Origin of the sequence: Sulfurimonas crateris (genome assembly GCF_005217605.1) — a bacterium.
Classification (GTDB): domain Bacteria; phylum Campylobacterota; class Campylobacteria; order Campylobacterales; family Sulfurimonadaceae; genus Sulfurimonas; species Sulfurimonas crateris.
Map to the genome: position 1 here is coordinate 115,344 of NZ_SZPX01000003.1, position 57,671 is coordinate 173,014.

The 57,671-nt window shown below is 35.5% G+C and carries 60 protein-coding genes (2 of these 60 cut by a window edge); 12 read left to right on the forward strand and 48 right to left on the reverse strand.

Annotation, left to right across the window (positions count from 1 at the left end; translation table 11 throughout):
• The 43 genes from FCU45_RS04635 to FCU45_RS04845 all read right to left on the reverse strand — a co-directional run.
• Window positions 1-211: the start of a polysaccharide biosynthesis protein gene (locus FCU45_RS04635; protein WP_137012768.1), read on the reverse strand. Its footprint begins 1,529 nt before the window's first position; only the first 211 of its 1,740 coding nucleotides appear in the window; it begins with the start codon at window positions 209-211; the stop codon falls past the left edge of the window.
• Complete coding sequence (locus FCU45_RS04640) at window positions 208-1,431, reverse strand: O-antigen ligase family protein (RefSeq protein ID WP_137012770.1); 1,224 nt, start codon at window positions 1,429-1,431, stop codon at window positions 208-210. Before FCU45_RS04640 ends, FCU45_RS04635 begins: the two co-directional genes overlap by 4 nt.
• Complete coding sequence (locus FCU45_RS04645; protein WP_137012772.1) at window positions 1,428-2,753, reverse strand: sugar transferase; 1,326 nt, start codon at window positions 2,751-2,753, stop codon at window positions 1,428-1,430. Before FCU45_RS04645 ends, FCU45_RS04640 begins: the two co-directional genes overlap by 4 nt.
• Before the next feature lie 53 nt (window positions 2,754-2,806).
• Window positions 2,807-3,907, reverse strand: coding sequence for a DUF1972 domain-containing protein (locus FCU45_RS04650; protein WP_137012774.1), 1,101 nt, complete (start codon window positions 3,905-3,907; stop codon window positions 2,807-2,809).
• A gap of 33 nt (window positions 3,908-3,940) precedes the next feature.
• The gene (locus FCU45_RS04655) at window positions 3,941-4,849 is read right to left on the reverse strand and encodes a glycosyltransferase family 2 protein (RefSeq protein ID WP_170175828.1); all 909 of its coding nucleotides are present in this window, start codon (window positions 4,847-4,849) and stop codon (window positions 3,941-3,943) included.
• A 1-nt stretch (window position 4,850) separates the two neighbouring features.
• The gene (gene rffA / locus FCU45_RS04660; protein WP_137012778.1) at window positions 4,851-5,984 is read right to left on the reverse strand and encodes a dTDP-4-amino-4,6-dideoxygalactose transaminase; all 1,134 of its coding nucleotides are present in this window, start codon (window positions 5,982-5,984) and stop codon (window positions 4,851-4,853) included.
• Window positions 5,981-6,652: a DUF3226 domain-containing protein gene (locus FCU45_RS04665; RefSeq protein WP_223175808.1), complete on the reverse strand. Its 672-nt coding sequence runs from the start codon at window positions 6,650-6,652 to the stop codon at window positions 5,981-5,983. Before FCU45_RS04665 ends, rffA begins: the two co-directional genes overlap by 4 nt.
• A complete protein-coding gene (locus FCU45_RS04670) occupies window positions 6,645-7,592 on the reverse strand; it encodes an AAA family ATPase (protein WP_137012782.1) in 948 nt (315 codons plus the stop codon). The genes FCU45_RS04665 and FCU45_RS04670 overlap by 8 nt, the downstream gene beginning before the upstream one ends.
• Window positions 7,593-7,604: 12 nt before the next feature.
• Window positions 7,605-7,880: a hypothetical protein gene (locus tag FCU45_RS04675; RefSeq protein ID WP_137012784.1), complete on the reverse strand. Its 276-nt coding sequence runs from the start codon at window positions 7,878-7,880 to the stop codon at window positions 7,605-7,607.
• An 84-nt stretch (window positions 7,881-7,964) separates the two neighbouring features.
• Window positions 7,965-8,891: a putative phage abortive infection protein gene (locus FCU45_RS04680; protein WP_137012786.1), complete on the reverse strand. Its 927-nt coding sequence runs from the start codon at window positions 8,889-8,891 to the stop codon at window positions 7,965-7,967.
• Window positions 8,891-9,211 (reverse strand): EamA family transporter, encoded by a 321-nt coding sequence (locus FCU45_RS04685; protein ID WP_137012788.1) that lies wholly within the window; start codon window positions 9,209-9,211, stop codon window positions 8,891-8,893. The genes FCU45_RS04680 and FCU45_RS04685 overlap by 1 nt, the downstream gene beginning before the upstream one ends.
• Window positions 9,208-9,540, reverse strand: a complete 333-nt coding sequence (locus FCU45_RS04690; RefSeq protein WP_137012790.1) for a DMT family transporter — start codon at window positions 9,538-9,540, stop codon at window positions 9,208-9,210. Before FCU45_RS04690 ends, FCU45_RS04685 begins: the two co-directional genes overlap by 4 nt.
• Window positions 9,524-10,564, reverse strand: a complete 1,041-nt coding sequence (locus FCU45_RS04695) for a sulfotransferase family protein (protein WP_137012792.1) — start codon at window positions 10,562-10,564, stop codon at window positions 9,524-9,526. Before FCU45_RS04695 ends, FCU45_RS04690 begins: the two co-directional genes overlap by 17 nt.
• Window positions 10,557-11,498, reverse strand: coding sequence for a glycosyltransferase family 2 protein (locus FCU45_RS04700; RefSeq protein ID WP_137012794.1), 942 nt, complete (start codon window positions 11,496-11,498; stop codon window positions 10,557-10,559). Before FCU45_RS04700 ends, FCU45_RS04695 begins: the two co-directional genes overlap by 8 nt.
• A 40-nt stretch (window positions 11,499-11,538) precedes the next feature.
• Window positions 11,539-11,832: a type II toxin-antitoxin system RelE/ParE family toxin gene (locus tag FCU45_RS04705; RefSeq protein WP_137012796.1), complete on the reverse strand. Its 294-nt coding sequence runs from the start codon at window positions 11,830-11,832 to the stop codon at window positions 11,539-11,541.
• On the reverse strand, window positions 11,832-12,041 hold the full coding sequence (locus tag FCU45_RS04710) for a hypothetical protein (RefSeq protein ID WP_137012798.1): 210 nt from the start codon (window positions 12,039-12,041) through the stop codon (window positions 11,832-11,834). Before FCU45_RS04710 ends, FCU45_RS04705 begins: the two co-directional genes overlap by 1 nt.
• A 65-nt stretch (window positions 12,042-12,106) precedes the next feature.
• On the reverse strand, window positions 12,107-12,802 hold the full coding sequence (locus FCU45_RS04715) for a WbqC family protein (protein ID WP_137012800.1): 696 nt from the start codon (window positions 12,800-12,802) through the stop codon (window positions 12,107-12,109).
• 13 nt (window positions 12,803-12,815) lie between these two features.
• Window positions 12,816-13,232 carry a hypothetical protein gene (locus tag FCU45_RS04720; protein ID WP_137012802.1) on the reverse strand — a complete coding sequence of 139 codons (417 nt, stop codon included), beginning with the start codon at window positions 13,230-13,232 and terminating at the stop codon, window positions 12,816-12,818.
• Between the two features lie 83 nt (window positions 13,233-13,315).
• Window positions 13,316-14,899: a hypothetical protein gene (locus FCU45_RS04725; RefSeq protein ID WP_137012804.1), complete on the reverse strand. Its 1,584-nt coding sequence runs from the start codon at window positions 14,897-14,899 to the stop codon at window positions 13,316-13,318.
• A complete protein-coding gene (locus FCU45_RS04730) occupies window positions 14,900-17,512 on the reverse strand; it encodes a hypothetical protein (RefSeq protein WP_137012806.1) in 2,613 nt (870 codons plus the stop codon).
• Between the two features lie 2 nt (window positions 17,513-17,514).
• Complete coding sequence (locus FCU45_RS04735; RefSeq protein ID WP_137012808.1) at window positions 17,515-18,360, reverse strand: sulfotransferase family 2 domain-containing protein; 846 nt, start codon at window positions 18,358-18,360, stop codon at window positions 17,515-17,517.
• 5 nt (window positions 18,361-18,365) lie between these two features.
• Entirely contained in the window at window positions 18,366-19,724 is a 1,359-nt protein-coding gene (locus FCU45_RS04740) for a mannose-1-phosphate guanylyltransferase/mannose-6-phosphate isomerase (protein ID WP_137012810.1), read from the reverse strand.
• A complete protein-coding gene (locus FCU45_RS04745) occupies window positions 19,717-21,840 on the reverse strand; it encodes a glycosyltransferase (protein WP_137012812.1) in 2,124 nt (707 codons plus the stop codon). The genes FCU45_RS04740 and FCU45_RS04745 overlap by 8 nt, the downstream gene beginning before the upstream one ends.
• 6 nt (window positions 21,841-21,846) lie before the next feature.
• A complete protein-coding gene (locus FCU45_RS04750; RefSeq protein ID WP_137012814.1) occupies window positions 21,847-22,872 on the reverse strand; it encodes a sulfotransferase family protein in 1,026 nt (341 codons plus the stop codon).
• 14 nt (window positions 22,873-22,886) lie between these two features.
• The gene (locus FCU45_RS04755) at window positions 22,887-23,531 is read right to left on the reverse strand and encodes a hypothetical protein (protein WP_137012816.1); all 645 of its coding nucleotides are present in this window, start codon (window positions 23,529-23,531) and stop codon (window positions 22,887-22,889) included.
• On the reverse strand, window positions 23,525-24,868 hold the full coding sequence (locus tag FCU45_RS04760; RefSeq protein WP_137012818.1) for an ABC transporter ATP-binding protein: 1,344 nt from the start codon (window positions 24,866-24,868) through the stop codon (window positions 23,525-23,527). The genes FCU45_RS04755 and FCU45_RS04760 overlap by 7 nt, the downstream gene beginning before the upstream one ends.
• Window positions 24,861-26,210 carry an RNA-binding domain-containing protein gene (locus FCU45_RS04765; RefSeq protein ID WP_137012820.1) on the reverse strand — a complete coding sequence of 450 codons (1,350 nt, stop codon included), beginning with the start codon at window positions 26,208-26,210 and terminating at the stop codon, window positions 24,861-24,863. Before FCU45_RS04765 ends, FCU45_RS04760 begins: the two co-directional genes overlap by 8 nt.
• Window positions 26,207-27,019 (reverse strand): ABC transporter permease, encoded by an 813-nt coding sequence (locus FCU45_RS04770; protein ID WP_137012822.1) that lies wholly within the window; start codon window positions 27,017-27,019, stop codon window positions 26,207-26,209. The genes FCU45_RS04765 and FCU45_RS04770 overlap by 4 nt, the downstream gene beginning before the upstream one ends.
• Window positions 27,020-27,022: 3 nt before the next feature.
• Window positions 27,023-27,778, reverse strand: coding sequence for a 3'(2'),5'-bisphosphate nucleotidase CysQ (gene cysQ, locus FCU45_RS04775; protein WP_137012824.1), 756 nt, complete (start codon window positions 27,776-27,778; stop codon window positions 27,023-27,025).
• Entirely contained in the window at window positions 27,768-28,370 is a 603-nt protein-coding gene (gene cysC / locus FCU45_RS04780) for an adenylyl-sulfate kinase (protein WP_137012826.1), read from the reverse strand. Before cysC (FCU45_RS04780) ends, cysQ begins: the two co-directional genes overlap by 11 nt.
• Window positions 28,360-29,085: an adenylyl-sulfate kinase gene (gene cysC, locus FCU45_RS04785; protein ID WP_137012828.1), complete on the reverse strand. Its 726-nt coding sequence runs from the start codon at window positions 29,083-29,085 to the stop codon at window positions 28,360-28,362. Before cysC (FCU45_RS04785) ends, cysC (FCU45_RS04780) begins: the two co-directional genes overlap by 11 nt.
• The gene (cysN, locus tag FCU45_RS04790; RefSeq protein ID WP_137012830.1) at window positions 29,085-30,551 is read right to left on the reverse strand and encodes a sulfate adenylyltransferase subunit CysN; all 1,467 of its coding nucleotides are present in this window, start codon (window positions 30,549-30,551) and stop codon (window positions 29,085-29,087) included. Before cysN ends, cysC (FCU45_RS04785) begins: the two co-directional genes overlap by 1 nt.
• Before the next feature lies 1 nt (window position 30,552).
• Window positions 30,553-31,464, reverse strand: a complete 912-nt coding sequence (gene cysD, locus FCU45_RS04795; protein ID WP_137012832.1) for a sulfate adenylyltransferase subunit CysD — start codon at window positions 31,462-31,464, stop codon at window positions 30,553-30,555.
• The gene (gene rfbB, locus FCU45_RS04800; protein WP_137012834.1) at window positions 31,464-32,570 is read right to left on the reverse strand and encodes a dTDP-glucose 4,6-dehydratase; all 1,107 of its coding nucleotides are present in this window, start codon (window positions 32,568-32,570) and stop codon (window positions 31,464-31,466) included. Before rfbB ends, cysD begins: the two co-directional genes overlap by 1 nt.
• Window position 32,571: 1 nt before the next feature.
• The gene (locus tag FCU45_RS04805) at window positions 32,572-33,396 is read right to left on the reverse strand and encodes a KilA-N domain-containing protein (RefSeq protein WP_137012836.1); all 825 of its coding nucleotides are present in this window, start codon (window positions 33,394-33,396) and stop codon (window positions 32,572-32,574) included.
• Window positions 33,383-34,261 (reverse strand): dTDP-4-dehydrorhamnose reductase, encoded by an 879-nt coding sequence (gene rfbD / locus FCU45_RS04810; RefSeq protein WP_137012838.1) that lies wholly within the window; start codon window positions 34,259-34,261, stop codon window positions 33,383-33,385. The genes FCU45_RS04805 and rfbD overlap by 14 nt, the downstream gene beginning before the upstream one ends.
• Window positions 34,254-34,829: a dTDP-4-dehydrorhamnose 3,5-epimerase gene (rfbC, locus tag FCU45_RS04815; RefSeq protein ID WP_137012840.1), complete on the reverse strand. Its 576-nt coding sequence runs from the start codon at window positions 34,827-34,829 to the stop codon at window positions 34,254-34,256. Before rfbC ends, rfbD begins: the two co-directional genes overlap by 8 nt.
• Window positions 34,826-35,716 carry a glucose-1-phosphate thymidylyltransferase RfbA gene (gene rfbA / locus FCU45_RS04820; RefSeq protein WP_137012842.1) on the reverse strand — a complete coding sequence of 297 codons (891 nt, stop codon included), beginning with the start codon at window positions 35,714-35,716 and terminating at the stop codon, window positions 34,826-34,828. Before rfbA ends, rfbC begins: the two co-directional genes overlap by 4 nt.
• A complete protein-coding gene (locus tag FCU45_RS04825) occupies window positions 35,713-36,819 on the reverse strand; it encodes an NAD-dependent epimerase (protein ID WP_137012844.1) in 1,107 nt (368 codons plus the stop codon). The genes rfbA and FCU45_RS04825 overlap by 4 nt, the downstream gene beginning before the upstream one ends.
• On the reverse strand, window positions 36,819-37,241 hold the full coding sequence (locus FCU45_RS04830; protein WP_246032245.1) for a four helix bundle protein: 423 nt from the start codon (window positions 37,239-37,241) through the stop codon (window positions 36,819-36,821). The genes FCU45_RS04825 and FCU45_RS04830 overlap by 1 nt, the downstream gene beginning before the upstream one ends.
• 57 nt (window positions 37,242-37,298) lie before the next feature.
• The gene (locus tag FCU45_RS04835) at window positions 37,299-38,531 is read right to left on the reverse strand and encodes a nucleotide sugar dehydrogenase (RefSeq protein WP_137012846.1); all 1,233 of its coding nucleotides are present in this window, start codon (window positions 38,529-38,531) and stop codon (window positions 37,299-37,301) included.
• Window positions 38,528-38,710, reverse strand: a complete 183-nt coding sequence (locus FCU45_RS04840) for a hypothetical protein (protein ID WP_137012848.1) — start codon at window positions 38,708-38,710, stop codon at window positions 38,528-38,530. The genes FCU45_RS04835 and FCU45_RS04840 overlap by 4 nt, the downstream gene beginning before the upstream one ends.
• Entirely contained in the window at window positions 38,707-39,267 is a 561-nt protein-coding gene (locus tag FCU45_RS04845; RefSeq protein ID WP_137012850.1) for an ATPase, read from the reverse strand. Before FCU45_RS04845 ends, FCU45_RS04840 begins: the two co-directional genes overlap by 4 nt.
• Window positions 39,268-39,397: 130 nt before the next feature.
• Here FCU45_RS04845 and flgA point away from each other — a divergent pair, with 130 nt between their 5' ends.
• Genes flgA through FCU45_RS04870 form a run of 5 tightly spaced genes read left to right on the forward strand, consistent with a single transcriptional unit; the run spans window position 39,398 to window position 42,566 of the window.
• Window positions 39,398-40,267, forward strand: a complete 870-nt coding sequence (gene flgA, locus FCU45_RS04850) for a flagellar basal body P-ring formation chaperone FlgA (RefSeq protein ID WP_137012852.1) — start codon at window positions 39,398-39,400, stop codon at window positions 40,265-40,267.
• The gene (locus FCU45_RS04855) at window positions 40,264-40,791 is read left to right on the forward strand and encodes a UbiX family flavin prenyltransferase (protein WP_137012854.1); all 528 of its coding nucleotides are present in this window, start codon (window positions 40,264-40,266) and stop codon (window positions 40,789-40,791) included. Before flgA ends, FCU45_RS04855 begins: the two co-directional genes overlap by 4 nt.
• A complete protein-coding gene (gene coaD, locus FCU45_RS04860; RefSeq protein WP_137012856.1) occupies window positions 40,791-41,282 on the forward strand; it encodes a pantetheine-phosphate adenylyltransferase in 492 nt (163 codons plus the stop codon). Before FCU45_RS04855 ends, coaD begins: the two co-directional genes overlap by 1 nt.
• Window positions 41,267-41,839 carry a dTMP kinase gene (gene tmk / locus FCU45_RS04865; protein ID WP_137012858.1) on the forward strand — a complete coding sequence of 191 codons (573 nt, stop codon included), beginning with the start codon at window positions 41,267-41,269 and terminating at the stop codon, window positions 41,837-41,839. The genes coaD and tmk overlap by 16 nt, the downstream gene beginning before the upstream one ends.
• 16 nt (window positions 41,840-41,855) lie before the next feature.
• Entirely contained in the window at window positions 41,856-42,566 is a 711-nt protein-coding gene (locus FCU45_RS04870; protein WP_137012860.1) for an MOSC domain-containing protein, read from the forward strand.
• Between the two features lie 11 nt (window positions 42,567-42,577).
• Here FCU45_RS04870 and FCU45_RS04875 read toward each other — a convergent pair whose 3' ends face one another.
• Window positions 42,578-43,513 (reverse strand): protoglobin domain-containing protein, encoded by a 936-nt coding sequence (locus tag FCU45_RS04875; RefSeq protein WP_137012862.1) that lies wholly within the window; start codon window positions 43,511-43,513, stop codon window positions 42,578-42,580.
• A gap of 112 nt (window positions 43,514-43,625) precedes the next feature.
• On the opposite strand from FCU45_RS04875, the gene hisS reads away from it, so the two are divergent.
• From hisS to FCU45_RS04910, 7 genes are all read left to right on the forward strand, one after another.
• On the forward strand, window positions 43,626-44,837 hold the full coding sequence (hisS, locus tag FCU45_RS04880; RefSeq protein WP_137012864.1) for a histidine--tRNA ligase: 1,212 nt from the start codon (window positions 43,626-43,628) through the stop codon (window positions 44,835-44,837).
• Entirely contained in the window at window positions 44,837-46,564 is a 1,728-nt protein-coding gene (locus FCU45_RS04885) for an FMN-binding glutamate synthase family protein (RefSeq protein ID WP_137012866.1), read from the forward strand. The genes hisS and FCU45_RS04885 overlap by 1 nt, the downstream gene beginning before the upstream one ends.
• 10 nt (window positions 46,565-46,574) lie before the next feature.
• Window positions 46,575-48,404: a biosynthetic arginine decarboxylase gene (speA, locus tag FCU45_RS04890; RefSeq protein ID WP_137012868.1), complete on the forward strand. Its 1,830-nt coding sequence runs from the start codon at window positions 46,575-46,577 to the stop codon at window positions 48,402-48,404.
• A gap of 9 nt (window positions 48,405-48,413) precedes the next feature.
• Entirely contained in the window at window positions 48,414-49,115 is a 702-nt protein-coding gene (cysE, locus tag FCU45_RS04895) for a serine O-acetyltransferase (protein WP_137012869.1), read from the forward strand.
• Between the two features lie 45 nt (window positions 49,116-49,160).
• A complete protein-coding gene (locus FCU45_RS04900) occupies window positions 49,161-50,330 on the forward strand; it encodes a pyridoxal phosphate-dependent aminotransferase (RefSeq protein WP_137012871.1) in 1,170 nt (389 codons plus the stop codon).
• A gap of 164 nt (window positions 50,331-50,494) precedes the next feature.
• Window positions 50,495-51,991 carry a SulP family inorganic anion transporter gene (locus tag FCU45_RS04905; RefSeq protein ID WP_137012873.1) on the forward strand — a complete coding sequence of 499 codons (1,497 nt, stop codon included), beginning with the start codon at window positions 50,495-50,497 and terminating at the stop codon, window positions 51,989-51,991.
• 1 nt (window position 51,992) lies between these two features.
• Entirely contained in the window at window positions 51,993-52,868 is an 876-nt protein-coding gene (locus tag FCU45_RS04910; RefSeq protein WP_137012875.1) for a universal stress protein, read from the forward strand.
• On the opposite strand, the gene FCU45_RS04915 is transcribed toward FCU45_RS04910, so the two are convergent.
• The 4 genes in view from FCU45_RS04915 to lpxD are tightly spaced (at most 19 nt apart) and all read right to left on the reverse strand, a layout consistent with a single transcriptional unit that may run on beyond the window.
• Window positions 52,855-55,509 carry a translocation/assembly module TamB domain-containing protein gene (locus FCU45_RS04915; RefSeq protein ID WP_137012877.1) on the reverse strand — a complete coding sequence of 885 codons (2,655 nt, stop codon included), beginning with the start codon at window positions 55,507-55,509 and terminating at the stop codon, window positions 52,855-52,857. The two genes, FCU45_RS04910 and FCU45_RS04915, sit on opposite strands and share 14 nt — an antisense overlap.
• Complete coding sequence (locus FCU45_RS04920; RefSeq protein WP_137012879.1) at window positions 55,506-57,203, reverse strand: autotransporter assembly complex protein TamA; 1,698 nt, start codon at window positions 57,201-57,203, stop codon at window positions 55,506-55,508. The genes FCU45_RS04915 and FCU45_RS04920 overlap by 4 nt, the downstream gene beginning before the upstream one ends.
• Before the next feature lie 18 nt (window positions 57,204-57,221).
• On the reverse strand, window positions 57,222-57,425 hold the full coding sequence (locus FCU45_RS04925) for a hypothetical protein (RefSeq protein ID WP_137012881.1): 204 nt from the start codon (window positions 57,423-57,425) through the stop codon (window positions 57,222-57,224).
• A 19-nt stretch (window positions 57,426-57,444) separates the two neighbouring features.
• Window positions 57,445-57,671, reverse strand: the 3' end of a protein-coding gene (gene lpxD, locus FCU45_RS04930; RefSeq protein ID WP_137012883.1) for a UDP-3-O-(3-hydroxymyristoyl)glucosamine N-acyltransferase. The gene runs 724 nt beyond the window's last position; 227 of the gene's 951 nt are visible here — the last part of the coding sequence; the start codon falls outside the window, past its right edge; it ends in the stop codon at window positions 57,445-57,447.

Sequence of the window (57,671 nt, forward strand, 5' to 3'; positions counted from 1 at the left end):
ATCTCCATGCTACGCCGTAGATGTGAAAGAGCGCCATAAAAGTGACCTTAACACTTACAAGCAGAGCAAATACCGCCAAAAAATTCTCTATAAAGATATCTTCTATGGTAAAGTTAAATCTAAGATTATAAGCCAAAAAAAGCGTTCCCAAAGAGATAAGTATGTCAAAAAAAAGAAAAAACAGCACTCTTTTTAACGGTGTTGGCTTCATTGCAGCCTCTCTTCTTTAGCCGCGACTATGGATATTGAAGCGATGAACAAAAACAGCGTCAGAGGAAACTGCAGCATCCAAATCGGTTCTGCCACAAAACTCACTATTACCACGACAAATCCTAAAATACTCACTTCCTTTAACCCTCTGTCTTCCATCTTGAGTCTAAAAAATTTATAAAACAGCAAAAACATCAATGCAAGACCGATCATACCGCCTTGTACAGCTACCATAAGGTACTGATTGTGAAAATGCTGCTCTCTCATAAAATCGACAGTTCCTTTGGTAAGTCCGTAATCTTTTCTACTTAGAACATCTTTTGTAGAAACTATAAAATCCCCGACTCCATTGCCAAGGAGAGGCTTTTCTTTTAGAACTTCGCTTGCAACAAGCCAGTAAGCTACTCTTATGCCAAAAGATGAGTTATAGTTTTCATTCATTATATGCTTTATGTCGCGCACTCCCATGTCAGCCCTTTTTTTAAATAGATCCAAACTATTATAAGCTATAAAAAATATCATGACTACCGATAATATGCTTAAAAAAATACTTTTTATGGATATTTTGAATTTTAAAATTATCAAAACTACAATAGAGACAAAAAAAGCCAACTGCCCTGCTCTGCCAGTTGAAAACATCAGGTTTGCAGTACTTATGAGAAAGAAAAAAGCGTACGGAAGCTTTTCGTAAAAACTGAGACCTTGTGAAAGAACTCTGCTAAGAAGCAAAATGGCAGTAAAAGCCAAAAATATACTGTAATGAATATGCGTCATAAACGGCGTCGGATATGATGAGTCTTTTCCTTTTATAGTCCAAAGATCAAAGAACATACCGTATGCCAATATCTCGCTTACAAACATGCCAAGCAAAAAGGCAGTCAACATACTCCAGAGCCACTCTTTTTTTACTAAAACCGCCATAGCGGGAAGCACAAGCACCCAGTATCCGTAAAGCCTGATCTGATTCAACCCCTCTTTTATATCTTCGCTCCAAAATAGAGTAAGTGCCATATAGAGCAAAAAGACTGAGATATATGCGAAGATCGGATTACTTTTTAACGTATGAAATGTATCGGCATACTCTCTTTTGTAGAGCAAAAGGATAAAAAACCAAAATATAAAAAAACTGATCATCCCTCTTGATAGCGGAATAATAAATGCAAACAGAAGTACGGAAGAGTAAACTACTTTTTCAAAGTCAATATTTCTGCTTATAGTCACTTTGCGCCAACTTTGCCAAAAACAACTTTTATGGTCTTCATAAAGATTACAAAATCCATCCACAGCGACCAGTTTTGTATATACCAAACATCCATATCCACTCTTTGATCAAAAGTGAGATTGTTTCTGCCACTCACCTGCCAAAGTCCTGTAACTCCAGGTTTTACTTTTATGATGATTTCTTTATGTTTTTCGTGTATAACATCCTCTTCTGATGGCATATATGGTCTTGGTCCTATCAAGCTCATATCTCCTCTTAGAACATTAAAAAATTGCGGTAGCTCATCTAGTGAACTTCTTCTTAAAAAAGCTCCTACTTTTGTTATACGCGGATCATTTTGATACTTGTGATACATATCATAGTGCTCTACTTCGTCAGGATTTTTTTGAAGGTAGTCACTCAGCAGCTTCTCTTGTTCTTCATACATCGTTCTATATTTGTAGCAACTAAATAGCTTGCCGTCTTTGCCTATACGTTTTTGTTTAAAGAGCACCTTGCCCTTAGAATCACTTTTTATAGCAATATAGATAAAGAGGTGTAGTGCCAATACTAAAGGAGAGATTAAAAAAACCAAAATTTTTTCAGCCAACCCTTTTATAAAAATATTTTTTCTGTAAAGTAGCCTATTTTCAAGGTGAAACGCTGAGAGCCTAAGGTTAAAGTAGTCTATATTTTTGGTATGTGAAAAATCGAACTGATAAAGATATGGAACAATATAGACGCTTTTTGTATCATATATCTTTTTTTCTATGATCACATTAAGCTCTTGAGGTTTTAGCCCTTCAGATATTACAAATACTATATCTTTGCTCTCTTGGGTGGCTTTTAGCCCAAGATACCAATTATTTTCAAATTCACTTAAAAAAGCCTCTCGCAGGCCATCTTTGCCTATAACTTTGCATGGCAGTCTCAATGTATCAATACTAAAGAGTACTTTCTTTACTATCCTCTTTGAAAAAGGGAGCAAGAAAACTAAAACTAAAAAATAGATAACCAAAAAGGATCTGGAAAAATCATAAGAGACCTTTACCAAAGATAGAATCATGAAAACTGCTATAAAGGAAAAGAGAAGCGCTTTTAGTATCTGTCTGGTCTCTCTCCAAAAGTCAAATCTTTGGAAGTAGATCCCCTCATAAAAAAGCAGCGTGATGATCAAAAGTTTTATCCAGATATATCTTGAAGCTTGATTGTCTTTGAAAAAAGGCAGTACCGCATTCAAGCTCTCTCTTATTTTACACGCTATCTCATATGCTAAAAAAAGCACTGCTACGTCGATAGCAAGGAGAACCAAAAAAAGTATATAATTTTTATCTAATCTCAAATTTTTTTAACCTTGCATATCTGTTTTGTTTTTTTATTTTACTTTAATTTGTCTTAACTCTTATTACTCTTTATAGATTTTAAAAAAATGTTTTCATAATCTTGTATTATTTTTTTCCATTCATAAATATTTCTGATTTTTTCAATATTGTTTTTTAAAAATGTAGCAAAGTTTTTTTTATCTTTGCTCTGCAAAGTTATCTTTATGTCATCAGCTGTTTTAAAGTAGAGCCCATCTTCACCTAAAATAGCACTGTTAAACTCATTTTTGTGCGCACAAACAAGCGCTTGGGCTCCCATTGCTTCTAACAATGAAGGATTTGTCCCGCCAACAGTATGCCCGTGAAAATAAAGATTTGAAAAATATCTCAAACTATTTATCTTTGAGAGTTCATACACTCCACCTACGAAAACAATATTTTTCTCATCTTGAAATTTTAATTTGAGATATTCACCAAACTTATTTTTATGATTTCCAATAACTAAAAATTTTCTTTTTTTATTGCTTTTTTTAACTCCATCTAGTATGACTTCTATGCTATTTTCAGGTTCAAGTCTTGCTATAAGCATATCATACTCATATTTTTTCACTCCATACTCAAGACAAACCACTTCATCATACTCCTGTATGACATTTGCCCCGTAAGGGATATATACAGACTCTTTAGCATATTTTGATCTTATATAGTTTTGTATTCCTACGGAATCACTTACCAAAAAATCGCTTTTTTTTACGGCAAGAGACTCTGCCCATTTTAAAAATCTTTGGACTTTTGGGCTATACTTACTCCTCTTCCACTCCAGCCCGTCCATATTTGTAATTACTGCACTAGACTTAGGATGTAGATCAAAAAATATAGAACTGCTTGTATAGCCAAGCTGTAAAATAACATCATAATTATTTTTTCTGCTATCCATTATGCACAAGAAGTCATACACAAATTGCCCTGCCGTACCTATCTTATTTTCAGGGTCATACATATGTTTGATAGTAACGCCGTGAAACTCTTTTTCTTTGTATGGGTGTAAACTACTATTATAAACCGTTACGCTGTGACCTCTCTCCACCAGACCTACGCTCAGATGCTCAGCAAACTGTTCGAAACCGCCGTAATGATTTGGAATACCTCTTGTTCCCAATATTGCTATATTCATCTGATTAAACGCCCTAAAATATTGTATCTCATTTTATATTTTTAAGAAAAGTCCTGCATTTCTTAAAAACCCATATTTTAAGAGTCTGTGCTGCCATAAAACAACTCTCTTTTGCCAAAATGTTTTTTGCTCTAAGGTTATAAAATCTTGAAGCATTTTTTTTGTCTGTTTATCTAATTCATCTTCAAACTGCTTTAAAAATGCCTCTGCCTGCATAGTGTTTTTGCTTATTGAGTACTTTTTAAATATATGCTTTAGAACAAAACCTATGTCAAACTTTTTGGCGCCAAGACTATTTTTTGAATGTTGGACATACTTAATGGTCGCTTCATCCACATAGCCGATCTTACCAAACCGACTAGCCACAAGACCAACCCACCCATCGTGCATCATACACTCTTTTGGCATAGGCAAGCTTTTTATAGCTAGGCTTTTGTTTATCATCACAGTACAACCCGTAATGTTGTTTTGCATTAAAAGATAGTTTAGCGTACTTTTTTGCGCAGGGAGATTTTGATATGCCATAAAAGAGCTGCCCAAAGTATGAAGCCCCTCGTCAACCACCTCCAAATCCGTATGCACCAAAAGTGGAATATCCCCATGCTCTTTTTCCATCTCTTGCATTTTAGCCAGTGTTTTTTCTATCTTGTCTGTGTTCCATACATCATCCTGGTCACAAAACATGAAGTACTCTGAGGCACTATTATTTACCGCGTACTCCAAAAGAGCAGCAAAACTCATCTTTGCTCCCAGGTTCTCTCCGGTATTTAAAACTTTTACATTATAAGAACTGAGAATTTCCACCGTATCGTCACTACTGCCATCGTCGCGAGCAAGTATCTCAAAATCTTTATATGTTTGAGCAAATAACGAATCTAATTGATTCTTTAGATATTTTGAGCCGTTATATGTAGATAGAAGTATGGATATGTTACTGCTCAAACTAAACTCTAAAAAATTCAAATATATTTTTGGCTATCAAAGTAATCTCCTCACTGCTCAACCCATAATAAATAGGTAATCTTATCAGCCTTTCACTCTCTTTTGTAGTATAAACATCTTTGCCGTCAAAGCGTCCAAACTTGACCCCTGCCGGTGCGGAGTGAAGAGGTACATAATGGAACACGGCATTAATCCCATTTTCTTTTAAATGTTCAAGCAGCGCAGTTCGTTCATCTAAATCTTTGACTTTGATGTAAAACATGTGTGCATTTTGAATGCACCCATTTGGAATGATAGGCAACTCTAGAAAACCTTTGCTTTGAAGACTTTTTAAACCATCATAATACTTTTGCCAACTATTGAGCCTATCTTGATTTATCTCATCAGCTTTTTCAAGATTTCCCCAAAGGTAAGCAGCACTCACATCATTCATAAGATAGCTACTTCCTAGATCTACCCAAGAGTATTTATCTACCATACCTCTAAAAAACAAGCTTCTATTTGTCCCTTTTTCTCTGATAATCTCTGCTCGTTGAATAAACTTTTCATCATTGATGATAAGAAGTCCGCCTTCTCCTGCACTTGTGTAATTTTTGGTCTCATGAAAACTAAAGGCTCCTAGATGTCCTATAGTCCCAAGTGCTTTGCCTTTATAACTACTCATCATCCCCTGAGCGGCATCTTCTACGACAAAAAGCTTATAGCGGTTCGCTAGTTCCATGATAGCTTCCATTTCACATGCCACACCTGCATAGTGCACGGGAACTATCGCTTTTGTTTTATCTGTAATGGCTTGTTCGATCTTTGTTTCGTCAATATTCATTGTATCGGGACGAATGTCGACAAATACAATCTTAGCACCTCGAAGTACAAAAGCATTTGCAGTGCTTACAAAAGTATAAGATGGCATGATCACTTCATCACCTTCTTGTATGTCTAGTAAAATCGCAGCCATTTCAAGTGCATGAGTACAAGAAGTAGTCAAAAGTGCTTTGTTACAATCAAGCTTTTCTTCAAACCATTTGTGGCACTTCTTTGTAAATTCTCCGTCTCCTGAAATTTTACTACTTTTCATAGACTCTAAAATATATTTTTCTTCATTTCCCGTAAATGGCGGCTTGTTAAATGGTATCATTGTTTATTTCCTATTTCATTATTTTTCATACTTTGTAAAAACTTTTTTAGACTGTCAAGTACACTATGCTCAAAATCCCAAATATCTTTTTGCATAGCACTTTGAAAGCTACACTTTTTACCAATCTGTTTTTGCTCCTCTTTGGTACATGTATCAAATCGTATATAATTGTTTACCCAAAATTTTAAAAAGTCTTTTTGAGACATCCCTTTATCATTATCTTCTAAGCATTTTTTCCAACTCTCTAAACAATCAGCAAATACGGTATCATTTTTTGCTATTTGTTTGAGTATATTTTCTAGTTCGCCCTTTCCATCAATGTTGAGTATATGGCATGCGATGCTTATATCCAGATTTTTATCTTTTCTAAATTCATTTATCTTTTCAAGCTCTATATTTATATTTAACTCTTTTAGTACTTTATTTATTTGTTCTATTCTTTTTAAAACACCAACTTCATCAGCATCTAAAATGATTCCTAATCTATCTATATTATCAAGCTTGAGGTCTTTTAGTTTATGTTTAAGGTTATCTATACCGTCTAAACAGATATATTCATCTACATTGCACAAAGGTTCATCTACCTCTAGCTCATTGAGATTGAGTGCATTTATCAAAGCTTCAACAAAGTACTTGTCATTTTTACTTTCTACTATAAGTTTATTCACCTCTAAAACTCCCATTGTGAGTTAGAGAATACGCAAGCTGCTCATGATCTCTTGGTTTGACTACTGCTTTTTCTTTTTTGTTTTTATAGATCTCAAAGTAAACACCATCATCATTACTATTTATCTCATTGAAAGCTTCTATACACTCTTTTGAGTGTGTAGAGATAAAAAGTTGACAATTTGCCTCTTTGGATATCTCAAAGATAATCTTCCAAAGCTTAAGATAATTTGTATAGTGGATTCCATTTTCTATCTCATCTATAAAAAGATACCCATCTTTACTAGCCCAAATAGCACAGATGATAGACATAAATCGATTGACCCCTTCACCCAACGATGAAAGCATAATAGGCTTTTGCATATTGTTCATCTTTACTTTAAACACAGGATTGCCTTGAGTGATTTGGATAATAGAAATAATATTTTTATCAAATAATCTCAAAGATTCATTGAGAAGTTCATCTTTTCCCTCATTGACAAGCGAAGCATAAAAATCTATCAAAAGATCCATGCTTACATAACCAGAGATTATATAATTAATCTTTGTGGGTCTATATTTGTTAAATGTTATTTGTCTTGTTAAAATATCTGTTAAAAAAATCTTCTCTTCTTTTTTATCTATACTCAAGGTCAATATAACTCCAGATGGATCATCTATGTATGTAAGTAAAACCTCTTTTTTATCACTTTTTATAGTAAGTTTGTTTTCACCTTGATGAAACATATCAAACTCTATAAAGTTGTTTCGCCTTTGTATGATATTTTTTATACTCATAAGCAAAACATTAAAATCTATAGCCGATACATTCAGACTTAAAGCTTCTAAAAAAGATGTTTTTCCAACATTGTTTTTTCCACCTACTAAATTCACTCTCTTAAGCTCTTTTACCTCTACATCTTTAAAGAGTTTAAAGTTGTCTATATATATATTGTTTAACATAATTTTCTCACTTTATCGTATCTCATAATCAGGCAATCCACTCCAACCATCAGCATGATGAAGTGTCCTAAAGATTTGATTGTCTCGTATCTCATAATCAGGCAATCCACTCCAACCATCAGCATGATGAAGTGTCCTAAAAATTTGATTGTCTCGTATCTCATAATCAGGCAATCCACTCCAACCATCAGCATGATGAAGTGTCCTAAAGATTTGATTGTCTCGTATCTCATAATCAGGCAATCCGCTCCATCCATCATGATGATTTAGAGTTCTATAAAGCTCCATTTACCTATCCTTGACTAAAGTGAGTGATTTTAACATATTGACCCTAAAACATATTTTTCTTCATTGCCAGTAAATGGTGGCTTATTAAATGGTATCATTTGTTTTATCCTTATTTTTAGTTCTTTCTTGAGCATATTCAAACTCTTGTAGCATCCCGTCATTTTTTCCAAAAACTTTTCTGTCATACTTTACAACCAAGGCATCTATTACTGGATTCATCTTTTTATTGATTGTCAAATCATTCCATCGCAAATGTTCAAAAAACTCAAACTTTTCTACTAACTTTTGATAATCATCTGTTGTAAACTTTTGCACCCCAATACAATTTAAAAGCAACAGTACCAACTCATCTTTTGATAATTGAGCTCTTATGATATTTGAATACTCTTTGGCTTCTTCTAAACTATCTGCATTGTCATCGATATACTTTAAAAGTTGAAACAAGTTAAGAAAATAGTATTTAAATGAGGTGTCATATTCATTATTAAATCTTACAAAGTTTGACTCAAAAAAGCTGTAGTAATTCTTATCAATATTTTGTTGATTTTGTTCTATTGTTTCTACAATAAAGCTTTCTAATTTCTCTCTTTGTTTTTTAAAATCAAATTCACTTTTTACATTTATTTTTACAAAATTAAAAAGTTCTAACATCTGAAAAAATTTATTGTCAAAGCTTTGGACTGTCATCTCATACTGTTGTTTTTCGAGTGCCTCACTTTGTCTTGCAAACTCACCCCTTGCTTCTTTTAGCTCTTTTTGTTGTAGCACTATAGTAATAAGCAATCCCATAAATGTAAGAAAGGTCAAAATAGGATTAAGCACACCACCAAAAAAATCTCCCCAAGCACCGAGTCCCTCGCGGTTAAAAAGAAGATTAAAAGCAAAAACTATAGCTATACCAATCAATGCAAGTTTAAATAAAGAAAAAAGAGTATTTTCATTTGTATCGTTTGATACTATTTTTTTGAAGATTTTATCTAATTTATCGTTGAAGCAGTTAAGGATACTCATCAAACTTGACCTCCAAAACTAAAAATAACTATACCGATTATAACAAGAAAAACACCTGTTATTTTGACTTTATTTAATTCTTCTTTAAATATCCAGGCCGATAAAAGAAAAACTGTCACATAATTTAAACTCATTATGACTGTAAAATATTTCAAGTCTATCAACTTCATTAAAAAATATGATGCTACAACAACTAACACAAATAAAAAATATCCAGTTGCTAAAAATAGCTTACTGTTGTTCTTAATAGCTGCGTATTTTAGTAATAGTTGCCCTACAGTAGTAAATAAAATATTTATGATTATTAAAACAACTGTCATCTACTTTTTCCTAGTAATATAACACCATAAACCATCAATCCCAATCCAACCACATGCCAAAAACTAACAACTTCTCCAAAAAGCACCACAGCATATACAAAAATAAGTACTTGTACCAATGAGTTAAATGGATACACTCTCGAAAGTTCGTTATGTTTTAAAACTATTTGCCAAATATACGCTCGTGAAACGATAAATGCAAAAGCAACTCCTAATAGAATCAAGCTATATGTTTCATAAATTGAAGCATATTTTATAGTCATAAATGAAAAAGATTGCAATAGTATTGCGATAAGTACAAAATCTACTCTCTTAATTTGCAGTTGCATCATATCGCTTTATCTCTTGCTCAATATTCTCACTTAAAGAACTGAACTCTTTATCTAAATGCTCTGAAGCTTCCACTCCAAAATCTTTAAAAGTTTTGATAATTCCTTTGTTTGGTTGTGTATCAAAGCTATATCCCATCAGCTCCATTTCACTTTTACAAATACTCTCTATGTAGTTTATCTCATCATCAGATAAAACATTTTTATACCCACCAACTGACTTAGATGAGATAAACGATGTCTTTGTGTCAAAAGAGGTGTTAGCTTTCCAAAGTTCCCCGTCTCTGTCGTAAATACCTTTTTTAAAATGATTTTTTTCAAAAGGTGCTGTACCCAGAAAGTCGGTAACTTTAGCCAATATTTCATAAGGAGCGGTTACTAGGTCTTCATATTTTACATAAATAATATTTTTGCTATTTTTTAAATTTTTGATATAGTCAATCGTGCGCCTCCAACCCCTCAAAACAAATAATGTTGGCTTTTTATTTCCTAAATATTTTTCTTTTTGAGGGTAGTTCACAGAAGCTACTACATCCCTTGGATCTCTTACTATAGCAACAACTCTTGTACCGTTTTGTACCAAATAAGGTATAAACTCTTCACACATTATCTCTTTTGCACCAAAGAAATGAACATCTTTTTTTGCTAGATTATTTTTTAGTATCAAGTCAAAAACTTCTAATAAAGTATAAGTTTCTTTTTTCGGTAGATTAAAACTAACTTTTGTCATTTGCCCTGAATAACTCTTCATCTTCTCAAATAGCTGTTCAAGCGTTTGATAGTTAATCTCATAGGTATGAAGAAAAAAATTGAAATCTTCAATTTTATAATCTCCATCAAACACATTATCGTTTAACACATAGTACTTTTCTATTTCATTTTGCTTTAAAAAAGTTTTTTTTGCTTCTGTAAATAGCAAAGGAAAAGGTTGAGATAATATCTCAATATTTTTATGGTTCGATAAAAGTTTATCAAGCAGTGTAGTTCCAGAACGCCCCATTCCTGTTATAAAAGTTCTATTCATTTTCACCGCCCCTAATTTTTCTAACAAAATAATGCGGTCTATTTTCAGAAGTATGGATAATCCGCACCAAATACTCCCCTATGACACCAAGAGTAAACATTATCATCCCACCAAAAAAGAGTATGGCAACCATAATCGAACTCCACCCTTGCAAGGCAATATCAAAAAATACTCTTCGATACACAATCACACCTGCATAAACAAGACTTACAAAAGCCAAAAAGAGTCCTAAGTATCCAATCCATTTGAGCAATAAAGAGGAGTTGTTGATAAGTAGGTTTGTAAAAAGCTGTATCATTTTTCCTAAAGTGTAGTTGCTTTTGCCCTCTTCTCTTGCATAATGAGGTACTTCTACATTGACAATATCTTTAGAAACTGAAAACAAAAGTGCAGGGATAAAAGGATACGAAGTACCGATTTTAAGCATATTATCTGCTATTACTCTGTTAAAAAGTCTAAAAGATGTAAGCTTGATATGCTTTGGCTTACCTAAGATAATATGATCAAAATATCCCTTTATAGAGCTTGTAATTCTCTTAAAAGCATTGTGTTTTTTACTCTTAAATTTTGCTATAACTATATCATGAGAGTCTTCTTGTATAAGTGTTGGGATATCAAAAGGGTCGTGTTGCATATCATCATCCATAGTGATGACATATTCCCCTAAAGAGTTTGCGATACCGCAAAGCACGGCGGACTGTTGCCCGAAGTTTTGAGTAAACTCTATAGTTTTTACAAACTTATACTGCGTATGTAACTCTTCCAATGCTTTACATGTAGCGTCATCAAAAGGGCTGTCGTTGACAAAAATAAGTTCAAAACTCTTACCTTGCAATTTTGTATTAAAAAGTTCATCTACCTTTTGTGTCAAAATTTTTAATGACTCTTTTGATCTATACACTGGTACGACTATTGAGTAATCAATTTTCTTCATTTAAAACTCTTCATAATTTTTTTTTGTATTTTCACCTTGATTAAATATCAACTTTTGTCTCATCAAAATCAATATATTTATAAATAGCCATTATATAAACGCTATTTTGATTTATTTTATAAATTACCTTATAACCAAAAACAACAAATTCTCTAATATTTTCAATATTAAATGTTGCATTAACTTTCCCTATATAAGGATACTCTTCTAGTATTTCCAACTTTGACTTTATTTTTATTAGATATTGTCTGGCATACTCTTTATTATCTTTTGAAATATACTCTTTGATATTTTTTAATTGTTCTTTTGCTGCTTGTGAATATAATAATCTCATTACTTAAGTAATTCATCCCATATATCATTATGCTCAAAAGTTTGTCCACTTTTTTCTTGAATTAGAGCATTGAATATCATCTCTTTTTCTTTCTCATAAAGTGTGTTATCAAGTATCTCTACCTCATTTCCATCTTTTGCAATCTTATTTATACTATCCATCAGAAGTTGCATTGTGTGTTGAGTTGCTCTTAAATGTAAAGTTTCCATGGCTATTTACCTTTCATATATTCGTTGTGTTTATTTTATCTAAAACATCATTTAAGTTATATTCATCAGCTTTTATCAAAACTCTTCATAAATTCTTTTGCTCTATCGCCTTGATTAAATATCAAATCCAAAATACACACTCCATGTTCAAAAGGTAGATGAAGTTGTTCGTACTCTTTGTATCCACTATAATCCATCCACTCTACTTGAATATTTTCAGTTCTTGCTAACTCTTCATCAAAGTAGTCTTTTGCAGCAGGACCACTTAGATAATGCGTTGCATCCGTTTGTTTACAAAGGTTGATAAGCCGTTCAGTTTGTCCACCGATTAGCTCATAATCACTTGACCAACTTAATTTTGTATCAATACCCAATATCTCATTTATAGCAATTATAAATTTATAGTTGATTTGACTCAAATACTCTTCGCTACATCCCAAGTATAACTCTTCAAAAATATCTTTATACTCTTTGAAATATTTCGTTTTGGTATAGTTTTGTGAAATAGCTCGCCAATGCTTTATATTCCATTTTTTATCAGTTATCTTGCTGTCTTTAATCTTTTGCTCTAAACTTTCTTGTCGCACGGGGATAGTCAGCCACTGAATACCTTGAGAAGTTTTTATTTTATTTCTATTTCGCCAGTCATTTTTAGTGTATTGAACTTCATCATAAAATATAAACTCATCCACCATATTTATAAGGTCAAAATAACCTTTCCATGGGATGTAGTTAGATTGTAAAATTGCTACTTTTTTCACCATAACTTCCATTTTAATAAATTTTTCTCATTTTATCTTTTAAGGGAATAAATATAAATATTGTCAAACAAATTCTTTTCAGCATAAAACCAGGAGCCCCTCCAGTTAGATGGCTTCCATCGCTTCTCGTATTGCCATCATCTTGCGCACATGTGATTATGGAGCCAAACATCTCTTTGTGAAAAAGCAAACATTCTATTCCTATGCCTTGATTGGTATATCTACTATCTAGTTCGTCCAAAAACATACGGAGAATATAAAAGTTTCCATCATTATCATGTAGTTCAATACTGCCTATCTTTTTGTCATCAAGAGTTTTTACCAATATCTCTTCACCCATCTCATCAAGAATTATTTTAATTCGTTCTTGATTTTGAAGTTCATAGATTCTTTCAAAATCATCATCAGTGATTAATTTTAGTTTTTTCATTAATTTTTATCCCTTTTTACTCTACATATAATATAACACTGCTATTTTTTCGTTTATTTTCTGCTTTAGACATCGGTTCTTTTTTAGTCGGAAGTACACGATAATCTCATTCTTAATAAAATTAACGATTCCGTGTTATCAACTTTTTCAATTATATGTTTACAAGATGAATTTTTAATATAATACATGTCATAAAGAGATAAAAAAATATTGTTTGACTTTTCGTAATCAAACCATTTAAATCCATTATCTGAAATTATAAAAAGTATCTCTCCAGTTATTAATTTTTCGTAACTAAACTTTCCTAAATTCATAGGATGTCTTGCTAGCCACCCTGAATTTAAGATATTGAATTTATTTGCATTAAAGATTCCATCTTCATTAAATAAAATTCCTGACTGCAAATATGGTATCCCCAATCTCCCTGGAAAATAAATTCCTGGCACAAGTATTTTATTGTATTTTTCTGAAATATATGTAAGTTCATCTAAGACGGCTGTTTGTTTAGCCATATAAATATCTTTATTTACGTGCCTATTTAGACAAACTTTTCCAATTTTAAACAGTATAAATCCTACTAAAATTGAATACAAAATCATTATTAAGAATCTTTTTCTTCCCTTAACAACTTGAATTTGATTGAATAAAAGTATTGAGTGCCCAAGAATAAGAGGTAAAGAGACTCTATCAACATCCCTTGCCAAAAAACTTAAAATGATCAAAAAATATACGGAGATATTAATTAATAAATTCTTTCCTGATTTATTTAAAGCGTATAACAATAATAATAAAAATATATTAAAGAATAAAATATATTTATAATCCTTATTAGTAAATATTTTTTTTAACTTATCTATACTTGTACTCATTAAAGACTTTAAATAAACACTATCTCTAGAACAAGCAGCACTTATGACATTTTCATTTGGCATAAGCTCCGTATCAACATTGTACCATCTCAATAAAATATGTTTTTCTGAGTTTGATAAATCATTTGTATTATTAAAGCCTCTATAATCTTGAATAGTTCCTCTTGCCGTATTATATTCATACCATTCTTGATATGGCTGTTGCATTTTTAAAAATATATGAATCAAAATTATACCCATAGGAATAAGTAATAAAAAATACTTTTTATTAAATGTAGGTCTAAAAAGTAAAAAATTTAAAAATATAAATGGAATAATGGACGTAACTATACCTGTTCTCAACAAAGATGCTATTGATAGAAATATAATAAATAAGAAAAAAGACCTCTTTAAAATAAATAAACTTGCGATTATATAAACTACTGTCAACGCAGTTATAGAAAAATAAATAAAATTAATAGCTATAAACACAACAAATAAGCCATATAGCCAGATTTTTTCTTGATATCTTTTCATAAAATAATGAAAAACAATAATTAAAAATAAATTAAGAAATAAAATAAAAATACTGTACCATTGAAGATGTGGTAAAAAAGTGTATAGTTCCCCTAAAAGCAAAGAGGATAGATAATGAAGTATAAGAGTATGTGGTTCATTGGCTCTTAATAAGTTAAGCAATGCAATATCATCGTTTGTAGTTGTTCTAACATATCCATTTAAACCTAGATATAAAATACAAAAGGCACCAGTAATGGATATAATGAAATAATAATTAGAATTTAAAATATTTTTAACCATCTAGTCATTAACCTTTTGCAGGAATTTTAAATCAATCAAAACAACTTGCAAATCATTTTTCCACCCAATTGTTTCTAACTCTAAACTATATTGATTTCCACTAAGTCCATGTAGCTCTATTTCTATATTTTCAACATCAAAATCATTTATCTGAAATTGTTTTGTTACTATATTGCTATGTTCATCCTTGATATCAATCTTTAAAACACCAGAGTCATTTTTAGTCTTAAACTTATAGTGCTTCATAGCTTTTAAACTTAAAATTAAATTTTTTTTGTTTTCAATCGAAATGTTGTCATAAATTATTTTTGTGCCATTTCTAATCGCAATAGAATTTTTTGGGTAATATTTATCTCTAATCAGTTGAAATGGTTTTATCCATAAATTTGTCATATATTTATTATGACTTATTTTGCTGAATTGTTTAAATGTATATTGTGTCTCTTTTTTTGATTTTTCTTGAATATCATCATATTTACAATCTTTTATTGAGTCATCAATGTTTAATAAAAAGTATGCCTTTCCAATAAATAGACTTGAATTTTTACATTCTCTTAAAGCTTCTGCAAACTTTACAAACTGATTATCTGGGATATACTTTGGATAAAGCAAGTGAGTTGTTTTTGTTTTTACTAACATATCTTTAAAAGTTTCAAAATCTTTAAATAAATATGGTCTTTGAGATGCTATGTGTGGACCAGACTCATAGGTTGCATTTAGTAAATATAGCTCCTGTTCTGATCCATGCCCTATAACTTTTTTAAAGCTATTGATTTCATGTAAATGTTCATAAATATCTATAGCACCAGCACCTTCTAATTTAGTTAGTCTTATACTTTCTTTGTTAAATGGATTTTTAAAAAAATCTAAATCCAGCTTATTTGTACCATACGACCAACCATGATTTGTTATAAAAAGTACAATAATATTTACAGCTACTATAGGAAGCAAGAACCTATAGTAATCAACAATTTTTTGATTTAAAGAAATTAACACAAAAGTAATGATAATAGGAATTAAGTGATAATTTCCATCGCCACCAACTGCAACTTTTTTTCCAAATAAAACATATAAAACAAACAAAAATATAAAAATATAAAGAATCAAAATTATTTTAGATGCATCTATTCTTGGTTTATACTTTAAAATATAAAACAAAAACAAGCCAAAAACAAGTGTATAAATATTGGAAATCCATGCAAAGATCATCCTTGTTTCTGTGGGATAGAAATTGTATTTTATAAAAAGTTCGTAGAGTGAATAAATATCTTTTGCACTACGTCTATTTATTTTATCATATAACTCATTGTAATTAAATCCTAAGTATTCATATATCGATCCTACCATTGATATATTTTCACTAAGAGATGTAAATGGTATACCAACAATACTAACTGTGCGATAAGTTACTAACAAAAATGTCAATGTTAAAATAAAATAGATAAAGTAGTGTAGTTTATGTACATCATTAACAAGGGATTTTAAGTTTTTCAAAAAATAGCCTACAAAAAAAACTCCTAACACAGAAATATAAGGCACTACTGATAATTTAGTTGTTAAGGAAAGCACTAACAATAGCAAAGACAAAATAAAATATGAAAGTAGCTTTGTTTCACTATACTTTAAGAAAAAAATTACGCTCATAAATACAATAAATGAACTAAACAAATCAGGCTTTGCAAGAATTGAGGAGTTAGCAACCGCAGGGATAGTTATAATCATAAATATAACAAAAAGTGCACTGCTTGTACTTAGTTTTGTTTTCAAAAATTCATAAATAGCAAGAATAAAAAATATTAAAACAAAAACTGTAAACATTCTTCCTAAAGCAAAACTGTCAAAAAATTCTAATGGATAAATAACTATTTCATAAAGTTTTGGATAAAAACTTACCCAATGCTGTAACATTAAAATTGGTTCAAAGAAACTTCCATTTTGATTTAAAACTTCTGCACCTCTTAGTGAATACCAAAACTCATCATAGCTTGGATTTGATGAAGACTGAACAATCAAAATAAAAAATAAAATTAAAAAGATTGAAATTAAAAAGGGGTACTTTATTTTTTTACTATTGTAATGCTTGATCAAAAAACTTGAAATCAAAAAAAACAAATTGTGTTGTTTAAAAAATAAAGCAATTAAAAATATTAAGCAAATAGAAACAACAAGCACATTGAGAGTAGCCATGGAAAAAAGTGACAATCCCAATAAATACAGCACCCATAAACAAATTCCAATTAAAAAGATTAATGAGTACTTGTACACTATATTCGCTTTCGACAAAGCTACAGAACCTAAAAAATACAAACTACTAACATAAAAAAAATCGATCAAAAAAATAAGATCAACATTATGTCTTCTCAAATACAAAGCAGTAAGTACAAACAAAACTATGCTAAAAAATAGTTTTGCTTTATGAAAAAATTTTAAAGGTATATAAATAAGAAGAAAAAAAAACAATAATTCCACTGTTCCTTCTACGACAGCTGGTTGCTTAATATGCCATCCAAAAGGTCCATTTACTAGAAAATCATATAAAGGAATAGTTGCAAAAACACATGCTAAGCTAAAAAATAAAATATTTGATATGTTTTTCATAAAAAAACTGCGCATTATTAATCAAGCCTTCTTTTTTTGAAGTTATTTAACTTACTTTCAAAATTTTCAATCCTTGCTATCTTCTCATCCAACAAATCATTCCCCAATTTATAAAGTTCTAAATCATAAGCATTTTTTTCTAAAACAAGCTGCTGTAAATCCTCATCTATCTGTTGGAGTAACTTGTCTGATTTTTCATCAACCGATAATTCCTTACTTGTATCAGTGACATTTTTTCTAACATAAGACAAGTCTATATTTGGAAAATGCTCTCTTAAATACTCTTCAAATACAACCATACTTTCATCATATCTATCTACTATTCCTATAAGAGGGATCTCAAAAATATTTTTTTTAGCAACTTTATATTTTTCATCTATTTTATTTGGATTTGGTCCAAGCCCAGAGAGAAATACAGTGTGACAGTTTCTTATAGTCGCTGCTACATCATCTCTCATTCTCCATCTTATATATTCATTCATATCTAACTCTTTTGCCATTTTCGCACCGAGTGAGATCTCCGCAGGCTGTTGTCTTTCAAAAGTATATACAGATTTAATTCTCTCAATTGGATGTCTTAAAAAATAGATTTGATGAAAGTTATATCTCTCGTTATTTTGGGCTTTAAAATGTATAGAGTGACTAGAAAAAGCGTTAATAGTTGAGTTTTTATCTAAAAAACTGTTTAAATAATCCTGCTTACCCTCCACTAAATCCCTATCTTCTCTATGGTCAACAAAGTTTTTAGCAAAATTTTTCTCTAAAGTATGGTCAAATGTAGTTCCTGCATTTTTAAATATATGGGAATGCAATATTACATCTCTTTTACCGCTAACTGTTTGTTTTTTAAAAAAATTGAACATATCTGCTATTTCCTTTCATAATCATCATCAAGTCTGATGATATCATCTTCACCTGTATATTCTCCAACTTGCGCCTCTATAAGCACAAGTGGTAATTTTCCGTTATTTTCAAGCCTATGCACTTCACCTGCTTTTATGTAAGTGCTTTCATTGGGTCGCACTAAAAATGTTCTCCCTTCTATACTAACGGTTGCCGTGCCTGACACAACTATCCAATGCTCATTTCTATGTAAATGCTTTTGCAAAGAAAGTCTTTGACCCGGCTTAACTACTATCCTTTTTATCTTGTAACCATCCGAATCCTCAAGAACCGTATATGTACCCCATGGTCTATAACCTGTAAGATGTATGTTGTGAAGTTCAGAGTTTTTTCTGACTTCCTCTACTATTTTTTTAACTTTTTGCGAGCTGCCTTTTTTAGACACAAGCAAAGCGTCTCCCGTATCAATGATGATTAAATTCTCAACATCAACGGTTGCAATTTTTCTTTCATTGCCATATACTAGGTTATTTTTAGAGTCTATACAAATATGATTTTGGTTTATGGTATTTCCGTCTTTATCTTTTGGCATCTCTTCATATAATGCATCAAAGCTTCCTACATCACTCCAAGAAATATTTGAAGGAACTACTTTGACAATATTGGATTTTTCCATAACTGCATAGTCTATGCTGTCTTCAGGTATAGACAACATATCATCATATTTTATTCTAATAATTTCATCTTTATTTGCATTATTAAAAGCATTTAAAGAAGCATTATATATTTTGGGAGAGTACTTTTTTAATTCATCTAAAAACACTCCTGCTCTAAAGCAGAACATACCTGAATTCCAATAATAGTTTCCGGCTTTAAGATATTTTTTTGCGGTTTCAAAGTTTGGTTTTTCATGGAAAGCTTTTACATCAAATTGATTTACACTTTCAATATAGCCAAATCCTGTTTCAGCAAAAGTCGGAGTTATCCCAAAAGTTACGAGATTATTTTCTTTAGCTAATTCTTTTGCTTTGTTTAATACTTTTTCATACTCTTTTTCATCTTTTATGAGATGATCGCTTGGAGTTACTAGAACTATCTCATCTTTGTTTAAAGCTAAACAAGCAAGAGCTATTGCAGGAGCTGTATTTCTTCCGATAGGTTCTAAAAGAAATGTTGAATTCTCTTCTAGTTGGTCTTGTGCTAAAAAATACTGCTCTGCGTTAGAAACTATAAATTTTTTATCACAAACTTTACTATTTCTATCAACTGTAAGTTGAAAAAGCGACTTATCATCAAATAGCTTTACAAACTGCTTTGGCATAAGTGTTCTACTTATAGGCCATAAGCGCGTTCCGTTTCCTCCGCATAATATTATATTAATCATTCTTAAGTACCTTATCTAAATAATCATATGAAAAATATTGTGCACAATACTCTAAAGAGTTTTTAGCATATTTTTCATTTGTTTCACTTTTAAGCATCTCTAAAACAGCTTCTACAAATTCTTCTTTAGTATCAGCAATCTTCATATAATTTTGAGCCTCTATTAATCCCTCTGCTCCTATGGTTGTAGTTACTATAGGTGTAGAATTATAAAGTGCTTCTACAACTTTTCCTTTAACTCCAGCACCAAATCGCAAGGGGATAACAGCTACTTTAGAGTTTTCGTATAGTAGCCTTAACTCCTCATCTGTTAAATAACCTTTGACCACTATACCATCTTCTCCATCAAGTTTTTTGAGTTGTTCTGGCATGTTTGAACCTGCTATAGTTAACTTTACTGTACTGTTTTTCTTTTTAATTTCTTTCCAACAGTTTTGAATAAACCATTGCATCCCATCTAAATTGGGCACATGTGAAAAGCCACCAATAAACATAATGTTATTATCTAATATGGCAATATTCTTACTTTTTTGATCAAATTGTTTGTATAAAAACAAAGGTACAACTTTTATCTTAAAATCATACTCTTTTAATATCTTTTTTTCATATTGTGAAAAAAGCCAAGTTTCATCTGTTTTGCTCATAAGTTCTAATTCTATTTGTTTCCATGAATCACTACTTTCTATCAACTTTTTATCTTGTGTTATTTCATATTGTCTTTGTTCTCTAAGAAAATGTAGATCATGTGCATAATAAATTGTTTTTGCTGAAGAATGTGCTTTAATAATATCAATATATTTAACTGCTATATGCGGTCTTGATAAAATCACTTCATCAAAATATTTTCCATTTTTCTTGAACCATGCTTCAAAGTTTTTTCTATACTCTAGACCATATAATACTTCTATACCCATTGATTCCAGCATCGATGTGTAAGGTTCGTTTCTATGATAACTGTCACCTAAAAAAGTAACCTTATAGCCACAGCCAACAAAAAACTCCATATAGTTCCATGTAGCTCTGCTACCAGCATCCTTATCATATGTAGGCACATAATGGTCTATAACTAACATATGCTTTTTATCTTTACTTCTATCCCTTGTTAAAAAAACGTTTTCACCATGTTTAAATTGATTGTTTAACTCATCTTTCCATTTTTCTATAAATTTTTCTCTATTTTTGACTTGATAGGTTTTGATTCCATTATTTGTATCCGTACCGTGTGATATACCTTCAAAATGAACAGCTACTGACTTCGGCTGGTACATCACCTTATAGCCATGCTTTCTTACCTCAAATGCCAGATCTGTATCTTCATAATATGCAGGAACATATCTTTTATCAAAGCCACCTATTTTATCCCACAATGATTTTTTTATCATTATAGAAGCCCCAGAGATGTAATCAACTTCTTTAACATAGTTGTATTCAGGTTTTGTTGGGTCATCAAACTTACCGTAGTTCCAGCCACTAGCATCATTCCAAATAATCCCGCCTGCTTCTTGAAGCCTGCCATCAGGATATACAAGCTTTGAACCTACCATACCAATCTTTTCATCGCGCTCTATCAGCTCAACTAATGAACTTAGCCAGCCTTCTTGTACCTGTGTGTCATTATTTAAAAAAAGGAGATGTGTTCCAGTGGCTTTTCGAGCCGCATTATTGCAGTTGAGTAAAAAACCAAGATTTTTCTCATTTCTTACAACAATAATATTTTTAACAATATCATTGATCAAAACTGTTTCATCAGCAGAAACATCATCAGCTATAATGATCTCATACTCAATATCTCTAGTATGTAATAAAATTGATTTTAAGCATTTATATGTATATTGCCATTGATTATAGACAGGAATGACAATCGATACTTTTGGACTCTGACACTCATTAAATAATAGTGGCTCTTTAAAATTGCAATTTTCTATTAAATCTAATTTTAAATTATTATGGCTTATATTTAACAGTAACATTACATTATGATTAATAAGTCCAAAGTTTCCTTTTAAAATATGATAAATCAAACTTTTTATATTATGAGTTGTTATATGAGAATAAAGTTTACCAAAGTTTAAAATAATTAGTTTAACTAATTTTAAGCCCTTTCCGATCTTAGACATCAATTGTCACCCTTTTATATATGTTTTAATAATTCTTAATGGCTTAGTTATTTTCCAGCTTTTACTTTCATAAACCATGGCAAGTTCTTGCTTTAAAGCCTGCATAGCAATATTGGCGGAACTCAACTCTTTTTTAGTATTGTTTAACTCATTTTTTGCATTATCTAGCTCATTTTTTGCATTATCTAGCTCTATTTTTAAATCCAGCGTACATGCGCTATAAAATCTTCTAATTTCATCATTTTTATGCCGCATTGCATCAAAAGTTTCTTTTGAAACACTATTTAAATCTTGGTGATATAAATTTAAAAAATCTTCAAGTACAAAGCGTATCCCTTTTTGTAGTGCTAATTTATCCAGATTGTTGTGTTTTAGGTTTGGTTCTAAAAATGAGTTTATCTCGGTCTTGTTTTTTATGTATGCTTCAAAAAGATCTGTATTTAAAAAGTCATCTATTTGCTTTACAGTCTGCTCTGTTTCGCCTAAAAGGGTATCAAACTTTAAAAAGTATCTTTTGTATGGTCTACTTCTCAGTTCTGCTTCCAAAAAATGATTTAGCCATAAAGCCACACTTTTTTCAATACTAAATCCATTTCTTTTTTCTAAAGACTGGGCAACTTCAAGCGGATTTCTGTATGGAAGAAGAACTTTTATACCGATTTGCAACTCTGAAAGTGCCTCTTCATATAAAGGAAACAGATAGCAAATTCTAGGATCTTTTATAGCAAAAAGCGTACTGTTGTTAAATTCTTGCAGTAAAATATTTTTTAATTCATCTTTATCATTTTCATCTATAAACTGTTCTTTTTCATCATAGTCAAAAAATATATCATCCCATGAACTATTCACTCTTCTTAATAGCTTATCATTAAAGTGCATTAGATATGAATTTTCAAAAAAGCCTTTTTCATTCGCAAAATTTGCTTTCATCAACTCACTACCAAGGTCAATATCTAGCAAGTTTAAAGTACCTGTCAAAGCAGAAGTTCCACTTCTATGCATCCCTAGCACTAAAATACATGTTTGTTTCATTCTAGTTTGTTTTCCTATTTCTCAATTAATAGCCACGTATGGTTATTAGGATGAGTATCGTCAGTTTTTCTACATTTGAATCCGTACTCTTCAGCGAGTTGTTTCATAAAATCAAATCTGTAAGTCACACATCCAGGATAAACCCAGTCACTACCCTCATAGTTTTCATCTCCTTCAATAAATGATGCCAACAATTTAAAATTTTTGTTAGCCACTTTAGAAAGATTTAAAAGACATGTTTTTATCTGTTCAACAGATGCATGTGTAAATATAGATTGGGCAAGAGCAAAATCAAACTCTGTACCAAACTTGTAAAAATCAAAATTTGTACTATGTAAAAATTTTGGTTTTTTTAATTTCACTATTTCTTTACCTAGTTCAAAATAAATTCCATCTTCAACAAGCCATTTTTCAGGTTCAACGCCATGATAATTATTTTCTAGCAAGTAAATTATAAAAAGCCTTCCGCCTCTCAAGCTTCCACAACCAATATCTAAAAATTTATGATTTTCTCTAAGTCCATGCTTAGTCAACAAATTAAATTGCATTGCAGAGACCAGATCATATTTTGAAGGTGGACCAATAAATGATCTATAATGTTTATCACCAGCTTTTAATGTTAAATCTATTTTTTTTCTTTTTTGAAACTTTTTTAGCATATTTCAATATTTCCTTTTAAATTCAAATCTATTAATCCTCTCATTTGTCTATTTTGATTATTTATGACTTTAAACATATAAGCATCTTTAATTCTTGCCATAAACTTATTATCAATCCCCATAACTCCAAGGGTTAAAAAATACTCACCTTCAAGTACCGTACAAGAAAATTTCCATTCAACAAAAACATTTTTAGCATTAATAATATGATATTTTTTTTGTTCTGGAAAATGACCATTTACCAGTATAACTCCCTGTTTTGTATGTAATGATATTCCCAATATCACATTATTGTTTTTTTCAGCAAAATCTACTTTATGGCTAAGAATATATTCACCTCCCTGAACTAATACATTAACCTCTCTCCCATCAAGAGTAGTTATCTTTATATCGCTTATTTTAGCGCCCTTTTCTTCATAGCAGATAGTTGAAGTTGGCTTTAATGCCGGATTGTAGAACTCATCAATACTATTGGTCGATTGTCGATTGTCGATTGTCGATTGTGATTCAGAAACAAGCATATCTTCTTCTTTTTTTGTTTCTACTTCGCCTTTGGATAGACTTTCGTACTCTTTTTCTATTTCTGCTTTGTCAATTTTAGTTTCGTTAATGTGCTTCATATATAAGCCGGTTACTAGCTTGGGCGTACCGTCTATGATCTGTTTGCCATTGCTTATCCAGATGGCACGGTTGCAGAGTGCTACGACGCTTCCTTCACTGTGGCTTACAAAAAGGATGGTCGCACCTCTTGAGCGGATCTCTTCCATTTTGGCAAAACATTTTCTGGCGAATGCAGCATCCCCTACACTTAGTGCTTCATCGACTATGAGTATATCCGGCTCTACACTGATAGAAACAGAAAAAGCAAGTCTTGCTTTCATGCCGCTGCTATAGGTTTTGACAGGTTGATTTATAAACTCTCCAAGTTCTGCAAACTCCACTATCTCTTTTATCTTGCTGTCCGTCTCTTTTTTTGACATACCGTTGATGGAGGTATTTAAATACACATTTTCAAGCCCGGTCATCTCAGGGTTGAAACCCGCTCCTAGCTCAAGTATGGCAGAGATCTTTCCATGGACGGAGACCTTACCGCTTGTAGGTGTTAGAACTCCTGTGATGATCTTAAGAAGTGTTGATTTACCACTGCCGTTTTTACCTACTATCCCTACTGTTTCACCCTTTTTTATCTCAAAGCTTACATCGTTTAGTGCATAGAAATCTCTGTGGTACTTTTTTTTGAGTGGATGAAGTGATTCTTTGAGTCTATCTATAGGTTTGTCGTAGAGTTTGTATGTTTTAGTAAGATTTTGTACTTTTATGGCTGTGTTTTTAGTCATCTACACTCCAATATCCACCAGTTTTTGGGGCACCTCTAAACTCTATCTTTTTTTCTTCTTTGAGTTGCTTTAGCCATCTTTCTATATTTTTAACCGATGTATTTAACTCTTGAACAAAAAAAGTTGAGCGATTATTTGGTTTATTTTGGATAAGTTCATAAAGAGATTTTACTCCCTCATTTACTCCCTCATTTACTCCCTCATTTACTCCCTCATTTAATTTTTCTTTATAAAGAGTTACTCTAAAACCATGAACAAACTCTTCAAAAGTAGGCTCTATTACTCCATGAGCTTTACACTCATCTTTTATCCTATGTATTCCAGAACCGTATCGCTCTATAATCCCTGCTTCTTTAAAAGCCCTTGCTATTGCTCTGTTTCTAGTACGAGAAGAGTAATCACCACTTTGGAGTTTTTCTATAGTGATGTCATCATAAAGTTTTCCTGGATTAAAAAACTCTATTTTATCATCAAATATTTTAATGATAGAGTTTCCACTATCTCTGTAATCTCTATGAACAATCATATTTATAACTACCTCCCTTATTGCTTCAAGTGGATAATCATATCTTACTGTTCTTTGAGCTTCGCCAGTGATGATAAACTCTGTCATAAGATGTTTTTTTATTCCATCTATTACCATATCAACTTGATCAAGCAAGTTTGTGTCTATGTCGATGTTGTCTATAATAGTTATTGGGTCTTTAAATCTTCCTATTTGAAGTGATGTAAGAGGAGAGGTATTTGATGTAAAAAGCAAATATGCTCCAAATGTAAGCTTGTCTTCTTTGATAAGCTCATATTTTCGCAAAATAGTCATAGGATCATCACTAAAATTTTTACCTAAGTTTTTTTCGACTTTTTGGATAAACTTAACTATATTCTCTTGTGAAATATCACTAAAATCATGTCTTTCATCTATATGAAAATCCCAACTACTGTTTATAGTTTTAAGATGCTCATTTGCTATCTCATCTAAAGTCATGAGATGGTTTGAGTTTTTGATTCTCTTATAATAGCGATTTTTAAAAGCTACAGGTTTTAAAGGATATTCTTTTATTTCTATAAGCAAAATTGTTCTTTCTTCCAATTTTAACTCTTCTATATCTACTAAAATATTTGGCTGAGTATTTTGCTTGATAGTATTTATATGATTTTGAATAGTTTCTGATGTATTGGTTATACCTAATACTTTGCCGCCATCGTCTACTCCTATAACTATACTGCCGCCTTTTGCATTTGCAAAAGCTACTACAGTTTCTATAACCTCTTTTGAAAAGGAGGTTTTGAACTCCACAAACTGACCTTCACCTTTTTTGATAATATTCATAATATCAATCATAGTACATCCCCAAAATGAGGTCTGAGTCTTTTAAATACCAATGCGCCTACTGCTAAACAAAACAGCGTCAACCCAAAATAGTAAATAGTTGTATTTTGATGTTCCCAGAACCAAGAACCGTTTATAAAACTGTTTCTATACCCGTCTACTATATAAAAAGCAGGATTAAGCTTAAGTATCCACTGATATTTCTCCGGAATCATATCCATTGACCAAAAAATAGGAGTTGCCCAAAAACCAATCTGCATAAGTACTGCGATAAAATTACCTATATCTTTTACAAAAACTCTCACGGCAGAAGTCAGCCAAGAAAGTCCCAGTAAAAGAACTACTGAACAAAGTATATAAAATGGCAGCTGAAGCCAATAAATCGTAGGCATATAACCATAAAGCAAAAAAGCAACTATAACAAAACCTACAAGAGCAAAATGGATAATAAGCGCTGAGCCAATTTGCACCAATGGCAGGATACTTACCCTAAATGAAACTTTTTTCACTAAGAATGAGTTGTTAACAACGGCACCCGTGGCACTTGTAAAGGCATTTGAAATAAAAAACCAAGGTATCATACCACTGATGAGATATAAAAAAAATGGAGCACCATGCGTTGAAGGTCCGGCCCTAAAACCTATCTCAAATACGAACCAAATCACCATGATAAAAGCAAGAGGTTGCACAAAAGCCCATACAAGCCCCAAATACGAGCCTAGGTATTGTTTGCGGAAATCATTTTTAATTAGCGTGATTAGCAATTCTCTACTGCTGTAAATATGTTTTAAAAATCTGTAAAACTCTTTGATATAACGCATAAATTATTTCACCACAAACCAAGGGTTCAGAAGATTTTCTTTGTTGTAAACCATTGGCTCATTGTTTTCAAACTGGTAAGTCATCTTCCCAGCTTCTCTAACAATCGCATCCGCCGCCGCGGTATCCCACTCCATTGTAGGGGCAAGACGAGGGTATATGTCTGCTTCACCTGAAGCTATCATACATAGCTTTAGACTACTTCCTTTTGATACTTGTTCAATCACTTTAGCATCAAGAGTGTTTATAAACTCTTGAGTCTCTTCTGAAAGATGTGATTTTGAGGCAACTACATAAAGTTTTTCACTTTTATCTTTATTTACTTTTAATGGTAATTTTTGACCATTTAAAAATGTACCTTCACCTTGCTTCGCACTATACATCTCATCTATCGCAGGCGCATAGACTACACCTAGCACTGGTGAGTTTTTGTGGATGAGTGCGATATTTACAGTAAACTCATCGTTTTTCTTGATAAACTCTTTTGTTCCGTCTATGGGGTCTATACACCAGTAGTACTCCCACTCTTTTCTTGTCTCATACTCTGTTTGTTTGTTTTCTTCGCTCATGATCGGCATCTGAGGATAAAGTTTTTTAAGCTCGCTACAAATGATCTCGTTTGCCTGCAAGTCTGCCTCAGTAAGCGGCGATTTATCGTCTTTGTACTCTATGCTAAAATCTCTGGTATATATATTCATTATCTTAGCACCGGCTTTTAGTGCTATCTGCTTTATATCTTCTATATTTATACTATCTAACATCTATATATCCGTTCGTTTTTAAATAATCTGTTATTTTATCTATATTTTCATTAAGCTCTGTTTTATCATTGACTATATGAAGCTCAGATTTTAACGGTTTTTCGTAAGGAGAGTCTATACCTGTAAAGTTTTTTATCTCTCCGGCTCTTGCTTTTTTATACAACCCTTTTGGGTCTCTGCTCTCACACACTTCAAGCGGAGTATCAACAAAAATCTCTATAAACTCATCTTCTTTTACAAGTGACCTTACTTGTGCTCTATCTGAAATAAAAGGCGATATAAAAGCCGTAATGATGATGGTACCGCTATCTACAAAAAGCTTTGCAACTTCGCCGACTCTTCTTATGTTTTCTACTCTTGCGTTATCATCAAACCCTAAGTCAACATTTAGCCCATGTCTAACATTGTCGCCATCAAGAAGATAGGTATGAAAACCTAACTCAAATAGCTTTGCCTCAAGTGCATTGGCAAGAGTTGATTTACCGCTTCCGCTAAGCCCTGTAAACCATAAGATGCAAGGCTTTTGGTTTTTAAGTTTGGCTCTTTGCTCTTTTACAACGTGAGTGTTATGCCAGACCGTATTATTTGACATAGTGAGCCTTTATATACTTGATAATAATCTTTGTAGCTTCTTCAACAGATGTTTTATCTGTATCTATAACTATCTCTGCATGCTGTGGCTCTTCATAGATGTCATTTACGCCTGTGAAGTTTTGCAGTTGACCCACCAAGGCTTTGGCATATTTGCCTTTGTAGTCTCGTTTTTTACATGTCTCGATGTCGGCTTTTACATAGACTACCACATTGTTCTTCACCATCTCTCTTATGGCTTTTCTTGATTCACTATACGGGCTTACAAATGAGGCAACGGTTGAGATAGAGTTGTTTTGCAATGTTTTTATAAGATGCCCTACCCTGTGCATATGTCTGTTCCTGTCTTCCCTTGTATAACCTATGTCTGGAATAAGTTCTCTTATATCTTTAGAGTCAATTCGCTCTAAGGGAATATCTAGTTTCTCCAGCTCTTTATAGACCGCATCCGCAATTGTTGTTTTTCCTGAGAGCGGTAAGCCAGTAAACCAAAGGTTAAAAGGCTCTATTTTTTTTCTGCCCCATCTTATCTTTACCCATGCTCTCTCATGCGCCCAATAAAGCGCTATTTTAGCAAATGTCTCTATGATTCCGGCCGCAATAGCAAGGTCAAGCCTTCCAAAGAAGACATAAACAATAATAATCGTCGTAGTTGTGGCAAAAACTCTCCAACTTACGCCTTTTGCAACCGAGCGGATATTTGTATCTTTATACACTAAAAGATCTCCTTACAGTTCCACTCAGGAAAATTATCTCTAATATACTTGTTTAAAGCTATTTCCGCATCCGTATACTCTTTGATTTCACTATTTACTGCTGAGTGTCCGCCGCCGACTACCGAAGATACTATCATCCCTGCGCCAATTGTTTCATTACTGTATCTATCTATAATGATAAAACTGCCTGTGTATCTGTTGTTCTCATATGGATCAACGGCGATCTGACGGTCAAGTTTGAGGGTACACTTTGCAATGTCGTTAAGTTCTAGCTGTTTTGCGTCCAACTCTTCAAAAGTGTTGATATCTTTTTTATACTCTATGGATTGAAAAGTACCGTTAATAACAGAAGTTGCCCTTTTTATAATATAGCTTGAGTTTAATTGCATCGGTATCTCGCTCATCCATACTATCATAGTAGAGAGCTGGCTAGAGACTTGCGGTATGTCGTCGGATTTTACTATCATATCCCCACGGCTGATATCTATCTCATCTTCTAAAGTAATTGTCGTTGCCATAGGAGCGAATGCTTTTTCAATAGTTTCTACCATCTCATCTTTGTTTTTTGGTCTTAAATCTTTTATATCATTTGAAACAATCGATTTTACTTTGCTTGATTTTTTAGATGGGAGGACCGTAATAAAATCACCGACAGAGATACTTCCACTGGCTATAGTTCCGCAAAAGCCTCTAAAGTTAAGATGTGGACGACTCACATATTGCACAGGCATTCTAAAGGAGTTATTCTCTTTTTTGTGAATCTCTATAGTATCTAACAGCTCCATAAGAGGAAGCCCGCCGTACCATGAAGATTTTTCACCAATAGTTACGATATTATCTCCATCAAGTGCTGAAATTGGAATGTAGGTGAAATTAATATCATTATAGTGTGGTAGATTTGGTATAACTTTTTGATACTCTGATTTTATCTCTTCGAATTTATCTTTGCTAAAATCAACAAGATCCATTTTATTAATGGCAACTATGATATTTTTTATCCCTAAAAGTGAAACAATGTATGAGTGCCTTTTTGTTTGTGTAAGAACACCTTGTCTTGCATCTATGAGAATTATGGCGATATCAGCCGTACTTGCACCTGTAGCCATATTTCTTGTGTATTGCTCATGTCCTGGGGTATCTGCTATTATAAACTTTCTTTTTTCAGTTGAAAAGTATCTATAGGCTACATCTATAGTGATACCTTGCTCTCTCTCACTTGCAAGACCATCAACCAAAAGAGCCAAGTCTATCTTATCACCTGTTGTCCCTGATTTTTTAGAATCCTTCTCTATTGCTGAGAGCTGATCTTCAAATATCATCTTGCTATCATAAAGAAGTCTGCCTATAAGTGTACTTTTACCGTCATCCACGCTTCCGCAAGTTATAAAGCGGCATATCTCTTTGTTTTCGTGCTCTTTAAGGTATTGCTCAATGTTTTGAGCAATTAAATCTGATTGATGTGCCATATTAAAAATATCCCTCTTGTTTCTTTTTCTCCATCGATGCGTCACCGTCAGAGTCTATAAGTCGTCCTTGTCTCTCACTTGTAGTGCACACAAGCATCTCTTGGATGATCTCAGGCAGTGTTGTTGCACTTGAGTTTACAGCTCCCGTAAGTGGGTAACAGCCCAAAGTTCTAAATCGCACTACCTCTTCTTTTGCGGTATCTGAGAGCTTCTTTGGCATACGCTCATCATCAACTAGTATCTTTGTGCCCATATATTCTATAACAGGTCGTTTTTTTGCAAAATAGAGGTCAGGGATAGAGATATTTTCAAGATAAATATATTGCCAAATATCAAGTTCTGTCCAGTTACTCAAGGGAAATACTCTTATGCTTTCACCTTTTTGATGTCTGCCGTTGAAAATATTCCAAAGTTCAGGACGCTGATTTTTTGGGTCCCAGCGGTGGTTTTCATCACGAAAAGAGTATATGCGCTCTTTTGCGCGGCTTTTCTCTTCATCGCGTCTTGCTCCACCAAATACCGCATCGAACTTATAGATATCTAGCATCTGCTTTAAGCCTTGCGTTTTCATAATGTCAGTATGCATCGCGCTTCCATGCTCAAATGGAGAGATATTCAACCTGTCACCCTCTGGATTGCTATAGACTATGAGTTCCATACCAACCTCTTTTGCACGACGGTCGCGAAACTCTATCATCTCTTTGAATTTCCATTTAGTATCTACATGCACAAGCGGAAGAGGAGGAGGAGCAGGATAGAATGCTTTTTGCAGAAGATGAAGCATAACAGAGCTGTCTTTGCCTACGCTATAAAGCATGGCAGGATTAGCAAACTCAGCTACAACCTCTCGCATGATATGCATAGATTCTGCTTCTAGCTGTTTTAAGTGAGTAAGTTTTTGTTTATCTAACATTAATTGTAACCCTTTTTATACTTATTTAAATACCATTCTATGGTCTTGATGATGCCTGTGTCGAATGTTTCGTCTGCTTTCCAGCCTAGTTCATTTTCCAGTTTTGTTGCATCAATAGCGTATCTTCTATCATGACCTGCTCTGTCTTCCACGAAAGTTATTAAATCCTTGTAAGATTTAAGTTGATGGTTGATAGTTGATAGTTGATAGTTATTTTCGACTGGATAAACTTCGTCTAATATACTGCAAATCTTATCTACAATCTTAAGATTTGTTCTTTCATTTCTTCCGCCTATATTATAAACTTCTCCAGTTTTACCTGTGTGATAAACAATATCTATTCCTTTACAGTGGTCAAGCACATAAAGCCAATCTCTTATGTTTTTTCCATCTCCGTAGATCGGGATGTTTTCACCTGCTAGTGCTTTACGGATGATAGTTGGGATGAGTTTTTCATCGTGTTGTTTTGGTCCATAGTTATTTGAGCAGTTTGTGATAACTGTATTTAAACCATATGTTTCATTGTATGCTCTGATGATCATATCGCTTGAAGCTTTTGAAGCTGAGTATGGAGAGTTTGGAGCGTACGGGGTTGACTCTGTGAACAGATCAGTTTCGTTTAGTGTTCCGTATACTTCATCAGTGCTAATGTGGTGAAAACGAGGAAGCGAAGCTTCAGTTGATTGTTGATTGTGGATTGTTGGTAGATATTTATTTTTGTAAGTAAATGGCTTCTCCATCCAATGCTTATATGCTACATCTACTAGAGTAAAAGTACCTGTTACATTTGTTTGCACAAATACTCCCGGGTTTTTGATGGAGTTATCTACATGGCTTTCTGCTGCAAAGTGGATAACACCTTGTATATCGTATTCAGTAAATATAAACTCTACAAGCTCACGGTTACAGATGTCACCTTTTATAAACTTATATCGTGGATTATTTTCACACTCTTTTAGGTTTTGTAAATCACCTGCGTATGTAAGTAGGTCTAAGTTTACTAAGTTGTAGTTTGGATATTTATCTAAAAAGTACGGCACAAAGTTTGAGCCAATGAAGCCTGCACAGCCTGTTACCAGTATTGTTTTATTTGTATTGTCAAACATTCTATTTTCCTAATTTTTTAATAGTTGGATTATTTAATAATGATTTCATCTGAGATATCGCCATGCTATTTAATACAATTAGTCTATCGGACTGTGACATGCCTTGTTTGATTAGTTCAGCATTTACGCTTTCCATATTTGACAACACGATGAGCTGTTGTACACTTGCATAGTCTCTTAGATTTCCATCTTTATCACTATTTGTTTCTCGCCACTCTTTGGCTGTCATACCAAAGAGTGCCATATTCAAAACATCTGCTTCATTTGCATACACAAAACTCTCTATTGGTTTTGAAAGTATGCTTGGTATGAGATGCTCTTTTATGGCATCAGTATGGATTTTATAGTTTATTTTAGAAAGACTTCTGCTTAGATTCCATTCTAAAGATTTGTTTTCTATCTCTTCATTTTTAAGTCTTTGAAACTCTTTTATAAGAAATAGTTTGAACTCTGCACTTATCCAGCTCGCAAACTCAAAAGCTATATCTTTATGAGCATATGTACCGCCATATCTACCGGCTTTGCTAATAATCCCTATAGCATTTGTACTGTTTACCCATTGCTTAGGGGTAAGAATAAAACTATTTACACCTGACTTATTTTTAATTCCATCGAATTCGATGGAATTAAAATCTTCATTATTTATTTTTTCCCATAATCCCAAAAATTCAATAGTCTCTCTATTTCTCATCCAGTTTTGTAAGATATAATCACTTCTATCACTATCTTTATATCTAGCTATATCCGTAAGAGATATAAAATCCTCTTTTTCATGTTGGCGGATTGAGATCAATGTTTCTTGAACTATGAGTTTATTTTGCTTCATTTTTTCTTTCTCCCAATCTTCTTAAGCAATCATCTAAGCTATCTTTCCAGTATGGTATCTCTAGGTTAAACTCTTTTTTTATTTTAACTTTATTTAGCAGAGAGTAGTGTGGTCTTTTTGCCGGGGTTGGGTACTCTTTGGTTTCTATGGGGTTTATCTTGCAATCTAGTTTTGCCATGCGCATAATCTCTTTTGCGAAATCATACCAAGAGAGAACTCCTTCATTTGAGTAGTTATAAATTTCTGTCTTTTCATTGTTTATCTTTGGAAGAATATCTAAAATAGTTTTTGCCAAATCTTTAGCATAAGTAGGCGTTCCGACTTGGTCAAAAATGACGCCAAGTTGCTCTTTCTCTTTGCCTAAACGAAGCATCGTTTTTACAAAGCTTGCTCCATAGTAGCTATAAACCCATGAAGTTCTTATGATAATGGAGTTTTTGAGTTTATACTCTATCATCGCTTCTTCACCGTCAAGTTTTGTTTTTCCATAAACAGCTTGCGGGTTTGTTGCATCTTCTTCCGTATAAGGCTTAAAGTTTGTTCCATCAAATACATAATCTGTAGAGATATGTATTAACTTGATCCCAAACTCGTTTGATAGCATTGCTAAATTTTTTACGGCTTGTTGATTGATCTTATCTGAGAGTTCTTGTTCACTCTGGGCTTTATCTACCGCTGTATATGCTGCACAGTTGATGATAGTATCTATATTATTTTGAATGATAAATTTTCTAACTTTATTGCTATCCGTAATATCAAGTTCTGTTCTATTTGTAAAATAAAATCTATATGGATAACTCGGTGAGAGTTCTTTTATCTCACTTCCCACCTGACCGTTTGAGCCTGTCACTAAAATATTAGGCATAATAATCTACCCCGTATTCAAATAGATAATTTGTCTCATTCAACTTAGGCTGTTTTGTGTCTTTTTCTGAAAGCTTTATTTCATCATGAGTTAGTATCCAGTCAATATTTAGATGCTCATCATCAAAAGCTATACCTTTGTCATTTTCTGGGCTGTAGTAATTATCTACTTTATAAGCAAATATAGTATCATCTTCAAGTACCACAAATCCATGTGCAAAACCTCTTGGAATTAAAAGCTGCTTTTTATTTTTACTGCTTAATTCTACTGCTACATATTGCCCAAAAGTCGGAGAATTTTTTCTTATATCTACTGCTACATCCAGCACTTTTCCTTGAATAACTCTCACAAGTTTTGTTTGAGCCGAAGGGTGAAGTTGATAGTGAAGTCCTCTAAGAACTCCTTTTGAACTTTTTGATTCATTATCTTGACAAAAGTTTATCTTGTATCCCAAAAAGTGTTCGAGTTTATCTTGCCTGAAAGTCTCTATAAAATAACCACGGGCATCACCATGGACAGTTGGCTCGATGATCACGACATCTGGAATTTCAGTTCTTATAAATGTCATCTCTGCACTCTTCCTTCATTAGCTCTTCTAATTAAATATTGTCCATAGCCGTTTTTGCTTAAAGGTTGTGCAAGTTCTAAAAGTTTTTCTTTTGAAATATAGCCCATTTCATATGCTATTTCTTCTAAACATGCGACTTTTAATCCTTGCCTGTGTTCTATGGTTTGTATAAAAGTGCTTGCTTCAAGCAGTGACTCATGAGTTCCAGTATCTAACCATGCATATCCCCTGCCCATAAGTTTTACTCTAAGTCTTTGCTCTTTTAAATAGTCTTGATTTAAAGTAGTGATCTCCAATTCACCTCTATTAGACGGTTTGACAAGCTTTGCTTTCGCCACTACATCTTTTGGATAAAAGTAAAGCCCTACTACCGCATAATTTGATTTTGGATTTTTAGGTTTTTCTTCTATGCTTATTACATTTTGTTCATCATCAAATTCAGCTACACCATAGCGTTCAGGATCAGTTACATAGTAACCAAATACAGTAGCCTTGTTCTCTTCTTTAGCATTTTTAATACTTTTTGCCAGCATATTTGTAAGTCCGTGACCGTAAAAAATATTATCACCCAGAACCAAACAAGCATCATCACCATCCAAAAACTCTTCTCCTAACATAAATGCTTGAGCCAAACCATCCGGAGAGGGTTGAATAACATACTCAAATCGCATTCCAAGATCGCTTCCATCACCAAATAGATTTATAAAGCTCTGCTGATCTTGCGGAGTTGTAATGATAAGGACCTCTTTGATACCTGCAAGCATCAATACTGAAAGCGGATAATAGATCATAGGTTTATCATAGATGGGAACCAGTTGTTTACTCACCCCTTTTGTAATCGGATATAGTCTAGTACCGCTTCCACCTGCCAATATAATGCCTTTCATTTATCATTCTCCTCTTTGCCATAAAATTCTCTATACCACTCCACAAATTCCCCTATTCCATCTGAGAGTTTTGTATCTGGTTTATATCCAAAATCATTCATCAAGCCGCTCACATCCGCATAAGTAGAGACGACATCGCCGTCTTGCATCGGCAAAAACTCTTTTTTAGCTTTTTTGCCGATGGCTTTTTCAAGAGTCTCTATAAACTCCATAAGCTCTACCGGAGAATTGTTGCCGATATTGTATAGTTTGCAAGCTTTGATATCTCTGTTTTTAAGCTGCATATCTATTACATTTATAATCCCATCTACTATGTCGTCTATGTAGGTAAAGTCTCTGCTCATCTTGCCGTGGTTAAACACCTTTATGGCTCTATCGTTTGATATGGCGTCGGCAAAAAGCATAGGTGCCATATCTGGTCTGCCCCATGGTCCGTAAACCGTAAAGAAGCGTAGCCCGGTAGTCCGTATGCCATAGAGATGGCTATATGTGTGAGCCATAAGCTCATTTGATTTTTTTGTAGCGGCATATAGCGAGATAGGAGTGTCCGTTTTATCGGTAGTTTTAAACGGCTGTGATTCATTAAGCCCATACACACTTGAACTGCTAGCGTATAGAAGATTTTTTACGCCAAAGTTTCGACAAGCCTCAAGTATGTTTAAAAATCCCACAACATTGCTCTGAATATACGCATGCGGATTCTCTATGGAGTACCTAACACCTGCCTGAGCGGCAAGATTACAGACCGCGTCGAACTTTTCGGTTTCAAAAAGGTTGTTTAAAGTTTGCGCATCTTCGAGGTTTGCTTTGATAAATTTATGTTTTGGGAATCTAGTGGATAGAGAATAGTTGATGGTTGATAGATTTTGGTCTATAGTTGATTGTTGATTATTGATGGTGTCTTTTTGAATTCCTAATTCTGTAAGTCTTGCATATTTTAGGTTCACGTCATAGTAGTCGTTGATATTGTCAAGTCCGACTACTTCATCGCCACGCTCTAAAAGTTTTTTAGCCAAGTGGTAGCCGATAAATCCTGCTGTTCCTGTTACCAAAATCTTTTTAGATTTTGGTGTTAATGGTTGATGGTTAATGGTTGATGGCATTAGTTGGTTTTCCTTCTAATTGAATTTATAAGTGCATTTGTCATTTTTCTTATTTTTGTAATTTGATTTATTTCATTATCAATATTTTGTATATAGCTAAGTCTTTTTGCAATCAAAAGTTGTGTTTCAACTTCTGATGCCGAGCCCAAAGCAATATACAAAAACTGCACAAACTCTTTATCTGTATTTCTATTTTGACCTTCTGCTATATTTGATGGTACTGAAACTACAGCTCTTTTAAGCTGATCAGTTAAAGCGTATATCTCTTCTTTTGGAAAAAGCTTTAGCAGCCTATAAACATTTTCTACTAAATCCATTGACTCTTTCCAAACATTTAAGTCTTTATAATCACTCATTTTAAAACCTTTGTTTTCAACCATAAACCATAAACCATAAACCATAAACCATAAACCATAAACCATCAACCATCAACCATCAACCATCAACCATCAACTATTAACCATAAACCATCCACCAATTCAGGAATCTGAATTAAAAATATCTCTGGTATAGACTTTATCTTTGACATCCATAATGCTCTCACTCAGTCTGTTAGCGACTATTACGTCGCTTATCTTTTTAAACTCATCCAAATCTTTTATAACTCTTGAGTTAAAAAAGTCATCCTCTTGACATGCAGGTTCATAGATGACGACCTCTATTCCTTTTGCTTTTATACGCTTCATAATTCCCTGGATAGCGGAGCTTCTGAAGTTGTCCGAGCCTGTTTTCATGACAAGTCTGTATATCCCAACTGTACCAGTTGGAGTTGATGGTTGATGGTTAATTGTTGATAGTTTCTTTATGATTGAATCTGCTATAAAATCTTTTCTTGTGCTGTTTGATTTTACGATCGCCTCTATCATATTTGACGGCACGTCTGCGTAGTTGGCAAGTAGCTGTTTTGTATCTTTTGGAAGACAGTATCCGCCATATCCGAAGCTCGGGTTGTTGTAGTGCGTGCCGATGCGCGGGTCAAGTCCTACTCCCTCTATGATCTGCTTTGTGTCAAGCCCGTGTGTCTGCGCATAACTATCTAACTCGTTAAAGTATGCAACTCTCATGGCAAGATAGGTGTTTGCAAAAAGTTTTATCGCTTCGGCTTCGGTAGAGTCTGTAAATAAAATAGCTATATCTTTTTTTATGGCTCCCTCTGCCAAAAGAGAAGCAAATATCTCCGCTCTTTTACTCTTCTCTCCGACTATGATGCGGCTCGGGTAGAGGTTATCGTGAAGTGCCAGACCCTCTCTTAAAAACTCAGGCGAGAAGATGATGTTATCCGTTTTAAATTTCTCTTTTAGGCTCTTTACATAACCTACGGGAATAGTTGATTTTATAACCATCACGGCGTTTGGGTTTATGCTTATAACATCGGCTATGACGTATTCTATAGATTTTGTGTTGAAATAGTTTGTCTGTGGGTCATAATCTGTAGGAGTAGCTATGATGACATAGTCGGCATCTCTGTAAGCTGCCTCTTTATCGAGCGTTGCAGTGAAGCTTCCAGCTTCATTGGTTGATGGTTGATGGTTGATGGTTAATAGTTTTGGAAGATACTCTTCTATATCTTTATCTTCTATTGGTGAAATACCTTTATTGAGCATCTCCACTTTCTCAGGAATGATGTCAAGCGCGACCACTTCGTTGTGCTGTGCCAAAAGTATACCGTTACTTAGTCCGACGTATCCGGTTCCCGCTATTGCTATTTTCACGCGTTTTTTCTCCTATAATTTTCTGGTGTTTGTTCTGTTATAGTTCCGTCGGGCAATTGAAAATATATTCTCCCATTTTTACTATAAACATTTGCAACACCGTTTTTTAAACTCTTTTTTTGTGCTTCTTTTACAGCTTTTGATGCTACTTTTAGAATATTTTTTGCTAATTCACTCACTTTAAATCCTTTGTAAAGAGAATGAAATACTCATTATCTAATACTTCATTGTCTTCTGCGATTAATTCATAATTGTCATCACCATTGAAAAACAACATCCAATTATCAACCATATCTTTATATGTATTCCAAAACAAATTTTTACTTCTTGAATATCGTCTTTTGATATCATCTTGTGGCACATCATGACCACCATTTAAAACTCTATTCTTTACCCTTAAAATATTTTCAGTATCTGTCTCTAGAAATAGATAAATTAGAACTACTTTAAAGCCTTTTTCTTTGGCCTTATTCACCACATCTTTAAGATACTTACCAGATAAAGTTGATTCTATCATAAATGATTTATCACCATTTAGATTTATCTCAAGCTGTCTAAAAAATTCTTTACCAGCTTTTACTTTATACTTTGAAATATCATTAGGATCAAATACTTTTGCTATCTCATCTGCATTTATAAAATGAAGATCATTTAAAGCAGTATAACTTAATGCGAAAGTAGTTTTACCACTTCCATTTGCTCCTGCAATTATATAAAGAGTCTTATGATTATTCATCTATGCTTACAACCCATTTAAATCAAAACCTTATCTGTTCTTTTATATTTTATGAAGGGGATTATACTAAAGCGTGACTTAAATTGCTCTATTATGTTAAAATGCCAAAAAATTTTAGGTCGGTATATTTATGCTTTTTAAGTTTTTTGCCCTGCTTCTTATCAGCTTTACCATGCATGCAAACATCGAACTGGATGGTGTTTACTATGTAGAAAATAGAGAAGTGAACTCGTCTGTTATTACACAAAATGAAGCGGGCAGTTTTCATATTTTAACCATTCCGGGTAGCGATTATCTGGCAAAGATAAAAAGCAAAGAACTTATAGATCTACTTCATAAAAACGGCTACAAGAACTACGAGCACAAAAGCAGTTATGTAAACTTTGTTCTAAAAAGCCCTATTGATACATCTTTTATAGAGCGCAGACTGAGAGAGTACTATGAAAAAGAGTACGAGAACATAGAGATCATAGATATTGTCGTAGAGCCAAGAGCCTATATGGAGAGTCTTGCCGATGATTATGTAGTAGAGATAAGAGAGCGTGACTATCTCTTCAAAGACGGTACCATTAGCATTAAAACACCGCAAAATATGAAGTACTTTTTTGACTACTATATCAAAGCATACGTAAGTGTATATGAGAGCAGAGAGAAGATAAAAAAAGACACCAGACTAACTCCTCTTCACTATATGCAAAAAAAGGTTCTTCTAGATAGATTTAGAGCAAAGCCGCTTCAAAATATAGACAACACACAGCTGCAGGCAAAACGCCATATACCAAAGGGCAGAGTCATCACCCATAGTGACGTTGAGCTATTTGATGTAGTTAGAAGAGATGCTATGATAAACGTAACGATGTTTAAAGAGGGCATGGTCATTACATTTAGCGCAAAAGCACTTCAAGACGCTAAAGTAAATGATATAATAAAAGTCCAAAACAGCAACGGAAAAATTTTAAAAGTAAGAGTTACAGGCAATAACAGAGCGGAGTTAGAGTGAAAAAACGTAAAATAGTAGTAGCAACCAGCGGGGCAAGCGGAGTAAATCTCGGCTTAAAGATTGTAGAGCTGCTCCCTCAAGAGATAGAGAAGCATTTTATTATGACCAAAAACTCCGAAGTGGTTTTAGACAAAGAGATGGGTGCAACCATTCATGACAACGCAGATATATCGGCTAGCATATCGTCGGGCTCTTTTGGGGTTGATGCAATGATAATAGCGCCCTGCAGTATGAACACGCTCGCAAAGATAGCGTGCGGCATAGCTGATAACTTGGTTACAAGATGTGCAAGCGTTATGATAAAAGAGCATAAAAAGCTCATCCTCGCTCCACGCGAGATGCCCTTTTCCGCAATAGCTTTGGAAAATATGCACAAACTTGCATCTCTTGGCGTCATTATAGCGCCTCCTGTCATGGCGTATTACTCAGAGCAGCAGACACTTGAAGAGATGGAAGATTTTCTTATTGGGAAGTGGTTTGATCTTTTAGGTATTGAAAACAGTCTTTATAAAAGGTGGGAGTAGTGAAAAAAATAGCGATCTATCCGGGGACATTTGACCCGATCACAAACGGACATTTTGACATCATAGAGAGGACGCTTGTTCTTTTTGACAAGCTAATCATAGCAGTGGCAATATCGCACGATAAAAAGCCTATGTTTACGCTTGAGCAAAGAATTGATATGGTCAAAGAGTCGGTAAAAAATATGGAGAATGTTATAGTCGTAGGGTTTGACAACCTTACCGTCGAGCTTGCACGCTCATACAATGCAACGGTTCTGATCCGCGGTCTTCGTGCGGTAAGCGACTTTGAATATGAGCTTCAGCTCGGATACCTGAATAACTCGCTTGATGACACTATAGAGACGGTCTACCTTATGCCAAAACTACAACATGCGTTTATCAGCTCCTCGATAGTGCGCAACCTTCTAAAGTTCAATGCAAAAACAGAGCACCTCGTACCAAAAGAGGTTCAAAAGATTATAGGAAATATGAGCTCATGTACATTGCAATAGAGGGAATCGACACGGCGGGCAAAAGCACACAGATAGAGAGATTAAGAGAGCATTTCAAGGATGCGGTGATAACAAAAGAGCCAGGCGGTACTGAAATTGGCAAAGAGATCAGGGAGATGGTACTAAGTACAAGAGCAAAGAGCAAGAGAGCGGAGTTTTTGCTCTTTTTGGCAGACCGCGCAGAACATATCAAAGAGGTGGTTGAGCCAAACCAAGGCAAACTTATAATCTCAGACAGAAGCGCGGTAAGCGGAGTCGCTTATGCACTTGTTCAAAAAGAGATAGACAAAAAAGATCTGGTACTGCTAAACAACTTTGCGACAAACGGCATCTACCCCTCTAAAATATTCCTGCTAAAATTGAGTGAAGATGAGCTTAGGTTCAGACTCTCTCAAAAAGAGCTTGACGGGATCGAGCTAAGGGGAGTCGAGTATCTTTTAAATATTCAAGAAGCAATTATAGAGGCTGCAAAGCTCCTAGATCTGGAGCTTGTAACCATAGATGCAACAAGAAAAATAGATACTATAACAAGTGAGATATTAAATAATATAAACTAAAAAGGGGGCAAGATTAATGAGTAAGAAATTGGGGAATCTCTTATTTGTAAAAGTTGGAAAAGTCACAAAGAACAAAAAGCTGACAAGCGAAAAAGAGTTTGAGTCGGGTATAAAAAAGTATCCCGTCGCTAGTGCTTTTATGACAAAAACAGGCTTTAGAGGGGATGAAGTAGCAGACCTTATCCATCACGGCGGGGAGACCAAAGCGGTGCTATTTTTCTCGACAAAGACGTACGAGAAACTAAACAGACTAAGCGGCAACAGTTTTACATACGACGATGTCGCACACTACGGAGAGAATCTTTTAGTCGACTCCATTGATGAGTCGGATATCTGCGTAGGTGATATTTTAAAGGTCGGAGATGCGATATTTGAAGTCTCTCAGCCAAGACAGCCATGCTGGAAACTCTCCGCAAACACCGCAACCAAGCCGATAACAAGCATTATTTACAACAACGGTCTTACAGGATGGTACGCAAGAGTTATACAAGAGGGAGAGCTGAAAAAAGGCGACGATATTGAGCTTATAAAAAGAGCCTATCCGGAGCTTAGCATCGAGGCTTTAAACAGGGTCATAGTCGATCCCTTTAGTGACAAAGAAGTGACGCTTCAAGCCATAAAATGTCCGGTTTTAGGAGAGCAGTTCAGAGATTCGCTAAAGGGAAGAGCAAAGCTGAATGACCCGAAAAACGAGCCATTTTGGTATCATAGCGAACCAGAGGAGTAGGTGTCTCTGTGCTAACTCGAAAAGGCACTATCCGCTTTATTGGTACTGACCCCGACTACTCTTTTGGCACCAACAAGCCAATATGCGACTGCAAGGGCTACTATTACTGCGCCTATTATCAAAAGCTCTTTGCCGCTCTCTGATGATAAAGAGTAGATAAGAACCTTACGAATAAGTGCCGCCATAGCAAGCATTATAAACGCTCCGATAGCGAACCCTTTGCCTTGAAGATGATTTATCTCTTCATGTATAAGCTCTATCGCCGCCCAAAGAACGAGTAGACTTCCAAGGACTGTCAATATCCCCTTCTCTATCCCAATGTCTGTAAAAAAGAGTAGATAGATGTCGTACCCAAAAAGCCCGATTGCAAAAAACGCCACTAAAGCCAGAGAGCCCGCAAGAAAGAAATTTACGTAAGAGTTGAACCTTTTAAGTCCTGATAAGATTGTTTTTTCAACCTTAGAGAGTGAGAGGAACTTTCCGAGCTCCTCTTCTCTGTATGAACTGGTCAATGTGTCCAGATTTATATCTATGATCTTCTCTACCGCTTCTATCTCCATCATGCTTCGTCTGTCGTTCTCGCAGTTTTCGTGAAGATTTTTTATGATAAAAGTCCTAACAAAAGTAAAAGCAGAGTTTACGTAGTGTGTAGGAAGCCCGATGCGCACATGAATTTCGCCTATTTTGTAGAGATATGTAAAATATTCAAGATCATATTTTCCGCAAAAAAGATTTACAAACCATGCCTTTATCTTCTCTCTGTGATAATCAATAATCTTTTGATTCTTTAGAAACTTCGCAGTTGACCCAAACCCCCAGATATAGTCGTAAAACTCCTCTATAAACCTGTTTGAGAGTTCCTCCATTCTTGGTTGAAGCTCTTTTAATATAAGAGCCTCCTCTTTTGTGAACTTATAGTGCTCTTTTAAGCTCTGGTGCTGCTGCATATTTCGCCCTTTTAAATCCAAATGTGATGAATTATAACTAAATAAAAGGTAAAAATGGTATCCTTTCAGTTAAAAAAACTTAACTACAATTTTCAACGATATAAGGACAGAGATGATCGCTTCACTTAGGGGAATGAATGATATTTTAAGCGAGGATTATGAGAGATTTACATATTTCATAGAGAGCGCTTCAGAGATCGCTAAAAAATATGGTTTTCACTTTATTGAGACCCCTCTTTTGGAAGAGACCGCCCTTTTTAAGCGTTCTGTCGGCGAATCAAGCGACATTGTCGGCAAAGAGATGTACCAGTTCATAGACAAAGGCGAAAACGACGTCTGTCTTCGTCCTGAGGGAACGGCTGGGGTTGTTCGTGCGTTTATACAAAAAAAGCTAGACCGTGCAGGCGGAATTCACCGTTTTTTCTACCACGGAGCGATGTTTAGATATGAGAGACCGCAAAAAGGAAGACTAAGACAGTTCCACCAATTTGGCGTAGAGAGCTTTGGAGTTGAGAGCGTTTATGAAGATGCCGCTATGATTATGATGGTAAGCGATATTTTAAACAAGCTTGGAATCGGCTATAGACTGCAGCTCAACTCTCTTGGTTGCAGCGAGTGTATGCCTCAGTATAAAGACTCACTTGTGGACTATATCAGAAAGTGCCAAGACGGCATCTGCATCGACTGCCAAAGAAGAGTAGATACAAACCCGATAAGAGTGCTTGACTGTAAGAACGGCTCATGCCAAGAGCTCTACGTAGAGGCTCCAAAGATCACGCAAAACCTCTGTGCATCATGCAGCAGTGATTTTTCTGCACTGCAGAAGATATTGGATGATAACTCCATCAAGTACGAAGTAGATTCAAACCTTGTTAGAGGACTTGACTACTACTCAAAGACCGCATTTGAGTTTGTAAGTGATGAGATAGGAAGCCAAAGCGCGATCGCAGGCGGAGGACGCTATGACAGACTTGTCGAGTTTTTGGACGGACGCCCTACTCCTGCCGTGGGCTTTGCTATGGGCATCGAGAGACTTATGGAGCTTATAAAGATGCCAGAGTCCAAAAAAGAGGGCTACTACATGGGCGCAATGGATGATGAAGCATTGCAGAGCGTCATAAAGATTGCTCATCAAAAGAGAAAAACAGACACCGTTGTGATGGACTACAAAACTAAAAACCTTAAAAACCATCTAAAAGCGGCAGATAAGGCAAATGCAAAATATTGTGCAGTAATAGGATCAGACGAGATGAAAAACAAAACCATCTGGGTAAAGAACCTCGAAGACAAAACTGAAAATACTATACCGATAGCGGAGTTTTAATGGAACTAATTCACACTTTCTGGGGCTTTTTCATAGACTTTTTTGAGCTTATAATGCTCATTGTACTTCTCTTTTTACTCCATCTCTTCATATATGACAAATATGTACAAAGAAACCACGCACTGCTTATAAACTACCCTATCATCGGCAGGATGCGCTACCTTTTTGAAGCGCTTAGAGAGCCGCTGCGCCAATACTTTGCAGATGAGTCGTTCTATGCCTCACGTGATAAGATCGAGTGGGTGTACAAAGCCGCAAAGGATGTTCCTAACTATAAATCATTCTCCGTATCTCAGCCGTTCGAGGGCTCCAGATTCATTATAAAACACTCCTCGAATGTCCTAAATGAGGATGAAGTAAGTGAAGACGTAAGCGTGATCTTCGGAAAAGATAGAGAAAATCCGTTTATATCACACTCGCCTATAGTCCGCTCCGCAATGAGTGACGGCGCGCTCAGCCCTGAAGCAGTACGTGCATTCTCAATAGCGGGAGCAAGAACAAATCTGACTATTAACACCGGAGAAGGCTCTCTTACGTCCAACCATCTATTTACTCATAAGCCTGACCTTGAGAACTGTGAGTATCTGGAGATCGTAAAAAGCACTATGCTCTCAGAGATTGTCTTTAAAATAGTTGATAAAATATTTAATCGTGCACTTGCACTAAAAGCCTACAGAACAATTCTGCTCCATGAAAAGACTCAAAACACGTACATCTACGACAAAGCTTCGCACGTACTCTTTCGCGTAAACTGGAATGCACCTCTGGAAGCGTTTCCAAAAGAGGTTCCTTCCGACATACCGAATATGATATTTCAGATGAGCTCGGGTCTTTACGGAGTCCGCGACAAAGATGGAAAGTTTGATGAGCTTAGATATCAAAAAGTTATGAAGTTCTGCCGCATGACGGAGATAAAAATAGCTCAGGGTGCGAAACAGACGGGCGGAAAACTTGCGGGCTCAAAAGTCTCGGCAGATATAGCATACTACAGAGGCGTAGATGAGGGAAGAGACCTCTTCTCTCCGAACCGTTTTCCTTATGCAGACACTACCGCACACCTTTTTGACTTTATAGAAAAACTTCAAGATCTCTCTAAAAAACCTGTCGGTTTTAAAATAGTTATCTCAGATGCAGATTCTGTGGAGGAGATGGCAAAAGAGCTCTTTAAAAGAAAAGAGGCTGACAGATCTCTGCCCGATTTTATCTCGCTTGACAGCGGCGAAGGCGGGAGTGCCACCGCTCCTCTTGAACTTATGGAGTCGGTCGGACTCACGACCAACAATGCTCTTTACGTACTCGACACAATCCTTAGAAGATACGGTTTAAGGGATGATATAAAGATCATAGCAAGCGGGAAGATATTGACTCCCGATGATGTTATAATCACTATGGCTATGGGTGCGGATGCAGTGGGGATAGGCAGAGGTTTTATGATGAGCGGCGGCTGTATCCGTGCTAGAATGTGTTCAGGCTTTGGCTCGCATGTATGCCCTGTCGGGATGGCAACGCAAGACCCAAAACGCAGAGCCTCTTACCTCGTTGTAAAAAAAGGTTTAGAGATAGGACACTATCACAACAATCTTATTAAAAATATGAAAGTTCTTCTCTCAGTTATGGGTATTAAGCATATATCCGAGCTTAACAAGAGGCATCTTACTTTTAAAAACAGAAGCGGTGAGATATATTTCGATATAGACAAATATTTTCATCAAAAATTACATATATAGGTGGATAATTTTGAAAAACTTTGGTCTTAACATCTGGTCTAATAACAACTTTATTATTGAAGATGGTCAGATAAAACTCAACTACAAATGTATGCCTTCTCTTCTTCAGATAGTCGAAGATATTCGCTCAAACGACGTAAGAGGTCCTATCTTACTTAGATTTCCGCATCTAATCAAGAGTCAGATAAGAACTCTCTACTCATACTTTGACAAGGCGATACAGCAAAACAACTACAGAGGGAGCTTTAATGCCGTATTTCCTCTAAAAGTAAATCAATTTCCACATGCGGTAGATGCGATCACATCTCAGGGAGCTCAATACAACTACGGACTTGAAGCAGGCTCTAAAGCGGAGCTTATCTTAGCGATGAGCAAAACTCCAAGCGGCGCGAACATAACCGTAAACGGCTTTAAAGACAAAGAGATGATTACTCTTGGTTTTATTGCGGCTCAAAGCGGGCACAATATTACTATCACTATCGAAGGTCTTGGAGAGCTTGAGACTATCATCGAAGTAGCTCAGGAGTGCAATCTTAAAGTTCCAAACATCGGTATACGCGTCAGGCTTCACAGTGCGGGCAGCGGCATCTGGGCAAAAAGCGGAGGAATGGACGCAAAATTCGGTCTTACCTCTACCGAGATCATTGAGGCTATATCGCTTCTAAAAGATGCAAAACTGCTAAGCAAACTAAATATGGTCCACTTCCATATAGGGTCGCAGATGTCAGACATCGCACCGCTTAAAAAGGCTCTTAGAGAGGCTGGAAACATCTACGCGGAACTCAAAAAGATGGGAGCAGATTCTCTAAAGAGCATCAACATCGGCGGTGGCTTGGCGGTAGAGTATGACCAGCATGTCATGTCGAGTGCCAGAAACTACTCCATCGATGAGTTTTCAAGCAGTGTTGTCTTCTTGCTCGGCGAGATCATGAATGCAAAGAATGTTGACCATCCAGATATCTTTACAGAGTCCGGACGTTTCATCGTCGCTTCTCATGCTGTTTTAATTACCCCTGTTTTAGAGCTATTTACTCAGGACTATCAGGAGAAACTCTTAAACTTTAAAGAGGTAAACCCTCCTCTTCTTGTCGAACTTATAGAGCTAAACGACCTTTTAAACAATACCAACTGTATAGAGTACCTGCACGATGCGCTTGACCACATGGAATCGCTTCTGACACTCTTCGATCTAGGTTATATTGATCTTCAAGACCGCTCAAACGCAGAGATACTTGTGCACAACATTATAAAAAAAGCGCTCTATCTAAAATCATCAAATCCTACTGATGAGCTTGCACAGCTTCAGGTGAAGCTGCAGGAGAGATATCTTATAAATGCTTCAATTTTCCAGAGTCTGCCTGATTACTGGGGGCTTGGACAGCACTTTCCTGTTATGCCGCTGCATCATCTAAATACAACCCCGCTAAGAGCTGCATCTCTGTGGGATATTACATGTGACAGTGACGGAGAGATAGGCTTTAACCCTGACAAACCGCTATATCTTCACGACGTAAATCTTGATGAAGAGGAGTACTTTTTAGGCTTTTTCAATGTCGGTGCATATCAAGAGACCTTGGGGATGAACCACAACCTCTTTACACACCCGAGTGAATACACCATTACGATCGATGAGTACACTTATGAGATCAAAAATGCTGTAGAGTCCAAAAGTATACTTGATATCTTAGACTCAATAGGCTACGATGCGGAGATGGTATCAAGCAGACTTAAGAGCGATCTTATGAAATCTGATTTTATTACAGAGCAAGAAAAAAATGATACACTTGCAAAACTGGAGCTGTTTTTAAACCAAAACGGCTATCTAAGAACTACGAACTAGGAGTTAAAATTGGGAATTTATGCTGACATCAAAGAAGATTTTTTAAATGTTTATAAAAATGATCCGGCACTTAGTTCTAAGCTAGACTTCCTGTTTAACTACCCAGGTGTTTGGGCTGTTGCTTGGTACAGAATAGCTCACAGCCTCTACCGCTCAAACTTTAAGACACTCGCAAGAGTCATTATGGGTCTAAATCAGATCTTTACAAATATAGATATACATCCGGGTGCGGTCATCGGCAGAAGAGTCTTTATAGACCACGGTTTTGGTGTTGTCATAGGTCAGACTTCAATTATTGAAGATGATGTAATAATATATCAGGGAGTAACACTTGGCGGTGTATCACTCACTCACGGCAAAAGACACCCGACCATTAAAAAAGGTGCCGTTATAGGTGCCGGAGCAAAAGTATTGGGTAATATTACAATAGGAGAGTATGCAAAGATAGGTGCAAACTCCGTTGTAGTAAAAGCGGTTCCCGACAATGCTACGGCAATAGGCATTCCCGCTCATGTAATTGAGAAAGGAAGATGTAAAGATCCATTAATGCATAATCTCCTTCCGGATATCAATAAAGAGATGTTTGAGTATCTTCTTAAGCGTGTTGCCGTCCTTGAGCATATCTTGGTAGAAGATAATAAAGAGCTTCTTGAACAAGACCTTCAACTTGAAAACATTTACGAATCTTTTATCCGCGCTATGAAAAACTAAAAATATTTTAGTATAATTCCGCAATATTTTCAAAAAGGGTTTAATATGCTAACAGACCGTATTAACACGCTATCCGAATCAATCACAATCGCTATTTCTACACTCGCAGGCGAGCTGAAAGCTCAAGGTAAAGATATCATCAGCTTCTCAGCAGGTGAGCCTGATTTTGATACGCCTCGCGTTATTAAAGATGCTGCCATTGCGGCTATCAATGATGGTTTTACGAAGTATACCGCGGTTGACGGCATCCCTGCTCTTAAAGCGGCAATTGCAAATAAGCTCAAAAGAGACAACAACCTCACTTACGCTCCAAACCAGATCATTACCAACAACGGCGCGAAGCACTCTTTGTTCAATCTATTTGCGGCAGTCATACAAAAAGGCGACGAGGCCATCATTCCATCCCCTTACTGGGTGACATACCCTGAGCTTGTTCTCTACTACGGCGGTACAGTCGTAGAGATAGAGACGCATGATGACAATGCGTTTAAGATAACTCCACAGCAGCTTCAAGATGCCCTTACGCCAAAGACTAAGATGATTGTCCTGACAAGTCCATCAAATCCGACAGGTGCAGTCTACTCAAGAGCAGAACTTGAAGCGCTTGGAAAAGTACTTGAAGGCACTGATGTTATCGTTGCAAGCGATGAGATGTATGAAAAGCTTATCTACGACGGCGAGTTTACATCTTCGGCAGCTGTAAGCGAAGATATGTACAAGCGCACCGTAACTATTAACGGTCTTAGCAAATCGGTTGCGATGACAGGCTGGAGATTCGGCTATATGGCAGCGTACAATACAGAGCTTATCCAAGCTACTAAAAAACTTCAGAGCCAAAGCACCTCTAACATCAACTCGATCACGCAAAAAGCGGCAATCGCAGGCTTAGACGGTTCAGCAGATGATGATATCGAGATGATGAGAGTCGCATTTAAAGAGCGCCGCGATGAGGCAGTAAAGCTTATAAACGCAATTGACGGACTGAGTGTATATAAGCCTGATGGCGCTTTTTATCTTTTTGTAAACATAAAAGAGCTGAGCAACGACTCTATGGAGTTTTGTAAACAGCTTTTAGAAAAAAAAGGCGTAGCCGTAGTTCCCGGTGTTGGTTTTGGAAGCGAAGGCTACTTTAGATTCAGCTTTGCAACCGATATAGAGAGTATCCGCAAAGGTATCAAACGTATAGAAGAGTTTGTAGAAGAACTAAAGGCTTAAAGATCAATTTTATGCTTTTCTCTATTTTATCTCTGCCATTACGATGCAGAGATAAATCCACATTTGTTTTAAATCACTTTTTTAAAAAACTAAAAACTAAGGATAGAGAATGTGAAAACATAATCTTACACTAAACAAAAAATAAAAATAAAAAAGGATAATTATTGTTAGCAAAATATTTTAAAAAAGAGGAGTGGTTCTCAAACATAAAAGGAGACTCACTAGCAGGAATCGTAGTTGCACTAGCACTTATACCCGAAGCCATAGCTTTCTCTATCATAGCGGGAGTCGATCCTAAAGTAGGACTCTATGCATCTTTTTGTATAGCGGTAGTAATCGCATTTGTAGGCGGTCGTCCGGGGATGATAAGTGCGGCAACGGGTGCAATGGCGCTTTTGATGGTAACACTTGTAAAAGAGCACGGGTTAGAGTATCTTCTTGCGGCTACGGTTTTAACAGGTCTGCTTCAGATGGGTGCGGGTTATTTTAAACTCGGGCAGTTGATGAGCTTTGTTCCACGCGCAGTCGTTGTCGGTTTTGTAAACGCCCTTGCCATCCTTATCTTTATGGCTCAGCTTCCAGAACTTACAAACGTCACTTGGCACGTTTACGCACTTACAGCCGCGGGTCTTGGCATAATATATCTCTTTCCTTACATACCAAAGATAGGAACTATGTTACCATCTCCGCTTGTAACGATTGTAGCTATCACTTTAGTCGTAGTCCTCTTTGACATAGATGTAAGAAATGTGGGTGACATGGGTGCGCTTCCAGATACACTTCCGATCTTTTTGATCCCTCAGATCCCGTTTAATCTTGAAACTCTGATGATAATACTTCCATACTCTATCTCTTTGGCTATGGTTGGTCTTTTGGAGTCTTTGATGACGGCTACTATCGTAGATGATTTAACAGATACAAAGAGTGATAAAAACAGAGAGTGCAGCGGTCAAGGTGTAGCAAACATAGCTTCTGGTTTTATGGGAGGTATGGCAGGTTGTGCTATGATCGGGCAATCGGTCATCAACGTAAAATCTGGCGGACGAACAAGACTCTCGACTCTTCTAGCAGGTGTCTATCTGCTTATTATGGTCGTCTTTTTAAGCGATCTGCTCTCTATAATCCCGATGGCAGCACTTGTCGCAGTTATGATAATGGTCTCTATCGGTACGTTTGACTGGGGCAGTGTTAAAAAACTAAAGACCCTACCAATCTCTACAAATGTTGTTATGGTAGCGACCGTTGTAGTCGTTGTTTGGACACACAACTTGGCTCTTGGTGTATTTGTGGGCGTGCTTTTGGCATCACTCTTCTTTGCAAACAAGATCAGCCACTTTATGTACAACGAAACATCCTATGATGAGGCGACTGACACAAGAACATATAAGATAGTCGGTCAGGTATTTTTTAACAGTGCAGATAAATTTGTAGAATTTTTTGACTTTAAGGAAGTTGTAGAGAATATCACGATAGACTTAACCAGAGCTCACTTTTGGGATATATCTGCCGTTTATGCACTTGACAAAGTAGTCATTAAACTGCGCCGTGAAGGTGCAAATGTGACGCTAATCGGGCAGAATCAGGCGAGCAGTACAATCATAGACAGATTTGGTGTGCATGATAAACCAGAAGAGATAGAAAAAGTTATGGGAGGACACTAAGATGCAAGATATAAAAAGTATAGAACAGGCGGTTTTTGCCTGCGTTGACGGTTCAAAATACTCAGAGGCAGTATGTGATTATGCGCTTCACATAGCAAAGCAGCTAAACCTAACATTAGTTTTGCTAAATACGATCGAGCACCCAAATGCCTCATCGATTACAAACCTCTCTGGAAACTTGACTCTTGGAGAGAGAGATCTACTTCTTAATGAACTCTCAGACGAGGATGCGCAAAAGAACAAAGAGAGCATAAACCACGGCAAAGAGATCTTAAAAGAGCTAAAAGAGAGAGTCACTGACAAAGGCTACAGCAATGTTGTCATCTCCCAAAGACACGGCACTCTCTACGAAAACCTAAAAGAGCTCGAAGATAAACTAAGAGTGGTCATTTTTGGCTTCTCAGGCATGGGGCATATGCAAAAAGAGGATGAAGTAGGCTCTTGCGTAGAGAATATTATAAGAGATGTCGATGCGCCGATAATCTTGGTAAACAAAGAGTACACTCCTATAAAGAGCGTAATGATAGCTTTTAACGGTGAGAGCGGCTCTACAAAAGCTTTAGAGGAGCTATCTTCTTCACCGATGCTTGAGCATGATGTAAAGAGATACGTTGTAAATATAAACAATAATCAAAACAGATCTGATGAGCTGATAAAACATGCAAAAGAGATCATCAAAGATGAGACTCTAAACTGTGAGTTTATCCAAAAATCAGGTGAGCCTCTAGAGAGCATCTTGGAGTGTATTGAAAAAAATAGCATTGATATGTTAGCTATCGGCTCTTACAGCCACGGTAAACTTAAAACCGCTCTCTTTGGAAGCCTTACGACGAAGCTTATTCAAAACGTAAAGATTCCTCTCGTTATTTTAAAATAGTATCCTCTAGCTTAAAATCCTTAATGTAAAAGATACCGACACCCTGTCCGGTCTCTTTTACATCAACGTCTATCCTCACCGATCTGCTGAGGCTGTACTGCAGCGTCAGGCTTGAAATATCATCGTTTTTATAGACCATACGTACTCTCTTGCCAAAACGCTTACCTATCTCATACCCTAACGTTCCATCCTCGTTTGTAAGAATGTTGAGCGTATCTATCTTTAGGTTTGCCGACTTGCTTAAAAACCCTTTTAACCCTGCTCCCAAAGCCAGCGTTCCAAGAGAGCTTCTTGACTCTTTGCCTGTAGTGTCAAAAATAGAAGAGGTAGCCTCACCAAATAGAATATAGGAGATGATATCATCCTGACTCATTTGCGGATTTGATGAGAGGATAAACACGGGAGACTCGACTCTGTTTGTTATATATATCTCTATATCTACATTATCAAGCGTGTAGTGGTGAAGATTTAGGTTTAGGTACGGGTTGGCGTAGTGTTTATCATAAAAGTATATCTCGCTCTCATCAAACTCAAACTCTCTATCGCTGATAGTTGCGACTCCGCTGTGTATCTGCAGAGCGCCGAGTATCTGCAATAGACCGCCAAACTCTTGATAGATAACTAGATTTGGAGTGACCAGAAGTTCAACGTCTTTTATTTTGTACTCAATTGGTTTTGACGAGTAGACTCTGATATTTAGCTCTCTTTTCTCATGCTCTTTTTTGGGCGGTTTAATATCTTGGATAATTATAATATCCTCATCCTTTATAGCATACTCTTTTTTTGGAACATAGGTAATTACTCCGCTAAGTATCTCGATATCGCCGCTAATGCTCTGTGAGCCGTTACTATTTACAGATGCTTCAATATCAACTCTTACACTTACATTTGCATCCTCTGATTCATAACGAAACTTATCGCTCTTTATAGTAACGTCAGCACTCATTTCAGAGTAGTTCAGCTCTCCGCCTATAAGCAGATTGTCATAGACCCAAAACTCTTTGAGCTCAATGATGTCGTTTTGGCTTAGAGAAATTTTTGAGGCTCTTTTTGAATAAACTCTCTTCTGCATCACTCCAATATTATAGCTTTTAACGATAACCTCTCTATCCGCATAAAAAAATTCAACATAAGAGTCTCTATCCGTATATATATTTTGAGAATCAAGCTCTAACCTATACCAAGGAATATCGACTCTTGTATCTACTTCAACTCCATCTTTAAGCGCTACTTTTGCCTTTAAGATAACAGAAGCATCAAAAAGCAGACTCTCATCTATAAGTTCGAGTTCGATTAGAAGAGTCCTAATAGAGTCTATATTTGCCTCCACCATAAACTCTCTATTTTGAATACTTCCTTTTATATCAAACTTGCTCTCTCCAGCTTTTAAAACACCGACAAGACCATTTTCATCCTCAAAGAGTGTCAAAGAGAGCTTGCCTGTGCCGATGTTTGCTCTTAAGCTCTCTTTGTTTTTTAACACAAAGACATTGAGCTTGGAAAATCTATCAATGTTATACTCTCTTAAGTGTGGCGCATCGCTTTTTGGATAGAGTTCGCCTGTAAGCGCTATGGATTCGTTTTTAAGCTCGACTTTTGCATCCAGATCCGCATAAATGCTCTTAGCCTTTAGTAAAAACTCTTTAAAATCTTTTGTCTGCGCATTTACAACTATATCTTTTGCCCCAAGATCAAACTGTGTCAGATTCTCATCTCTTTTTATAGCAACACTGAAGCTCTCAAAAGGAAGATTAAACTCATCTTGCACTATTTTTGCCTCTAGGTTTGATGTAGCTTTCCCATCAAGCCCTACTCTGCTTTTTTGCTCGATGGCAATATTATTGTTCGCATAAAGAGCAGTGTAATCTGAGTAGAGCGTAAAGAAATCATCACTAAAACTATAAGTCGCATGAAGTTCTATATTCTCTAAAACAAGATCTTCTACATCTTTAAAAACAACGCTCTTTAGCGATGTTTTAAGATCTGCTTCTTTGCTAGATATGTCAAAAAAGAGCTCAATCTTGCTTGGCGTATATCTTAAAAAACCAAGATACTCATTATGAAACTTCTCACTTGGCAAAAGAGTAGATCTTCCTTTGAGGTTATTCTCCTTAACACTCCCCTCAAGAGAGAGAGCTGCATAGGGGGTCTCTGCCTCTAAGAGTATCTTTCGTATATCTATTGTCTCTCCAAGTCTTATATCAATAGCAGTGAGGTTTAAGGAGTATATTTCACCTTTATAGGCTGCTTTTACGTTTTGTATATCTACTTTTGAGATGTTAAGAGCAAAAATGGACGATGTCTCTGCACTCTTGGTCTCTAGAAGCTTCTTGGCATCTACAAAAACTCCATTGGCACTGATAGAGCTTACTCTTGGAGTCGGACTCATAAGCATTAAAAGATTGTAGTTAACTCTTAACTCATCGACCTCTATACTATCCTTATACTTTACGCCACTTACAATAACTCCACTAAAGAGCGTTCCCTCTATACCTTTATACTCTACATCATACTCTTTTAGATAGTTCTGCGCCAGATACGGCACTACATCTTTTTGAAACAGAGCAATCAAGATAATAGCTGCTCCAAGCAGTGCAAGAAGAGTTGTAAAATGTAAAAAAGTATAGACTCTTTTTATCAAAACAGCTCTCCTATGTGAAAGTGAATAGCATACTGCTTTGTGGGATCTTCTATATCAAAACCTACATCAATTGCTATAGGACCGATGGGTGTTCTGTAACGAAGACCAAAACCCGCGCTGTAGTATCCGTTGTCATAACTAGGCGTACTATCGTTTCCCAAAAAAGTGTTGTCGCTAAAGAGAACTCCCCTCAGGTTGCCATATATCTCAAAGCGTATCTCAGCCGTTGCCTCTACTATGGAGTTTGATCCGATCAGGTTGTTTCTCTCATCAGTCGGACCCAGCTTTCTATAGCCGTATGCACGATTGCTATGCATACCGCCTGCAAAAAAGCGATAAGATGGAGGGAGATCACCATCTTTAATATCGAGCGTTCCAAAGGTGGCTCTAAATCCTGCAATATAATCATCCACTATAGGTAAAATATAGCCTCCCGTTGCCTTAAACTTATAGTATGTCGCATCAGATATATCACTCTTTAATGAACCCATTATTTGTGAGTTTATAAAGTATCCGCTTGTGGGGTCTAGTATCTTGTCTCTGGTATCGTAGCTCCACTCCAATTTGGGAGAGACCAAAAATATCGTGTGTTCAGGAATAAGGATCATATCGTCGCTGCCGTATGTTTTTGACCTGTCGATATATATGCTCTCTTTAAAGAGATGCGGTGTTCTCTTCTGCAAAAGGTATGGCTCCACAAAGACCCTGCTCTCTTTAAAAGTGACAAAATCCTCATTCTCATAACCTGCCTCCAAGCCGAGTGCGTTTCTGTTTAAGAGCGGCATATCGAAATTTGCTTTTAGAGACTGTTTTATTTGGGTCACTCTCGTCTCAATGCCTATAGTCTTTAGATTGCCTAAAAAATTTCTATGTTTGAGTCCAAGCATAATCATAGCGCCCTCATCACTGCTTACACCAAGACCGGCTTGAAAACGCAGAGGATTTTCATTCTCTAATACGCTTAGGGATAGATCAACGCTGTTGTCTCTTTGTACCTTTGTATCTATTATCGCTTTTGATATGCCCTCATGCCCATAAAGGCTCTTATAGCTCATATCGATCTTGTTTGAAGAGAAAGGTTCACCCTCCTCTATATGCAATATAGACTCAAGTATCTCTGCGTCGATATTTTTTGACGCCATTACCTCTATCTCTCCAAAGCGGCATCTCTCGTTTTGTAAAACTTTATAGTTCAAATATGCAAGGTTTTTCTCTATATCTATCCACGCTTTTGCATCGAGCTCGGCTTTACAAAAACTGCTCTGGGCATAGAGAAGTTTTATATCTTTTTTGCTCTGTATAAATTTGTCGGCATCAAAAACATCCCCCTCTTTAAACGGTATCTGCTTTCCTATATTCAGTCCTGCAGAGTAAGTGATAGTTTTGACGATTATTGGCTTGTTCTCTTTGATGATTATAGTGATGGTACCTTCATCACTGATGTATGAGATCTCTACGTGGTAAAAGCCTTTTGATCTATAGTACTCTTTAAGAGCCTCTATGGTCAATTCTACATCTTTAACCTCTAACGTAGGCTCATCTGCATAAAATTCAAAAAAGTAGGGTTTATGTAACTCTAGCACATCATAAAGTTCTCTTGATGAGATCTCTTTGTTCTGGCTAAAAAAAAGCAGGGGAGTTTCGGCAAGCAGAAGCGTAGAGAAGAGAAAATATATTAAAAATTTCGTTTTCAACTACACTCCCGTAACACCTTATTTTAACTCTTTAAGAGCCTCGATTACTTCATCTATATTTTCAAGCGGGATATGCACTTTCCACTCAGGCTCACCTGCATTTCCAACAAGTGATATACCGATGCTAGCCACACTTGCACTTCCTGCACCGTAAGGCTCGTCGATCTTAGTTACGTTAATAACACCTTTTTTAGTTCCGCTTAATTTAATTGTTTTTGACATTAACTCATCCTTTTGTTTCTTATTTGATTAGTCTAGCAATTTTACCCTGAAGTTTCAACCACACTCTATGTTCCATCAAAGGAAATCCAGCAAAGGTTAAGCCGCTTTTCTCAATACTCTTTGTAACACCGCTGCGTGCCGCCATCGTAGTAAAAGGGGCGATGCTTAGATGTCCTGCCGTAGCACTCTGTCCGCCCAAGACAACATTTCTTCCTAGAGTAGTTGAGCCTGCAATGCCTGATTGGG

Bases quoted from the DNA above. Each gene is read 5' to 3' on its own strand.
- FCU45_RS04870 (WP_137012860.1), top strand. From the start codon at position 41,856: ATGAGTAAGAAATTGGGGAATCTCTTATTTGTAAAAGTTGGAAAAGTC.
- FCU45_RS04710 (WP_137012798.1), bottom strand. From the start codon at position 12,041: ATGGAAACTTTACATTTAAGAGCAACTCAACACACAATGCAACTTCTG.
- FCU45_RS04755 (WP_137012816.1), bottom strand. From the start codon at position 23,531: ATGCTAAAAAAGTTTCAAAAAAGAAAAAAAATAGATTTAACATTAAAA.
- FCU45_RS04690 (WP_137012790.1), bottom strand. From the start codon at position 9,540: ATGCAACTGCAAATTAAGAGAGTAGATTTTGTACTTATCGCAATACTA.
- rfbC (WP_137012840.1), bottom strand. From the start codon at position 34,829: ATGACATTTATAAGAACTGAAATTCCAGATGTCGTGATCATCGAGCCA.
- FCU45_RS04875 (WP_137012862.1), bottom strand. From the start codon at position 43,513: ATGCAGCAGCACCAGAGCTTAAAAGAGCACTATAAGTTCACAAAAGAG.
- hisS (WP_137012864.1), top strand. From the start codon at position 43,626: ATGATCGCTTCACTTAGGGGAATGAATGATATTTTAAGCGAGGATTAT.
- cysD (WP_137012832.1), bottom strand. From the start codon at position 31,464: ATGTTAGATAAACAAAAACTTACTCACTTAAAACAGCTAGAAGCAGAA.
- FCU45_RS04685 (WP_137012788.1), bottom strand. From the start codon at position 9,211: ATGACAGTTGTTTTAATAATCATAAATATTTTATTTACTACTGTAGGG.
- FCU45_RS04720 (WP_137012802.1), bottom strand. From the start codon at position 13,232: ATGAAAAAACTAAAATTAATCACTGATGATGATTTTGAAAGAATCTAT.
- FCU45_RS04760 (WP_137012818.1), bottom strand. From the start codon at position 24,868: ATGACTAAAAACACAGCCATAAAAGTACAAAATCTTACTAAAACATAC.
- FCU45_RS04885 (WP_137012866.1), top strand. From the start codon at position 44,837: ATGGAACTAATTCACACTTTCTGGGGCTTTTTCATAGACTTTTTTGAG.
- FCU45_RS04740 (WP_137012810.1), bottom strand. From the start codon at position 19,724: ATGATTAATATAATATTATGCGGAGGAAACGGAACGCGCTTATGGCCT.
- rfbB (WP_137012834.1), bottom strand. From the start codon at position 32,570: ATGTTTGACAATACAAATAAAACAATACTGGTAACAGGCTGTGCAGGC.
- FCU45_RS04805 (WP_137012836.1), bottom strand. From the start codon at position 33,396: ATGAAGCAAAATAAACTCATAGTTCAAGAAACATTGATCTCAATCCGC.
- FCU45_RS04900 (WP_137012871.1), top strand. From the start codon at position 49,161: ATGCTAACAGACCGTATTAACACGCTATCCGAATCAATCACAATCGCT.
- cysQ (WP_137012824.1), bottom strand. From the start codon at position 27,778: ATGTTAGATAGTATAAATATAGAAGATATAAAGCAGATAGCACTAAAA.
- cysN (WP_137012830.1), bottom strand. From the start codon at position 30,551: ATGGCACATCAATCAGATTTAATTGCTCAAAACATTGAGCAATACCTT.
- tmk (WP_137012858.1), top strand. From the start codon at position 41,267: ATGTACATTGCAATAGAGGGAATCGACACGGCGGGCAAAAGCACACAG.
- FCU45_RS04680 (WP_137012786.1), bottom strand. From the start codon at position 8,891: ATGAGTATCCTTAACTGCTTCAACGATAAATTAGATAAAATCTTCAAA.
- FCU45_RS04750 (WP_137012814.1), bottom strand. From the start codon at position 22,872: ATGAAACAAACATGTATTTTAGTGCTAGGGATGCATAGAAGTGGAACT.
- rfbA (WP_137012842.1), bottom strand. From the start codon at position 35,716: ATGAAAGGCATTATATTGGCAGGTGGAAGCGGTACTAGACTATATCCG.
- FCU45_RS04735 (WP_137012808.1), bottom strand. From the start codon at position 18,360: ATGTTCAATTTTTTTAAAAAACAAACAGTTAGCGGTAAAAGAGATGTA.
- FCU45_RS04650 (WP_137012774.1), bottom strand. From the start codon at position 3,907: ATGAATATAGCAATATTGGGAACAAGAGGTATTCCAAATCATTACGGC.
- FCU45_RS04770 (WP_137012822.1), bottom strand. From the start codon at position 27,019: ATGCGTTATATCAAAGAGTTTTACAGATTTTTAAAACATATTTACAGC.
- FCU45_RS04925 (WP_137012881.1), bottom strand. From the start codon at position 57,425: ATGTCAAAAACAATTAAATTAAGCGGAACTAAAAAAGGTGTTATTAAC.
- cysC (WP_137012826.1), bottom strand. From the start codon at position 28,370: ATGTCAAATAATACGGTCTGGCATAACACTCACGTTGTAAAAGAGCAA.
- FCU45_RS04670 (WP_137012782.1), bottom strand. From the start codon at position 7,592: ATGTTAAACAATATATATATAGACAACTTTAAACTCTTTAAAGATGTA.
- FCU45_RS04675 (WP_137012784.1), bottom strand. From the start codon at position 7,880: ATGGAGCTTTATAGAACTCTAAATCATCATGATGGATGGAGCGGATTG.
- FCU45_RS04745 (WP_137012812.1), bottom strand. From the start codon at position 21,840: ATGTCTAAGATCGGAAAGGGCTTAAAATTAGTTAAACTAATTATTTTA.
- FCU45_RS04825 (WP_137012844.1), bottom strand. From the start codon at position 36,819: ATGCCATCAACCATTAACCATCAACCATTAACACCAAAATCTAAAAAG.
- rfbD (WP_137012838.1), bottom strand. From the start codon at position 34,261: ATGCCTAATATTTTAGTGACAGGCTCAAACGGTCAGGTGGGAAGTGAG.
- FCU45_RS04705 (WP_137012796.1), bottom strand. From the start codon at position 11,832: ATGAGATTATTATATTCACAAGCAGCAAAAGAACAATTAAAAAATATC.
- rffA (WP_137012778.1), bottom strand. From the start codon at position 5,984: ATGATACCATTTAACAAGCCGCCATTTACGGGAAATGAAGAAAAATAT.
- FCU45_RS04725 (WP_137012804.1), bottom strand. From the start codon at position 14,899: ATGGTTAAAAATATTTTAAATTCTAATTATTATTTCATTATATCCATT.
- FCU45_RS04730 (WP_137012806.1), bottom strand. From the start codon at position 17,512: ATGCGCAGTTTTTTTATGAAAAACATATCAAATATTTTATTTTTTAGC.
- FCU45_RS04765 (WP_137012820.1), bottom strand. From the start codon at position 26,210: ATGATTGATATTATGAATATTATCAAAAAAGGTGAAGGTCAGTTTGTG.
- FCU45_RS04845 (WP_137012850.1), bottom strand. From the start codon at position 39,267: ATGAATAATCATAAGACTCTTTATATAATTGCAGGAGCAAATGGAAGT.
- flgA (WP_137012852.1), top strand. From the start codon at position 39,398: ATGCTTTTTAAGTTTTTTGCCCTGCTTCTTATCAGCTTTACCATGCAT.
- FCU45_RS04910 (WP_137012875.1), top strand. From the start codon at position 51,993: ATGCAAGATATAAAAAGTATAGAACAGGCGGTTTTTGCCTGCGTTGAC.
- FCU45_RS04695 (WP_137012792.1), bottom strand. From the start codon at position 10,564: ATGAATAGAACTTTTATAACAGGAATGGGGCGTTCTGGAACTACACTG.
- FCU45_RS04700 (WP_137012794.1), bottom strand. From the start codon at position 11,498: ATGAAGAAAATTGATTACTCAATAGTCGTACCAGTGTATAGATCAAAA.
- FCU45_RS04830 (WP_246032245.1), bottom strand. From the start codon at position 37,241: ATGGTTTATGGTTTATGGTTTATGGTTTATGGTTTATGGTTTATGGTT.